The 57,671-nt window shown below is 32.7% G+C and carries 53 protein-coding genes, 1 tRNA gene and 3 pseudogenes (2 of these 57 only partly in view); 33 read left to right on the top strand and 24 right to left on the bottom strand.

Annotation, left to right across the window (positions count from 1 at the left end; all coding sequences use genetic code 11):
- The 6 genes from AD998_14485 to AD998_14460 form a co-directional block, all read left to right on the top strand.
- A protein-coding gene (locus AD998_14485; protein ID KOY87192.1) for a Clp protease ClpC crosses the window boundary here: on the top strand, positions 1-1,174 show its final stretch. 1,334 nt of this gene lie to the left of the window's left edge; the window shows 1,174 of its 2,508 coding nt (coding positions 1,335-2,508); its start codon lies off the left edge, out of view; its stop codon occupies positions 1,172-1,174.
- A gap of 72 nt (positions 1,175-1,246) precedes the next feature.
- Complete coding sequence (locus tag AD998_14480; GenBank protein ID KOY87191.1) at positions 1,247-1,951, top strand: hypothetical protein; 705 nt, start codon at positions 1,247-1,249, stop codon at positions 1,949-1,951.
- Entirely contained in the window at positions 1,948-2,592 is a 645-nt protein-coding gene (locus AD998_14475) for a hypothetical protein (GenBank protein ID KOY87190.1), read from the top strand. Before AD998_14480 ends, AD998_14475 begins: the two co-directional genes overlap by 4 nt.
- A gap of 55 nt (positions 2,593-2,647) precedes the next feature.
- Positions 2,648-5,014, top strand: coding sequence for a hypothetical protein (locus AD998_14470; protein ID KOY87189.1), 2,367 nt, complete (start codon positions 2,648-2,650; stop codon positions 5,012-5,014).
- Positions 5,015-5,127: 113 nt separating this feature from the next.
- Entirely contained in the window at positions 5,128-5,526 is a 399-nt protein-coding gene (locus AD998_14465) for a hypothetical protein (GenBank protein ID KOY88219.1), read from the top strand.
- A gap of 75 nt (positions 5,527-5,601) precedes the next feature.
- Positions 5,602-5,979 (top strand): hypothetical protein, encoded by a 378-nt coding sequence (locus tag AD998_14460; protein KOY87188.1) that lies wholly within the window; start codon positions 5,602-5,604, stop codon positions 5,977-5,979.
- Positions 5,980-6,014: 35 nt separating this feature from the next.
- Here the strand turns inward: AD998_14460 and AD998_14455 are convergent, their stop codons facing one another.
- Genes AD998_14455 through AD998_14445 form a run of 3 tightly spaced genes read right to left on the bottom strand, consistent with a single transcriptional unit; the run spans position 6,015 to position 12,558 of the window.
- Entirely contained in the window at positions 6,015-7,109 is a 1,095-nt protein-coding gene (locus AD998_14455; GenBank protein ID KOY87187.1) for a hypothetical protein, read from the bottom strand.
- A 20-nt stretch (positions 7,110-7,129) separates the two neighbouring features.
- Entirely contained in the window at positions 7,130-7,624 is a 495-nt protein-coding gene (locus AD998_14450; GenBank protein KOY87186.1) for a hypothetical protein, read from the bottom strand.
- Positions 7,606-12,558: a hypothetical protein gene (locus AD998_14445; GenBank protein ID KOY87185.1), complete on the bottom strand. Its 4,953-nt coding sequence runs from the start codon at positions 12,556-12,558 to the stop codon at positions 7,606-7,608. Before AD998_14445 ends, AD998_14450 begins: the two co-directional genes overlap by 19 nt.
- A gap of 141 nt (positions 12,559-12,699) precedes the next feature.
- Between AD998_14445 and AD998_14440 the strand changes: the two genes are divergently transcribed.
- Positions 12,700-13,914: a hypothetical protein gene (locus AD998_14440; GenBank protein ID KOY87184.1), complete on the top strand. Its 1,215-nt coding sequence runs from the start codon at positions 12,700-12,702 to the stop codon at positions 13,912-13,914.
- On the opposite strand, the gene AD998_14435 is transcribed toward AD998_14440, so the two are convergent.
- The 3 genes and pseudogenes from AD998_14435 to AD998_14425 form a co-directional block, all read right to left on the bottom strand.
- On the bottom strand, positions 13,904-14,422 hold the full coding sequence (locus AD998_14435) for a hypothetical protein (GenBank protein KOY87183.1): 519 nt from the start codon (positions 14,420-14,422) through the stop codon (positions 13,904-13,906). The two genes, AD998_14440 and AD998_14435, sit on opposite strands and share 11 nt — an antisense overlap.
- Positions 14,419-14,655: pseudogene (locus AD998_14430) on the bottom strand (hypothetical protein). Before AD998_14430 ends, AD998_14435 begins: the two are co-directional and overlap by 4 nt.
- A gap of 140 nt (positions 14,656-14,795) precedes the next feature.
- The gene (locus tag AD998_14425) at positions 14,796-15,878 is read right to left on the bottom strand and encodes an agmatinase (protein KOY87182.1); all 1,083 of its coding nucleotides are present in this window, start codon (positions 15,876-15,878) and stop codon (positions 14,796-14,798) included.
- A gap of 136 nt (positions 15,879-16,014) precedes the next feature.
- Between AD998_14425 and AD998_14420 the strand changes: the two genes are divergently transcribed.
- Positions 16,015-16,749 carry a hypothetical protein gene (locus AD998_14420; GenBank protein ID KOY87181.1) on the top strand — a complete coding sequence of 245 codons (735 nt, stop codon included), beginning with the start codon at positions 16,015-16,017 and terminating at the stop codon, positions 16,747-16,749.
- 370 nt (positions 16,750-17,119) lie between these two features.
- On the opposite strand, the gene AD998_14415 is transcribed toward AD998_14420, so the two are convergent.
- On the bottom strand, positions 17,120-17,863 hold the full coding sequence (locus tag AD998_14415; GenBank protein ID KOY87180.1) for a histidine kinase: 744 nt from the start codon (positions 17,861-17,863) through the stop codon (positions 17,120-17,122).
- A gap of 71 nt (positions 17,864-17,934) precedes the next feature.
- On the opposite strand from AD998_14415, the gene AD998_14410 reads away from it, so the two are divergent.
- Positions 17,935-19,338, top strand: a complete 1,404-nt coding sequence (locus AD998_14410; GenBank protein ID KOY87179.1) for a hypothetical protein — start codon at positions 17,935-17,937, stop codon at positions 19,336-19,338.
- On the top strand, positions 19,338-19,889 hold the full coding sequence (locus AD998_14405; protein ID KOY87178.1) for a DNA repair protein: 552 nt from the start codon (positions 19,338-19,340) through the stop codon (positions 19,887-19,889). Before AD998_14410 ends, AD998_14405 begins: the two co-directional genes overlap by 1 nt.
- A gap of 5 nt (positions 19,890-19,894) precedes the next feature.
- Here AD998_14405 and AD998_14400 read toward each other — a convergent pair whose 3' ends face one another.
- The 5 genes from AD998_14400 to AD998_14380 form a co-directional block, all read right to left on the bottom strand.
- On the bottom strand, positions 19,895-20,362 hold the full coding sequence (locus AD998_14400; protein KOY87177.1) for a hypothetical protein: 468 nt from the start codon (positions 20,360-20,362) through the stop codon (positions 19,895-19,897).
- Positions 20,363-20,450: 88 nt separating this feature from the next.
- On the bottom strand, positions 20,451-21,014 hold the full coding sequence (locus tag AD998_14395) for a hypothetical protein (GenBank protein KOY87176.1): 564 nt from the start codon (positions 21,012-21,014) through the stop codon (positions 20,451-20,453).
- Positions 21,015-21,070: 56 nt separating this feature from the next.
- Positions 21,071-22,366, bottom strand: coding sequence for a monooxygenase (locus AD998_14390; GenBank protein KOY87175.1), 1,296 nt, complete (start codon positions 22,364-22,366; stop codon positions 21,071-21,073).
- 103 nt (positions 22,367-22,469) lie between these two features.
- On the bottom strand, positions 22,470-23,426 hold the full coding sequence (locus tag AD998_14385; protein KOY87174.1) for a hypothetical protein: 957 nt from the start codon (positions 23,424-23,426) through the stop codon (positions 22,470-22,472).
- Positions 23,427-23,496: 70 nt separating this feature from the next.
- A complete protein-coding gene (locus tag AD998_14380) occupies positions 23,497-25,068 on the bottom strand; it encodes a glutamate synthase (protein ID KOY88218.1) in 1,572 nt (523 codons plus the stop codon).
- Between the two features lie 286 nt (positions 25,069-25,354).
- Here AD998_14380 and AD998_14375 point away from each other — a divergent pair, with 286 nt between their 5' ends.
- The 4 genes and pseudogenes from AD998_14375 to AD998_14360 all read left to right on the top strand — a co-directional run bounded on the left by AD998_14375 (position 25,355) and on the right by AD998_14360 (position 30,292).
- Positions 25,355-26,374: a portal protein gene (locus tag AD998_14375; protein ID KOY88217.1), complete on the top strand. Its 1,020-nt coding sequence runs from the start codon at positions 25,355-25,357 to the stop codon at positions 26,372-26,374.
- A 32-nt stretch (positions 26,375-26,406) separates the two neighbouring features.
- Positions 26,407-28,212, top strand: a complete 1,806-nt coding sequence (locus AD998_14370) for an acyl-CoA dehydrogenase (protein ID KOY87173.1) — start codon at positions 26,407-26,409, stop codon at positions 28,210-28,212.
- A gap of 579 nt (positions 28,213-28,791) precedes the next feature.
- A pseudogene (locus AD998_14365) lies at positions 28,792-29,166 on the top strand (hypothetical protein).
- A gap of 148 nt (positions 29,167-29,314) precedes the next feature.
- Positions 29,315-30,292, top strand: coding sequence for a hypothetical protein (locus AD998_14360; GenBank protein KOY87172.1), 978 nt, complete (start codon positions 29,315-29,317; stop codon positions 30,290-30,292).
- An 11-nt stretch (positions 30,293-30,303) separates the two neighbouring features.
- Here AD998_14360 and AD998_14355 read toward each other — a convergent pair whose 3' ends face one another.
- Together AD998_14355 and AD998_14350 are read right to left on the bottom strand one after the other, a co-directional pair.
- On the bottom strand, positions 30,304-31,002 hold the full coding sequence (locus AD998_14355; GenBank protein ID KOY87171.1) for a hypothetical protein: 699 nt from the start codon (positions 31,000-31,002) through the stop codon (positions 30,304-30,306).
- Between the two features lie 40 nt (positions 31,003-31,042).
- Positions 31,043-31,702 carry a hypothetical protein gene (locus AD998_14350; protein ID KOY88216.1) on the bottom strand — a complete coding sequence of 220 codons (660 nt, stop codon included), beginning with the start codon at positions 31,700-31,702 and terminating at the stop codon, positions 31,043-31,045.
- A gap of 397 nt (positions 31,703-32,099) precedes the next feature.
- Here AD998_14350 and AD998_14345 point away from each other — a divergent pair, with 397 nt between their 5' ends.
- Together AD998_14345 and AD998_14340 are read left to right on the top strand one after the other, a co-directional pair.
- Positions 32,100-32,504, top strand: coding sequence for a hypothetical protein (locus AD998_14345; GenBank protein KOY87170.1), 405 nt, complete (start codon positions 32,100-32,102; stop codon positions 32,502-32,504).
- A 138-nt stretch (positions 32,505-32,642) separates the two neighbouring features.
- Positions 32,643-32,825, top strand: a pseudogene (locus tag AD998_14340) (hypothetical protein).
- A 314-nt stretch (positions 32,826-33,139) separates the two neighbouring features.
- Here the strand turns inward: AD998_14340 and AD998_14335 are convergent.
- The 7 genes from AD998_14335 to AD998_14305 all read right to left on the bottom strand — a co-directional run bounded on the left by AD998_14335 (position 33,140) and on the right by AD998_14305 (position 39,463).
- The gene (locus AD998_14335; GenBank protein KOY87169.1) at positions 33,140-33,676 is read right to left on the bottom strand and encodes a hypothetical protein; all 537 of its coding nucleotides are present in this window, start codon (positions 33,674-33,676) and stop codon (positions 33,140-33,142) included.
- Between the two features lie 3 nt (positions 33,677-33,679).
- The gene (locus tag AD998_14330) at positions 33,680-34,198 is read right to left on the bottom strand and encodes a hypothetical protein (GenBank protein ID KOY87168.1); all 519 of its coding nucleotides are present in this window, start codon (positions 34,196-34,198) and stop codon (positions 33,680-33,682) included.
- A gap of 2 nt (positions 34,199-34,200) precedes the next feature.
- On the bottom strand, positions 34,201-34,713 hold the full coding sequence (locus AD998_14325; protein ID KOY87167.1) for a hypothetical protein: 513 nt from the start codon (positions 34,711-34,713) through the stop codon (positions 34,201-34,203).
- 76 nt (positions 34,714-34,789) lie between these two features.
- Positions 34,790-36,895, bottom strand: coding sequence for a protease 2 (locus AD998_14320; GenBank protein ID KOY87166.1), 2,106 nt, complete (start codon positions 36,893-36,895; stop codon positions 34,790-34,792).
- 63 nt (positions 36,896-36,958) lie between these two features.
- Positions 36,959-38,026, bottom strand: a complete 1,068-nt coding sequence (locus AD998_14315; protein KOY87165.1) for a hypothetical protein — start codon at positions 38,024-38,026, stop codon at positions 36,959-36,961.
- 1 nt (position 38,027) lies between these two features.
- Positions 38,028-38,717: a hypothetical protein gene (locus AD998_14310; GenBank protein ID KOY87164.1), complete on the bottom strand. Its 690-nt coding sequence runs from the start codon at positions 38,715-38,717 to the stop codon at positions 38,028-38,030.
- 14 nt (positions 38,718-38,731) lie between these two features.
- A complete protein-coding gene (locus AD998_14305; protein KOY87163.1) occupies positions 38,732-39,463 on the bottom strand; it encodes a ubiquinone biosynthesis methyltransferase UbiE in 732 nt (243 codons plus the stop codon).
- A 106-nt stretch (positions 39,464-39,569) separates the two neighbouring features.
- Between AD998_14305 and AD998_14300 the strand changes: the two genes are divergently transcribed.
- The 3 genes from AD998_14300 to AD998_14290 are packed head-to-tail and all read left to right on the top strand — an operon-like array spanning position 39,570 to position 42,385.
- Positions 39,570-40,514, top strand: a complete 945-nt coding sequence (locus AD998_14300) for a hypothetical protein (GenBank protein KOY87162.1) — start codon at positions 39,570-39,572, stop codon at positions 40,512-40,514.
- 1 nt (position 40,515) lies between these two features.
- A complete protein-coding gene (locus tag AD998_14295; protein ID KOY87161.1) occupies positions 40,516-41,826 on the top strand; it encodes a hypothetical protein in 1,311 nt (436 codons plus the stop codon).
- Between the two features lie 16 nt (positions 41,827-41,842).
- Entirely contained in the window at positions 41,843-42,385 is a 543-nt protein-coding gene (locus tag AD998_14290; GenBank protein ID KOY88215.1) for a cyclic nucleotide-binding protein, read from the top strand.
- A gap of 3 nt (positions 42,386-42,388) precedes the next feature.
- Here AD998_14290 and AD998_14285 read toward each other — a convergent pair whose 3' ends face one another.
- Positions 42,389-43,633, bottom strand: a complete 1,245-nt coding sequence (locus tag AD998_14285; GenBank protein KOY87160.1) for a hypothetical protein — start codon at positions 43,631-43,633, stop codon at positions 42,389-42,391.
- Positions 43,634-43,728: 95 nt separating this feature from the next.
- Between AD998_14285 and AD998_14280 the strand changes: the two genes are divergently transcribed.
- Positions 43,729-45,294, top strand: coding sequence for a hypothetical protein (locus AD998_14280; protein ID KOY87159.1), 1,566 nt, complete (start codon positions 43,729-43,731; stop codon positions 45,292-45,294).
- Positions 45,287-46,195: a hypothetical protein gene (locus AD998_14275; GenBank protein ID KOY87158.1), complete on the top strand. Its 909-nt coding sequence runs from the start codon at positions 45,287-45,289 to the stop codon at positions 46,193-46,195. Before AD998_14280 ends, AD998_14275 begins: the two co-directional genes overlap by 8 nt.
- 27 nt (positions 46,196-46,222) lie before the next feature.
- Here the strand turns inward: AD998_14275 and AD998_14270 are convergent, their stop codons facing one another.
- Positions 46,223-47,125 carry a methyltransferase type 11 gene (locus AD998_14270; GenBank protein KOY87157.1) on the bottom strand — a complete coding sequence of 301 codons (903 nt, stop codon included), beginning with the start codon at positions 47,123-47,125 and terminating at the stop codon, positions 46,223-46,225.
- A gap of 129 nt (positions 47,126-47,254) precedes the next feature.
- Between AD998_14270 and AD998_14265 the strand changes: the two genes are divergently transcribed.
- A complete protein-coding gene (locus AD998_14265; protein KOY87156.1) occupies positions 47,255-47,680 on the top strand; it encodes a hypothetical protein in 426 nt (141 codons plus the stop codon).
- Between the two features lie 26 nt (positions 47,681-47,706).
- Positions 47,707-48,912 (top strand): hypothetical protein, encoded by a 1,206-nt coding sequence (locus AD998_14260; GenBank protein KOY87155.1) that lies wholly within the window; start codon positions 47,707-47,709, stop codon positions 48,910-48,912.
- A 3-nt stretch (positions 48,913-48,915) separates the two neighbouring features.
- Here AD998_14260 and AD998_14255 read toward each other — a convergent pair whose 3' ends face one another.
- Complete coding sequence (locus AD998_14255) at positions 48,916-50,094, bottom strand: anhydro-N-acetylmuramic acid kinase (protein KOY87154.1); 1,179 nt, start codon at positions 50,092-50,094, stop codon at positions 48,916-48,918.
- Positions 50,095-50,270: 176 nt separating this feature from the next.
- Here AD998_14255 and AD998_14250 point away from each other — a divergent pair, with 176 nt between their 5' ends.
- The 10 genes from AD998_14250 to AD998_14205 all read left to right on the top strand — a co-directional run.
- On the top strand, positions 50,271-52,934 hold the full coding sequence (locus AD998_14250) for a hypothetical protein (GenBank protein KOY87153.1): 2,664 nt from the start codon (positions 50,271-50,273) through the stop codon (positions 52,932-52,934).
- A 206-nt stretch (positions 52,935-53,140) separates the two neighbouring features.
- On the top strand, positions 53,141-53,644 hold the full coding sequence (locus tag AD998_14245) for a hypothetical protein (protein ID KOY87152.1): 504 nt from the start codon (positions 53,141-53,143) through the stop codon (positions 53,642-53,644).
- Positions 53,645-53,792: 148 nt separating this feature from the next.
- On the top strand, positions 53,793-54,416 hold the full coding sequence (locus tag AD998_14240; protein KOY87151.1) for a cytochrome oxidase subunit III: 624 nt from the start codon (positions 53,793-53,795) through the stop codon (positions 54,414-54,416).
- A gap of 95 nt (positions 54,417-54,511) precedes the next feature.
- Entirely contained in the window at positions 54,512-55,321 is an 810-nt protein-coding gene (locus AD998_14235; GenBank protein ID KOY87150.1) for a cytochrome oxidase subunit III, read from the top strand.
- 42 nt (positions 55,322-55,363) lie between these two features.
- Positions 55,364-55,690, top strand: coding sequence for a hypothetical protein (locus AD998_14230; protein ID KOY87149.1), 327 nt, complete (start codon positions 55,364-55,366; stop codon positions 55,688-55,690).
- A gap of 72 nt (positions 55,691-55,762) precedes the next feature.
- Entirely contained in the window at positions 55,763-56,323 is a 561-nt protein-coding gene (locus AD998_14225) for a hypothetical protein (GenBank protein ID KOY87148.1), read from the top strand.
- Between the two features lie 62 nt (positions 56,324-56,385).
- A tRNA-Trp gene (locus tag AD998_14220) sits at positions 56,386-56,459 on the top strand.
- Between the two features lie 11 nt (positions 56,460-56,470).
- Positions 56,471-56,695 (top strand): hypothetical protein, encoded by a 225-nt coding sequence (locus tag AD998_14215; GenBank protein KOY87147.1) that lies wholly within the window; start codon positions 56,471-56,473, stop codon positions 56,693-56,695.
- A gap of 18 nt (positions 56,696-56,713) precedes the next feature.
- Positions 56,714-57,301 carry an antitermination protein NusG gene (locus tag AD998_14210; GenBank protein KOY87146.1) on the top strand — a complete coding sequence of 196 codons (588 nt, stop codon included), beginning with the start codon at positions 56,714-56,716 and terminating at the stop codon, positions 57,299-57,301.
- Between the two features lie 107 nt (positions 57,302-57,408).
- Positions 57,409-57,671, top strand: the 5' portion of a protein-coding gene (locus AD998_14205) for a 50S ribosomal protein L11 (GenBank protein KOY87145.1). 184 nt of this gene lie beyond the right edge of the window; 263 of the gene's 447 nt are visible here — the first part of the coding sequence; its start codon is at positions 57,409-57,411; its stop codon lies beyond the right edge, outside the window.

The raw sequence follows: 57,671 nt of genomic DNA, 5'->3' as shown, positions 1-57,671 counted from the left end.
AGAAAAAACACAAGTTGTAAAAAGTCAGAAATACGAAGAAGCTGCACAACTTCGTGATAAAGAAAAACGCTTAATTGACCAACTTGAAAGAGCTAAGTTGGCTTGGGAAGAAGAAACCAAAAAACGCCGTTATACTGTAACTGCCGAAAATGTAGCAGAAGTAGTGGCTATGGTAACAGGCATACCCGTACAACGTGTAGCTCAAACTGAAGGAGCAAAAATCTTACAAATGGGTGATGCTCTGAAAGGTAAAGTAGTAGGGCAAGATGCTGCTATTGAGAAACTTGTAAAAGCTATTCAACGTACAAGAGTAGGTTTGAAAGACCCTAAAAAACCAATTGGTTCATTTATATTCTTGGGTCCAACAGGTGTTGGTAAAACAGAATTAGCGAAAGTTTTAGCAACTTATCTTTTTGATAAAGAAGATGCTTTGGTTCGTATAGATATGAGTGAGTACATGGAGAAATTTTCTGTTTCTCGATTGGTAGGAGCTCCTCCAGGTTATGTAGGTTACGAAGAAGGTGGACAATTGACAGAAAAAATTCGCCGTAAGCCTTATAGTGTAGTACTTTTGGATGAAATTGAAAAAGCTCACCCTGATGTATTCAATATATTGCTTCAAGTACTTGATGATGGTATTTTGACAGATGGTTTGGGTCGTAGAGTGGACTTTAAAAACACTATCATTATCATGACATCCAACATTGGAGTTAGAGATTTGAAAGATTTTGGTACAGGCATTGGCTTTGCTACCAAATCCAAATCTGATAACATAGACGATGCGATGAAAGCAACTATTCAGAATGCGTTGCGTAAAGCGTTTTCTCCAGAGTTTCTGAACCGTTTGGATGATTTGATTATCTTCAATTCACTTGAAAAAGAGCATTTACATCAAATTATAGACTTGATGCTTGCTAAAGTGTTTGCTCGTATCGAAACACTTGGTTTCAAAGTAGAATTAACAGAAAAAGCCAAAGATTTCTTAGCTGAAAAAGGTTATGACCCTCAGTATGGTGCAAGACCTCTGGGTAGAGCTATCCAAAAATACTTGGAAGATCCTATTGCAGAAGAAATATTGAAAGCTGAACTTGAAAATGGAGATACCTTACTTGCAGATTATGATGGTACAGGTGATGCTCTGATGTTCTCTTTGAAAGATACAAAAACAGTTTAGAATTAATTAAACTAATATTACCCCTGAGAGAGTTTCTTAGGGGTATTTTTTTGCTCTTCTAATGATACAATTATGACTCTCAGATTACCTAAGTTACATGGAATTATAGATAGAAGGATACTCATTAATTTTGTAGCTGACCCAAACGTTGTGGCAAAACTGTTACCAGCACCATTCAAACCTAAATTATACAAAGAAAAAGCTATTGTTGGGATTTGTCTCATTCGCTTGAAAAATATAAAGCCAAAATATTTCCCTGATTTTTTAGGTTTCTCATCTGAAAATGGAGCACATAGAATAGCTGTAGAATGGCAAGAAGGCAATGAAACAAAGGAGGGTGTTTATGTTCCTCGAAGAGATACTGGATCTAAATTGAATGCTTGGATTGGTGGGAAACTATTCCCTGGCAAACATTATTTAGCTAAATTTGAGGTTAAAGAGTTTAATGATAATTATCAGGTTGCTTTTACAAGCTCAGATGATACAAAAATTGCTATTCAAGCAAAAGAAGCCAAGCAAATACCTCAGACATCTATTTTTGAAAATCTTACAAATGTATCTGACTTTTTTGAAAGAGGAGCAATAGGATACTCTCCCAATGGGAAAAAATTAGATGGAATCAAATTACACACGTATCAATGGCAGATGCAACCTTTGGAAGTAGAAAGTGTATATTCTAGCTATTTTGAGAATGAAGAGATATTCCCTAAAGGCTCTATTCAATTTGATAATGCTCTTTTAATGAGAGAAATAGAACACGAATGGCATGCTGTGTGAATGTAGAATTATCATATCTTAATTTTATGGAAGTATTAATGTTATTATTGGTAGTAGTAGGAGCATTTATAATTATTATAGTAGTAGTAGGATTAGCTCTGAAACTCATTGACAAATTTTCGCAAAAAGAAAAAAGCCCTTTTTTAGATAACCTTAAAACTGAATTTAATTTAGAAGAAACTGTTGAAAGTAGCCCTATTGCTCCAGATAAAACCTATTTGAAAGGTGTTTATCAAAATTGTTTATTTTCCATCATTTGTGATTGGTATAGACCTGTCAATGCTAAATCAGTGATTTTTACAACAAGAATATCCTTTGAAACACAAGAGAATTTACCTTATAACTGGATAGGAAAAACTATTAAGGCTGTAGAGAAAATACCTGAAAACAAAGCATTTGATGAACAAAACTTTATTTTGAAAGTTAATGTACCTTCTGAAATATTGCTTTCAGATGAGGTAAAAAAAGCAATTTATGAAATCAAGCAAATATTAAAAAGCACTTATCTGAATATTGTATTTAAAGATACTCAAACAATAGATTTTATTGTTTTTCAGGATTTAAGTAGTGAAAATATCTACAAAGCTTGTCAAAATATTATATATTCTCTTCCAAAAATAAAAAATATTCTTGTCAAATAAAATACCTTTTCATATATTCAGGCAAAATTGTAATATTTTGTTAATTAATTGAACTATGCAAAGAATTTGCTTTTTTATCTGTACTATTATTTTAATAGGACATACCCATTCGTTTTCCCAAAACAAAAAAATCTTAGACAGCTTAAAAAATGCTTACAAAAAAGTAACACATGATACTTCTAAGGTAAAAATCCAATTAGAAATAGCAATGCTTTATGAAAAAAGTAAAATTGATACTGCTTTTGCTGTTGCCGAGAAAATGTTTGTACAAAGTGAAAAATTGAATTACCAAAGAGGAAAAGTCCAAAGTATGTACATTATTGGTAGAAAATATTATGGAGAAGGAAATTATCCAAAAGCAACAGAATACCTCAATAAAAGCCTTAAAATAAGTGAGCAAATGCATTATAATGATTATGTAGCTCTTAATTCCAACAGTTTAGGGAATATCTATACTTTTCAAGGAAATTTCCCACAGGCTCTTAACTATTATCTTATCACACTAAAAATCAAAGAAAATTCATCAGATAAGTCAGGTACGTCAATCATTTTAAATAATATTGGTAATATTCACAAAAAGCAAAATAATTATCCATTAGCTCTAGAATACTACCAAAAAAGTTTGAAAATAAAAGAAGAGATAAAAGATAAGCAAGGTATTGCTGTGAGTTATAATAATATTGGAAATATCTATTTTGAGGAAACTAAATATGAGCAGGCTTTAGAATATTATCTAAAAAGCCTGAAAATCAAAGAAGAACTAAAAGATAAAAAAGGAATATCAGCAAGTTATAATAATATTGGAAACCTTTATACCAAACTAACCAAATACGAACAAGCTTTAGAATATTATCAAAAAAGTATTCAAATTAAAGATGAATTAAATGATGTAATGGGTTCAATATATTCGTTACAGGGAATGGCAGAAGTTTATTTGGCTCAAAAAGACTACGAAACCAGCATAGAATATGCCCAACAGGCTCTACGTATGTCAGAAGAAGTGAAAGCTTTAGCAGAAATAAATGTATTAACATACAGACTTTATGAAGCCTACAAACTAAAAGGAGAGTATAACAAAGCACTAGAATATTATGAATATGCCAAAAGAACCAATGATAGTATATTTAATATTGATAAAGAAAAAGCTATAGCGAATTTGGAAAGTAAGGCAACCTTAGAGAAAAAAGAAAAAGAACTCATTTTACTAGCCAAAGACAATGAACTAAACAAATTAAATGCAGATAAAAGAACCCAAGAACTTGAAATTGTCAGAAAAGAAACTGAAGCAGAACAATTATTGAATTTAGCTCGTTCCGAAAAAGATAAACGCAAAGCAGATAGTTTGTTTGCTGAAGCCCAAAAAGCAAGACTCGAAGCTGAAAACTTGAGAACAAAGAATGAAAATGACAAATTGGAACAGGAAAAAAGACAATTGACTTATTTGGCAGAACTGGAAAAACAGAAAAATATCAGGAATACTTTCTTAGGAATAGCCACTACTTTCCTGCTTCTGATGGTGGTAGTAGGAATAGGTTATCGTCAGAAACAAAAATCCAATAAACTGTTAGCTCATCAACAGGCTCAATTGGTAGAATTGAATAAAAATCTGGAAAGTCAAAAAGAAGAAATAGAAACAACTTACAATCAGTTAAAAATTACCTCTGATGCTTTAGGAAAAAGTATCAATTATGCTTCTCATGTACAAGGAATAGTGATAGCAGAAGCTGAAGATATAAGAAGTTTTTTTGAAGATGTATTTATCATTTACTTGCCCAGAGATGTGGTATCAGGAGATTTTTATTGGTTCTCTAAAATATCGGATACACAAAGTGTTTTTGCTGTGGCAGATTGTACAGGTCATGGAGTTCCTGGAGCATTTATGAGTATGTTGGGTTGTACATTACTCAATGAAATCATCAATGAACAGCAAATTTATCAATCACCTGCTCGAATTCTTGAGTTACTTCATGCAAGACTTCATAAAATTCTCAAACAACATTCATCCAAAAATAGTGATGGAATGGACATAGGAATAGGTTATTTTGAGAAGCAGGCAAATTCTACTACTAAGATTACATTTGCAGGAGCAAAATCAAATGTTTATTATTTTGATAATCAGGAATTAAAGGCGTTAGAAGGGGATAGGGTATTTTTAGGAGGAAGCCATACAGAAGTGAAATGTTCAGATAAATATGCCACTTTGGAAAATTCATCAACTATTTATTTTCAAACGGATGGATACATAGACCAAAACAATATGGAACGTAAAAGGTTGGGTTCAAAGAAATTACAGGAATTATTTTTTGAAGCACATCAAAAATCATTTGGGAATCAGAGAGAATATTTCCTTCAACAGTTGCATCAACATCAGGGGGCGGCTCTTCAAAGAGATGATATTACATTAATAGGAATATTGGTATAAAAAATAAAATAAAAAATATTTTGATGGGTGATTTTTTATTATTAAGTTTGTTGCGTATTTAACAAATGCGTATGCAAGACAATCATTTTTGCTCACAAGAACATTTAGGAAAAATAGTAGGGGATACACATGTTGCAATGGTGAAGCATTTGTCTAAAATACTCAAGGAAAATGATATACCTATCACTCCTGACCAGTTTCGGGTGCTAATGTATCTTTGGCAACAAGATGGAAAATCGCAACAAGAATTGGCCGTTTTATCTTGTAGAGATAGAGCCAATGTAACACGAATTATTGATATTTTAGAAAGAGAAGGTGTTGTAGAAAGACAGGATGATGAAAATGATAGAAGAATATTTAAGATTCATTTGACTGAGTTTGGAAAAACATTAGAATCTCAAACATTGGAGTGTGTTCAAAAATCAACAGAAGATGCTCTCCAAGGAATCAATCCATCAGATTTAGAGATATGTATCAAGGTTTTGAAAAAAATAGCTGAGAACCTTCAGTAAAAAAATTTAATCATATAATTGCGTATTTAACAATTGAATAATTAATATTTGTTACACCTTTTAAATTAAAAACGTATGAATTCAAAAACTAAAAACATCATCAACTGGGTATTAGCAGGTTTAGTAGGCTTTATCTTTGTAGGCAGTGCCATCAGCAAACTGACAGGAGGCGAAGAAGCACTCAAAATGGCAGCAGGAATAGGTTTGGACGCAAATTCTTTCCGAATAGTAGGTATTGTAGAGCTTATAAGTATTATTTTATTCTTAATTCCTCGTACAGGTATTTTAGGAACATTGCTTCTTGCTGCTTATATGGGAGGAGCAATAGCCACTCATTTAGAACATAATCAGTCTGTTATAGCACCAGCAGCTATTCAGGCATTTGTATGGATTGTAGCTGTCATTCGTTTTGAAGAACTACGTTTTAGGCTTTTGGGTGTGAAGAATGCATAACAAAAGAGAGAGGTTTTTCCTCTCTCTTTTGTATTTTATACTATTTTGACATTTTCTTGTTTGATGATAATTTTCATATTTTTAGGAAAATGTTGAGCTTTTTCATTGAAAATGACCATAAAAGGTTCTATATTTTCAAAAGTGTAGAGTTTTTTGGATTTATTGATGGATGTAAGTTGAATTTTAATATTTTCTACTTTATAGGGCATTTGCTGTTCATTTTCAAGGTAATAAGAGAATAAATTAGCTGTTAGAATTTGTCCTTTATCTTTAATTTGCTCATTAACCTCAATTTGTGAAATTTCAGGAGGCAATTTATAAGGGCTTGTAGGAGAGAGGAGTTTTAAAGGTTCTGGTAGCAGTGTAGAAATAGCAATTTCATTCTTTTCTTCTATTTTTACAGATTCAACAGTATCCTCTAAATAAAACTCAATTTTAGTCTGCTCTTTAAATTCTAAACCAGTAAGTCCTTCTTGTTCAATTCTTTGTTTAAGTTTTTCAGAGAAAAATAAGTCTATACCAAAAATTTCTTTATAGATATCAAAGTGGTGAGACAGAACAATTTTCTTTTCTCTAATATATTCTCTAGGTATTAAAGAAAATGGTGTCTCTGGAAAATAAGGATTACCATCTTTTTGCTCTAATAAGTCTTGTAAACTATCAACATGTAGTTGTGTATCATCATTCATCCAGTCAATAAAAATGCTCTTTGAATATTGAATAGGTTGGTTATCAATGGCTATTAGCAGAAAATAATAAGAATAAGTTTCTTCTTTATGAATAATATTGACAGGGTAATATCTATGATTAGGCAGGATAAATTCTTTTAATATTTCTTTTGCTTTAGGGCTGACAAAGAAACCAAGTGACGGATTGATTTCTATAGTTCTCATAAAATCATCTAATTTCTTGACACTTTTCCAAGTTTTAAATTCATAGAACTCAATATGTTTTTGGGGTAATTTTACATCTGCTGGATATTCTTCTCTCAACCATAAAATATTTTCAAGATACATAGGCTCTTGATGATTTATTTTATAAATAGAGTATATTTTATCATTATCAAATGATTCATTTTGAGACCTTTCTGATGCTATTACATCTGCTGTATAATAATTTAAAATTTTCATATTTTATGAACAAAAGAATACTATAAAAAATTAGGTCCTCCTCTTTTTTCTATGAGTTGTAAATTAGCTGTAACACCTCCCAAAAGTCCAGATGGAGAGTTCCAATCTGCACCACTTCCACGCTTATCTGCAATTAATGAATCTTTTTGAGTTTGAAGAAAATTCTTAATTTGATGGATATTATTTTTTGGTGTGTGTTCTGTTCTTGATACAAGTAAACTTTTGTCTGGGCAATTATAATAGGGGATAAAATACCCCACCAAGAAATCAAGAAATATATTTTTATCTGTGGAATTTTCTAGGATAGAATAAATCGTTTTCCAAAAAATTTCAGGCAATAAGCCATTAAGATGAGCAATGTAGGGTTCAATGTACGAATTATAACTTCCTAATACCCAATGCTCTCCATATTCTCTATCAAGTACAAAATATTTATCATTACCTAGAATAAAATTCTCTAAATCATTGGTTTCTAATGCAAATGCAAAAAGATTCTCTATTTTATTTTCTCCCATTGTGATGTAAAATTATTTAAAAATTGATTAATGTCTTTATTATGTATAACAGTTTCTGAGTTAATAAGGGCAGCTTCCATTACCCCATTTTTTGTATAACCTCCAGGAACCCATTCGCCAATAATAGCTCCTGCTTCATTTCCATTAGGAACTTCAAAATTGAAACGAGGATCAGCACCATCCACTTTTATATAATAAATTTCTTCTAAAGATAAATCTGTTGTATGACCTAAGTTTAATTCATCTCTTAAAACTTTCCAGTCATTGCCACTAGCTTTGTATTTTGCAATTACTGCATCCATCTCAGAGCGTAGTCCAACAAATTTTCGAGCAGGCATAGCACCATATCGCCCATTTTCTGTCCAACTTTTCACCACAATAAATCCTGCTCCTTCTTTTTTAAATTTATCAATATGTTTAGCAATGTAAGATTTACTCAAATATTGATCTGGTGTAGGAATCTTACCTTTATCAGGAATAACAGAGAAAACTCCATTTTCAAGTTTTGCTATTTCGGCTCCATTTTTATCTAAATATTTTAATACTCCACCATCTTCTACTACATTTATTCCACCATTTATCAATCTATTATGAATGTTACTCATAGATTTGGGCATTCCTTTGGCAAGCATTTTATCGTAAGTAACTCTTACATTACTTGGTATTTTAGCTCTAACAGTTTGTGTTGCAATAATATCACTGTATAATTTATTAATATCTATATTTTTAAATACTTCATCAATTTTTTTTCCTCCATCTATACATTGTTCTTGAATGATGTGCCTTAACTCTTCATTCATTGATTCCACAAATGAGCGAGCTTCGGGATTTGTATATCTATTTCTCTTACTGACAGCAAATTTTTGTAATAACTTTTCTTGGGCGTCATTATAATTAGGATGACTTGCATGAGTACCTTTAGGAGAAGCTATTAATTGCCCTTTTGAATTATATCGCTTTTTGCTACTATAACTTCTTAATTTTATACCATTGGCATCAGCATGATTAATCATAAATCCATCATCTACAGCTCTTTGAAGAACGGGATGTTTCATGGATTCAATGGTTGTCAGATGGTGTATATCTTCATCTGAAGCAATTTTTCCACCAGACTTTTTATATGTAGAATTAATGTGTTTTCTTTGTTTATATATTTTTTCATATTTAGAACCCTTTTTTGCCCATTCTGGAGGGCTTAGTTTTCCTAATTCTTTGCGTAAAACCTCTAAATCAGCTCCTCCTTTTTGACTTTTAGCCAACATTTCTTCCCATTTTGCCAACTTAGCTACATCATCTAAATCATCAAATTTATTTAGAAAGTCAAGGGAATCACCAATCACTAAACCATGCAAATTATCTTTTTTACCAGTTAGACTTAATCCGTTTTTATCTTGATAAACGATTTGCCCCAATTCATCTCTTCTTTTGGGAGAATAAAATAATCTTTTCTCATCAGGAGTTAAGTCCCTATCATCAAAAGTAGTTTTACCTGTTTTCTGGTCAAGTGTAGCTATCAGTATTCGAGAATTAAACTCACCCCAAATTTCAATTTTGCTACCATGTTTTTCAGCCCAGACACGCTTAAAGCCAAATACTTTTAAAATACGTTCTCTGAGGTCTTGGAGGTTTTTCACCCCTTTCGTGATGCCACTATTTAATCCATTAATTACATATTTGCCATTTTTGACAATCACATTTCTTAATTGTTTTACACCAGGGATATTTAAAATGGCATTTCCTACTTTTCTTTGAGTACGTCTGATGGCTACACTTGTTCTACGATAGGCTTTAGAGGCTTTTATGGTTGCTTTTACTCGTTTCAAAACATTGCCCAGTTTAGCCAACAGATATTCAAATAAAAATTCTGAAACAAGTACAGCAAAGCCTTTAGCAAGTTCTTTGCCACCTTCTTTGGGTTTCTGATTCCAAGAAAGTTCCAAATAATTCATCAAATGTCCTCTTATTTTCATCAGAGCTTCTGCCATAAAAATAACAGTCAGAGCTTGCATAATAACTTCTAAAACAGCTATTAAACCAGCTCCACCTGTAAAAAATGCAATAATAGCACCTACCGTCAGCACACCAGCAATGACAGCATACACAGTCATTTTATTCTGATTCCACCACATCTGTAAGCCCTTCATCATTTGTCTGCCTACATATTCAAGCCTTGTGCCTACAGGTAGAGGCGATGTTTTGAGTGATGGGTCTAAATTTACCTTTTGAGGTGCTTCAGGAGGCTGTTTGGTCTCCATGCTCTCAGGCTTTGCTTCAGCATCCATTTGTCCAATGTAATAATCCATTTTCGCTTCATCAGTCATGGAGGCTACATCAGGGGAGGGGGCAGGTTCAGAAACCTGTTCTGGAGTAGAATTTTCAGTTTGAGTGAGTTGGCTACTCAAATTGGTAACCATTTCATCTTCACCTTGTTGGGTAAGCGGATTGCCTCCAAACATGGCACCTTGTAAATCTTGAGTAGTTACAGCATTTTCTCCAGCTCCACCCAAAATCATATCTTGTCCTTCCTGAAGTTTGCTAAAGAAAGGCAAAAACTCTTGTCCTAAATGAAAAGGTGTGCCAGGAGCTTCAACATCATCATTATTTAATTTATTTTTATCACTTAATTTTCCATTTTGTTGAGTTTCTTGTTTGGTAGCATTTGTTTTAGACCCTAATTCGGAAGCTCTATACTGGTTTTCTTCCTCTTGGCTACGCTCAATATCTAAAGGGTTGCTAATATCTGCTCCTAAAAACTCTTCGGATAAAGCCCCTAAAGATTCTGATACAGAATGACGAGCTCCTTGTATCAAGCCTTTTACACCATTGTAGATTTTCATTAGAAAATCAGCAATCATTGAGAAATCCCCTAAAAGAGCTAAAAATAAAGCCTGATATACACTTAGCAGAGCTACAAGTACAGCCCCCAAGGCATCCAAAAACTTACAAACAGCTACTTTAAGCTTATCAGCAAGGTAGTTGATGGCTTGTTCTGCTTTATCTACAGCCTTGTCTATCAATCCATTAATTTTCTTGGCTGTTTCGGGGAAGGCAAATAATACAATACTGACAACGCCTTTGGCAAACTCACCATATGCTTTCACCATCTTAATGGCAAAGTTTTTGGCTTTGTCTATGAGTGCTACAGCAATTTTTTTGACACGCTCAATGGTGTTTTTTACAAATCGTTTGAGAGCATCAAACAAAGAATTAATCGCATTTTTAATACCTTCAATAAAACTACTAAATGCATCACCAACTTTTTCCCAAAAACTTCTTTTCTTATTTTTCGCTTCAGCTTTTTTGGCTTCGGCTTGTTTTTCTGTATTTACCTTTTCTTGTTTGATGGCTTTATCGCCTTTCTCATATTCCTGCCCAATTTCTTTGTTTACCTGCTCAGAATGCGAAGAAATATCTTTTTCTGTTTTATTTTTCTCTGTATCTAAATCCTTTTGAGCTTTATCAAGAATTTTATCATTTTCTTGTTTCCATGTTTTTCTATTTTGTTCTACTTCTTGTTGCGATTTCTTTTGAGCAATTTTCTGTTCTGCCTCCACTTTAGAAGTTTCATCTGCAATTTTTGTATCTGTAGCTTTTTTTTCTTGCTCCGATTTGCTTTCTTTCTCTAATTTTCCTTCTTTTTCTTTAGCAATGCCTTGCTGAATTTTGGCATCAATTTGCTGTTTTGCATTCTCATTGAATGTTGCAATGGCTTGAGCAGGTAGTTTTTCTACTTTTTGTAAAGAAAGTTCAGGAGCTTTTTCTAAAGCAACAATTTCAATCTGAGGTTTTAATTTTTCTTTTTTGATTTCAGGATACAGATTATTCTCCCCAAAATCTTTCTGAATTTCTTGGTCTGCTTTCTGTTTATTTTCTAAAGTTTGTTTTTCAGCTTGGTCTTTTTGCTGTTCATTTTGTTCAGGATCAGCTTCGCCCACCAAACGTACTTCAGGTTTTCGACCTAAATCTTCCTTGATACTTTCGTCTTTGGATGGAATGGTATCAATAGACTCTTTGATTTCTTCAATACGTTCACTGATAGCTCCTGAGCCAAATATTCTAGAAAAGAAACTTTTAATTCTTTCTACAACTCCAGCTCTTTCTTTTTGTGTAGGAGTAGGCTTGGAGGGATCTATTTTAGACTCAACTTTTATTTTATCTTTAGGATTTTCTTTTGTTTTGGGCTGAGCTTTGAGAGCTTTGGCATTGTCTTTAGCTAATTTGCTACCTTTCTCAACCTTCCCTTTTTCATCTTTAGTGGGCAGACCTGTGGGTTGGTCTATTTCAGGGAGATTGTCTTGGAGGTCAGTTTGCTCTTTTTGTTGTAATTCTTTTACAGTAGTTCCGCTTTCGCTTACACCCATCATAAAATCGGTAGGAGAGCTACTACCCAAAGAATTTAGATAAGCACTACTGTCAGATTTATCCAATTGAGGACTTTCTAAACTACCAGTCTCTTCATTGCCGATTGGAGCTTCTTTGACACTTTTTATCTGCTTTTTTTCGTCTTTAGGCTGTTTTTTATCAGAATTAGGCTTGTTTTGTTTTGCTTCGGGCGTTTTATTTTCTTCTAAGGAATCTTCTTTGTTTTCTTGCTGATTTTCTATATCGTTGCTTTCAAATGTTGGATTATCACCTTTTTTCTCTTGATTTTCCTCATTTACGGGTTTAATTTCTGTTTTCTGAGTTTTTTCCTCTTCTTTTTCGGTATTTTCAACTTTTTGTTTTTCCTTATTTTCAGCTTCTTCCATAGCAATAAGCTCTGCTAATCGCTTTTGACGGCGAGCTGATTGTGCTTCCATTTTCGCTTGTTTTTCAGCAGCTAAAAGCTTTTTACGCTCTTCTTTGGAAAGTTTTTTGTCATCAATTAGAGATAAGTCTTGATTTGTATAATCGTCATATCCCCAATCGTTATAATTATGGTCGAAATCAGCCATTGAGCTTTAAGAAAACTATTTCATATTTTACCCAATTTTAGCTAAAATTTTAGAAATTGCCAAAACAAAAATATGAGAAAAGTATTTATATTTGTATGTTAAAATATTTATGTAATCGAACATTATTGAATCTAAATTTTTATGAAAGTCAGTATTTTATTATTTTTTATTACAATTGTCAATTTTTCAGTTGTTTATGGGCAAGATGCTTACCAACAAGGCTATTTTATCAAGAATAATGGCGAAAAGATAAATTGTTTAATTAAAAACATGGATTGGGAAAATAATCCAACCAGTTTCAATTATAAACTTTCTGAAAGCTCTCCCAAAGAAACTACCACTATTGAACAAGTTCAGGAGTTTGAGATTACAAACTTTGCCAAATATCAGAGATTTAAAGTAAAAGTAGATACCTCTAGGTCTGAAATTAATTATTTAAGTGATAATCAAGCACCTGACTATAAAGAAATGACATTGTTTTTGAAACTTTTAGTTTCAGGCAAAGCCAATTTATACTTCTATCACAAAACTAATATGAATCGTTTTTTCATTCAGGTAGATAGTTTACCCATAGAACAACTAATTTATAAAAAGTACTCTGATAAAGACGACCTTATCAAAAGCAATAACTTGTATAAAAATCAGCTAATCAATTATTTGAAATGTGAGAAAATATCAGGACAAGAATTCATTAGAACGGAATACAATACCAAATCATTAACCAATATCTTTTTAAAATATAACTCTTGTTTTGGACAAGAACCCATCAATTATGTGAGCAAGCCTAAAAGAAAAATACTGAATTTAGGAATACGAACGGGTTTAAATATAGCTTCTATAAAAATGTCTGGAGGAAATTCAGGTGTTTTTGATGCAGAGTTTAAAAAATATTTAACACCAAGAATAGGACTATCAGGAGAAGTTGTTCTTCCATTTGATAATAATAAATGGAGCATTTTATTAGAACCTAATTTTCAATATCACAATTTAAAACAAGACTTTAACATTCAATTTGCTACTAAAGAGATAGCAGAAACAAAATACAACGCTATTGAAGTACCTATTATAATTAGATATGGTATTTATGTAGCAAAAAATGCAAAAATATTTTTGAATACTTCTTATGTTTTTGATATTCCCATAAAAAAATCAAAGATGGATTTTGATGGTCGTAGAGATATAAAAATGAGTACAAGTAGTGGTGTAGCTTTTGGGATGGGGATGGAATATGCTAATACATATAATTTCGAATTTAGATATAACTTAAAAAGAGATTTACTTGCCAAAGAAGTCTATATCAATGCTGATTATAGCACTATAAACTTTATATTTGGATATAATTTTCTTAGGAAATAGTTTTACTCATCAGCCATTCATCGTCAAAGATCTTATCACCCATTTTGAAGAACCATTTCCCAGCTTGGGTGAAGCCCAATTTCTGATAAAATGTAATGGCTTGAGTATTTTGTCCCCATACACCCAGCCAAAGTGTATCAAATAGTTCTTTTTGAGCAATTTGGATGATATATTCCATTGTTTTTGAACCCAAACCTTTTCTATGAGTTTGTTCTAAAAAGTACAATTTATCTATTTTTAAGAAGAGTTTTCCCAAATGAGCATAATTTTCAGGAATACAGTTTTTGATGATTTTTGCATAACCCATAGGAATAGCATCATCAAAAATAAGTAAAAACAAAATATCAGGATTAGAGAAATCTTGCTCAAAGTGAGAAATTTGCATGTTATCGAGGATATAATGTTCTACCAATTCCTCGCCATCAATGGGTGTCCATTTCTCTCGGAATGTACTTTGAGCAAGATATAAAACTATGGGTAAATCTTTTTGAGTGGCTACATGAATCATCTGCCAGAAATAGGAGTTTTGGGACGAGCCTTGATGAAAATTCTTTTTACATAATAGCCAGCAAGAGCTGAAATTGCTCCCACAATACCTCCCAGCAAACCAGTTATAACAAAAAGCCATTCACTTGTATTGGCAATACCCAACATGGTAGCAATTCTACTGGAAAGAATCTGGTCGTTTTGGATATCTTGCCAAAAAGCCATACCTGACCAAACCAAGAAAACAGAAAAAAATGCTGAAAAGAAAACTCCCCACGCTGTTCTGCCCAATACACCAGCTACCACATAACTAATTACAGCGACAGACCAAATTTGCCAGTGCATAAAATATTGAGCAGAAAATACCAATATTGCGATGAATATAAAAACCATGATTATTTTGCTAGCTTTAACTTTCCTTGGGAAACTCCCATCCAATTACACAATTTAAACAACATTCTAGCTCCAACATTGGCATCCCATTCTTCATTTTCTACATCTCCACATGCCACTTCTACCAAATCGAAACTGATAATTTTTTTCCCAGAAGCTACTAGTTTTTTAAGTAAAAATACAATTTCTGCAAACTCGAAACCACCTGCTACGGGTGTACCTGTATGAGGGCATAGTTTAGGGTCAAGACCATCAATATCAAAGCTAATATATACATTTTCAGGCAAGTTCTTAATAATTTCATCACAGATATTTGCCCAAGAAGCACCTTCGTATTGTTTTTCTCTGATGGCTTGGTCAAAAAAGGTAACAACTCTGCCATTAGAATTCTTTATAAGATTTGCTTCTGCTTCACAATAATCTCTGATGCCTACTTGTACCAATTTAGAAATTTGAGGTATTTTAAGAGCATTAAACATGATAGAAGCATGTGAAAACTCAAAACCCTCATAAGCATCTCTTAAATCGGCATGAGCGTCTATTTGTAAAATACCAAAATTATCATATTTGGTAGCTAATGCTTGCATCAAACCTAAAGGTGTACTGTGGTCACCACCCAAAAGAGCTACCATTTTTCCTTTATTTATCCATTCTAACGCAGTTTCTTTTACCCAATGATTCAATTTTAAGGCTTCTTTATTAACTACTTCAGGAATCTCTCTAAGATATGTAATTTCTTTATCTGCTTCCTCTGGCATTTGATCTTCGAGCCATTCAATATATGTTTCTGCTTCTTCTCTGAGCGTTTCGTTTAACTCAAACCATTTATCAGGGAAGGGGAGCATTGTTACTCCCATATGCCAAGCATTTTCAATATCTCCATCATACAAATCTACTTGAGCAGAGGCATATAAAATTTCTTCAGGAGCAATGGCTGTACCAGCACTATAAGATACAGTTACTTCCCAAGGTACAGGCATGATGATAAGTTCTGCACTATTTTCATCAAAAGGTAGCCCAAATAGCTTGCCAGATGAGCCTACATCATTTGGATTAAAGTTACGTATAATTTCTTCTTTGCTCATAAATACAGATTTGTATGCTTTTAAACGGCAAGTTGATACATTTTTTTTGTTTTGTCAAGATAAAAACATAAATTAACCTTTAGAATTTTATTTATTCCACTAAAATATTCTTAATCTCAAATCTTTACTTCGAATTATGAGTGCAACTTTTCCCTTTGAAAAAATATGGTTTGGTGTAGATTTGGACGAGTTACGTCCAATTGATGCTACTTATGGTGGTGAGCCTTTTGATTTACTACCTATCATAGATAAAAAATATTTGGATGGAAATTTTAGCTATTTGAGTAATCAAACTGTCAAAGAAATTGATGAAAAAGTACCTGATTATGTAGATAAGCCCTTTAAACCTACACAAGAAAGCAATATTTTTAAAATAAATGCTAAATGGAAGCAAAAAATAGATACCATCCAAAACAACTTGCCAAGTCATATCATACTACCTACAGCGTTAGTAAAATTTATGTCAGCTCCAATTGCTCACGATTTAATACCCTCTTGTACAGCTTGTTACTTCGATTTGCCTGATAGAATTACACCTTTTACTTGGCTCGGTGAGAAGGGATATATTTTTCATTTTTATAGAGATCAACAAGACTGCCTATTTTGGTATTATTATGTAAGAGATACAGGTGAAAGTTGTATTTTAGCTTCTGCCATTCCTTTTGAAGACGAAGGAATAGGAAATGAATTAACAGATGAGATAATAAAACAAGAAGTATTTTATACAGCCGAAAATTTTGAAGAATTTATTTATCGAACTTGGATTGAAAATATACTTTGGTTTAATATAGAAGAAGGTGAAACATCAGATAATCAGACACAAAAACTTTGTGAGGAGTATGTTAATCATTACAAACAACTCAAAAAATAAAAAAGTACCCACTATAAGTGGATACTTTTTTGAACACTGTTTAAGATACACACCTGTTTATATAAGTGTTTTATAAAAACTTTGATACAAAACTTTACACCTAACTACCCAACAAACTTGGAGCCAAAAGTGCTAAAGCTAGCACTAAAAATAGAAGTATGGCAAATGCTTTCATACGTTTTATACTTTTAGTGATGTTTTGTATATGTACGTACTTATAAAGACAAGGTTTTTAAAATAATAAAAAAAAAAGGTTACACTTACGTAAGATTTTTGCAAAGAAAAAACCCTAAAACAGATTATAGACTCTGTGTTTAGGGTTTTTATTTTTTTTACAACTCAAAAAGCTTGTAAGAGTTTTTGCATAAAATTACTTTAATGACTGATAAGCCATCAAAAATTCTTCTTTTTTATCTTTAGAAATGCTGACACTATCACCATTCTCCATCAAAATATATCCACCATCTTGTCTGATAAATTGTTTCACTGCATTCAAATTGATAAGATAAGAACGGTGTGGTCTGAAAAAGAACGAATGGTGAAAAATTTCTTCAAAACTTTTGATATTTCGAGAAACTAAAAATTTTCTACTATCTCTTAAAAGTATAGTGGTGTAAGCTCCTTCTGCAGTGAGGTACATAATATCATTTAGTTCTACAAATAAAAATCCTTCAGAAATAGGAAGAGCTACTTTGCTCACTTTCTCTTGTCCTAAAGCACTTTTCATGACTTGTATGCGTTCTTTGGACTGTTGAGAGTGCTTTTCTTTTACCTTCTCAACAGCTTGTATAAGCTTTTCTATCTGTATAGGCTTGAGCAAATAAGCAATGGCAGATACTTCAAAAGCCTGAATAGCATACTCTTGATAAGCTGTTGTAAAAATTACCTCAAAATTTACATCTTCAATGAAATCAAACAATTGAAAACCGTTATATTGAGGCATTTCTATATCTAAAAAAACTAAATCAGGTTCAAATTTCTTGATAGCTTTTACACCTTCGGGTACACTATCTACAGAGGCAAGTATCTCTACATCAGGGCAATATTCTTTAATTAATTCTTCCAAAACTCTTCGAGCTTTGGTTTCATCTTCAATAATAATAGCTTTTGGCATAAATGGAAAATTTCAAATTGAAAAGGCTTTTAAATTTTCTTTTTTTATATTGGCACTAAAATACAAAAAATATGAAAAACGCTTCCATTTTTCTACTGCTTTTTACTGCAATCTGCACACAAGCTCAAAATATAGAGAGTGTCTTTCCTTTGAAATGGAAGACCAAAATAGGGCAGACAACCTATCGAACAAATATTTTATTTGATAAAAATAAAATATGGGTTGGCTCAAACGGAAATACTCTTGAGAAAAACAGCAAAGATGAGTTGGACGCTGTATTTTCCATTGACCCCAAAACAGGTAATATTCTTGAAAAAATTACTCCTGTTTGGGAAACCAAAGAAGAAAAAGATATGCCAGATACAGATGTGAATGGCATTGCTATAGATGGAAATAAACTCTATTTTGGTACAGATGCCCATATTTTGTATTGTTATGATATAGCTCAAAAACAACTTTTATGGCAATACAATGCCCCAACAGCTAATATAGGAGATAATTATGGTAATATTGAGAGTTGTCCCTTGCTCATTGACCTCAACAATGATGCAGAAAAAGATGTAGTCATTACAGTACGAGGGAGAGGAGTTGTTGCTTTGAACGGAAAAACAGGTAAACCATTGTGGGTTAATATTTTATCAAAATCAGATGGAGCTTATTTGTGTTCACCTGTTGGTGTAGATGTAAATGATGACCAAATTCCTGATATTATTTCGGGAGGATGGGGTTTAAGTACAGAAGATGGTGAAAATTCAGGTGTGAACGAATCACATTTGTATGCATTGGATGGTAAAAATGGTAAAACTATCTGGGATTTTAACTTAGGTTCTGGCTTGAAGTCATCTCCCGTAATTATTAGAAAGGAGAAAAAAACAGCTATTATGGTTGCTACCACTTATTCTTGGGTTTTTATGCTTGGATTAGATGGTAAAGTACTTTATAGTGTGGACTTCCAACTGCCTGATAAAGAGCCTTACTATGGAGGTATTTCTGGTTTATATGGAACGCCTGCCATCACGCCCAACGAAACAATGGTTGTAGGGAGTTCTTGGTGGTCAAGTGAGCATGATGGTTTGTGGATAGCTCATTTGCTTAAAGCAAAACTAGAAGGTGAAGCAAATAATAAATTTGTAGATAAAAATGTAAGAAGATTTCATGCTGCTAATAGAATTTCAGCTTCTGGAGTTGTGGGCAACATCACCAACAAAAATTGGCAAATAGCTATTCCAACTGAAAAAGGAGAACTGTTGATTTATGATGAGAAAGTAAGAAGTTTAGAACGCCTCAAAATGCCTTCAGGGGCAGAGTGCTCACCATTTTTAGGTGATATAGATGGTGATAAAAAGTTAGAATTATTGATAGCTTCTTACGATGGTTATTTGTATTGTTATGAGCTTTCTGTAAAAAAAGCAAAAGTTTTTATAGGACAATTTAGACAAAACAATACCAATCAGGCAGAAATTAGATTGAAATAATGCAAATACAAGGGCTTATTTATATTAGCAATTTCATTTCGGAAGAAGAGGAAAAAAGTCTTATTCATCAAATAGATAATGCTACTTGGTTAAATGACTTGAAAAGGCGAGTTCAGCATTATGGCTATAAATACGATTATCAGAAGCGAAAAATAGATGCTTCTATGAAAATAGGAGATTTACCAGATTGGATTGAAAATCTGGCTATATCCATTTATGAAAAAGGTTATATACCTTACAAAGCCGACCAAGTAATTGTCAATGAGTATCTTGCAGGGCAGGGAATCGCTCACCATATTGATTGTGAGCCTTGTTTTGATGATACCATTGCCTCTTTAAGTTTAGGCTCTTTTTGCACAATGGAATTTATCAGTAAAGATAAAACATTAAAATCCGAAATATTTCTTGAACCTCAAAGCCTCTTGATTATGGCTGATGAAGCTCGATATGAATGGCTACATGGTATCAAAGCAAAAAAAAGCGATATAATTGAGGGAAAAAAGAAAGTAAGAGACAGACGTTTGTCTCTTACTTTTAGAAAAATTAAATAATAAGGTTATTTTGTCTTAGCAAACAAGTTTTCTATCACCCAAGCAGGACCAATTAATAGAAACTGTAAATCTTTGATAAATGAAGGTTTTTTACCTTCTACATTATGTCCATAAAACTGACCTATCCACGCAACCACAAATACTACAACAGAGAAAATCCATAGTGGTACAAATTGACTGATGTAATAGTTTGCAAACAAACAGGCAAGTGTAAACAAAGCAATTTTAATAGCCATTCTAACAGACAAACGCACATAAAAAATAAATGCAAAAATAAATGCCAGAAACGCCCAATTTTCAAGAATTGGCATATTTAGGTTTAAAGTATTGCTTAAAATACCACTAGGCAAACTCATGAGTAACCCTGTGATAGAAAAATAAATAGCAGGAACACAAATATAGTGAATAGCTTTATTAGTAGGGTTTTGGTGACTGACTGCATACTCGTCAAACCATTGATTGAGTGATTTCATAATAATATAACTTTGAGGTGAAGAACGTGTACTGATGATACAAATCTCTCATAATCTGAAGGAAAATCCTTTGACCAAAATCAAAAAATTAAACTCTGGCTCGTACTCGACTCAAAGTTTCTTGTGTAATGCCTAAATAAGAGGCTATATACCCCAACGAAATGCGTGTGGTAATGTTGGGATAGCTCTCAAGAAGTCGTAAATAACGCTCTTCAGGTGTGTAGAATAATATATTTTTAATCCTATCATCTAATTGCAAATAAGATTCGATGGTGATTAGTCTTGCCGCTCTTTCCAATTCTGGATATTCATCAAATTTAGATTCTAGTTTTCGATAATTAATACTGATTACTTTAGAATCTTCCAAAAGCTGGATATTATAATCGCTGGGTTTACCTGTAAACAAACTATCTTTGGCACTCATTACTTGTCCTTCTTGAGCAAACCAAGATGTTACATCTCTACCATCAAGCAGATAATACACTCTTGCAAAACCCTTTTCTATAAAATGAACATGATGGCAGATTTCACCAGCTTTGAATAAATGAGTCTTTTTGGGTATTTCCTGAATTGTACATAATTCAAAAAATACCTTTTCAAGAGTAGGCGTAAAGTTTATAAATTTACCTAAATAATCTTTTAAAAGACTCATGAAAATATAAATTAGACATCTAAAAGGAAATACTACATGATCATACCTAAATTAATTTACACTTTAGCCTTCTTTATTTCACGTTTTATCATGTTTTTGTAAGGGTAAAACTCCACTTGAATTGTGTGACGGGGAGAGCTTTTGTATCTTTTTTTCATTTTGGTCTTTTCCCTTGTAATATCTTTGAGCATAAGCTCTTTAGAAGGCAATTGAATTTTATCCAAAATAATTTTAGCAACCCATTCTGATTGCACTTCGGCTAAGGGCATAATAGCCCCCAATGGTTGCAATAAACCAATAAAATAGAGGTGTTTATGTTCGGGATGAATAGTGTGTTTATAAAGCTCAATATCATTATTTTCTTCAGCATCTATAAAAGCCTTATCAAAAAACGGAAAAGCAATTTTATAACCAGTAGCATATACAAGTACATCTACTTGTTCTTTTGAACCATCTTCAAAAATAATATACTCTCCAGAAAGTTCTTTAATATTAGGCTTGAAATGTACTTTTCCATGTCCTACTAGACCCAATAACTCTTGTGAAATTGTAGGATGTTCGGATAGGAGAGGACGGTTAGGTTTAGGAACACCATAATTGGTTTGTTTTCCACGAGCAAGCCATAAAAAAAGTGAAAGTAAAGAACGTTTAAATGCCATGGGTATCCAATCCAAACTATACTTATTAAGTGTATCAAAGGGAATACCCATAATGTACTTTGGCAAAATATAAGCTCCACTTCTTGTTGAAATCCAAACTTTTCCAATAGTATTTCTGGATGCTTCACAGGCAATATCAACAGCCGAATTGCCTATGCCTACTACTACTACATTTTTATTTCCATGAAAAATATCAGGTGTTTTATAATCATGAGCATGAAATGTTTCACCTGCGAAATTTCCCTTAAATTCAGGATAACGAGCTTTCCAATGATGCCCAGAAGCTATTAAAACCACATCATATATTTTAGTTTCGCCATTATCCAAAGTTACTTTGTATTGATTATTTTCTGATTTTTCAATTTTTTCTACTCCTGTTTTAAATATGATATTATTTCTGAACCCAAAATGACTGACATAATTCTCGAAATACTCAATAATCTGAAAATGACTAGGATAATCGGGATAATCTTCAGGCATAGGATAATCCGAATATGCCATGACTTTTCTTGATGTATTGATATGCAAAGATCGATATGAAGAAGACATGCCATTATCATTGAGATAACGCCAATTTCCGCCAATTTGAGAGCCTTTTTCGTAACAATCAAAATCTATATTATGTTGATGTAAAACTTTACAAGCTGTAATGCCACTTGAGCCTGCACCAACAATACATACTTTGGGGTTCATAAAACAAAAAGTTTAATTTTAATAAGCAATAAAAAAATCAGGGATATATGCCTTGCTACATCCCTGATTTTAAAACTAAAAATATTTCTGGTTGTTTCAAAATTTAATTTACTTCAAAACTACCTTTTCCAACTAAACTACCTTCACAATAAAGTTCTATACCATGTGTACCTTTTTGGAAAGAGTTACCTTTTCTGAACATCAGAATAATGGTTCTATTGATATTGTCAAACAAAAAACTCTGAACAATAGTATAATTCATATCCTTTCCTTGAGCATCTCTGAATCTGCCTCCATCAGCACCTACCATTACAGCTCCAGAAGGCTCAATGATACGCATATACATATCTTTACTACCAACCTTTGCAGCACTATTCTCAAAAACTTTGATAGAGACTTTCAATCTTTCAAGATTCTTAGATTTGAATTTTCCATCATCATCAATTTTGTTTTTACTATCAATACCTTCTATTTTAACACTTTCAGATTTTAAGACAGAGGCTTTTGCTACAGTAGCTTCCAACTCCTTCTTCTGTTTTTGAATGTTGGTAATAGAATCTGCTAAACGTGATTTTTCAGTTTGAGTTTTAGATACTTCTTTGTTAAGCTCTTTGTTTTCGCCTTGTAGATTCTTTATTTCTCCATCTTTTTGAGCCAAAAGAGTTTCATAATTCTTGATTTTTGTATCATATTCTTGTACAAGCCTTTCAATATCTTCTTTAGAGTTTTTTTTGTTAGCAATATCTGCTTTCAATTGATCTTGAATATCCAATAAAGCCTGATAATCTCTATTCATTTTTTTTGCTTCAGCAATACGAATATCCAACTCTCTATTCAAAGAATCAAGTTTAGAACCAGTTTCCTCTAGTTCTATTTTTTGTTTTTCAATAAAAACATCCTTATCCAAGCTTTCTTGTTTGTTTTGCATCATCAGATATACCAAAATGATATTAATAATAGCAAGTACAACTAAGGCAACAATAAAGAATGGAGTTTTTTTATCATTTTTTGATATTTCTATAGTCATAGATTTTTCATTTTCTTCAGCAAAAGTAGCCATTTTCTTGTAATTTACAAATAGTGAACGGAAATTACATAGCAAAAATTATACCTTTTTAAGTAATATGTTATTATTTTTTTGCAGCATAGAGACCATGCAAACCTCCTAAATGAGGACAATTGAGTAAATCGGCTACGCTATGGAAGTTTATAGGCGTTTTTTCATATCCAAAATTATCAGCAAGAGTTTTTGTACTTTCACTAATACCCATACCTACTTCCAAATCGTGCATAGTCATTTGACTAGGGTGTTCGTAATTACAAGCATGTGTAATTTCCAAAATTTCTTTTCTTAAAGTTTTAATATAATTAGCAAAACGAGCTGATTTAAGCGTAGGATCTAGACCACCCATGAGCCACTTATTTTGTGTAGCTACTCCAGCAGGGCAGTTGTTTGTGTGGCAAACTTGAGCCTGAATACAACCCACAGAAAGCATGGCTTCACGAGCAATATTAATACAGTCAGCCCCCATTGCAAATGCCATCAGAGCTTTGGCAGGGAAGCCTAATTTTCCTGAGGCAATAAATACAATTCTATCTGTCAAACCTCTTTTTTGAAATATTTTATAAACTTCGGCAAAAGCAAACATCAATGGAATTGAAACGTGAGCCGAAAAAGCATGAGGAGCTGCTCCTGTTCCACCTTCACCACCATCAATGGTAATAAAATCAGGTCCTTTGCCTGTTTGTACCATCAAATCAGCAAGTTGCTCCCACATATCAGTTTTTCCAACAGCTGCTTTGAAGCCTACTGGCAAACCAGTATTTTCCGCAATATCTTCAATGAATTTTAGTAGTTCAGGTACATTGCTAAAAGCTGAATGAAAGGCAGGTGAAAGAGCATCTTGTCCTTCTTGTAAACCTCTAATTTTAGCTATTTCAGGGGTTACTTTTTTCCCTGGTAAAATACCACCTTTCCCTGGTTTTGCTCCTTGCGAAAGTTTGATTTCAATGGCTCTTACAAATGAATTTTTTTCTACCAATTCAACAAGTTTCTGCATTGAAAAATTACCTTTTTCATCTCTTACCCCAAAATAACCTGTCCCAAAATGAAAAATCACATCCCCTCCATTGGAATGATAAGGTGAAAGTCCTCCTTCTCCAGTATTATGATAACAACCAACCATTTGTGACCCCAAATTCATAGCTTGAACAGCATTTTTAGAAAGCGAACCATAACTCATAGCAGAGATATTGACAATAGAGTAGGGTCTGAAAGGTTTTTTTCTTTTATTATATAAACCCATGACTTTGGCACAAGGGATAAAGTAAGGGTCTTTTTTGTTGGGGTGTTCTGCTGGTAATTTATAAGCAAATAAAGAAGGATTGATAAAAACATGCCCTGGAGCATACAAATCTTTGTCTGTTCCAAAACCTTCTAAGTTATTTTGCCCTTTAGATGAAGCATATACCCATGCTCTTTCACTTCGGTTAAAAGGTAATTCTTCTCTATTATTGGCTACAATATATTGACGTAACTCTGGACCAATAGACTCCAACAAATAACGTAAACGACCAACTACAGGAAAATTGCGTTTGATAGTTTGAGATTTATTGGTTAGATCTCGAATAGCCATATAAATGATGACTACAGGGATTAAAATCCATAAATAATGTAAACCCCATTCTTCAAATTGGATGATTTTCTCGAAGAAACTGCCAATACTTTGGAAAAACTCTTTCATAATGCTTTTTAGGTGTAATTTTTGATTGATGTTAATAGGCAATGATTTTTGAAAGTAGTTAAAAAAAAGAAAATTACAAGTAATTTTTTAAGAAAAAAACTAAGAAAAGCATAAAATAAATTATAAATAAAATAAGAATAACTTAGAACTTTTTCATAATTCTTATTTACCTTTGAAAGAATTCTATTTTTTATGTATATTTCCAATAAAATCATACATCCTCATGAATACCACCTTTGAAAAAATCACAGAAGATTTAAAAAACTGGAAAGAAATCGTAAAGCCTTACACGACACCTGAATACAAAAAGGCTTTTATCCAGTTATTTAATACAATACCACCTTTTATAGCTTTATGTGTGGGAGCTTGTATTTTGTACAATTATACAATTTGGGGAGGAATGGTGCTAACATTGGGAGCAGGGTTGTTTTTAACAAGAGTATTTGTCATTCAACATGATTGTGGTCATCAGTCTTTTATGCCTACTAAAAAAGCCAATGATATAGTGGGGATTATCTGTAGTCTTTTTACACTCATTCCATATAAATATTGGGCAAGAACACACAATCATCATCATGCTCATCAAGGGCAATTGGATACAAGAACTATTGGAGATATAACATTACTTACAGTTGGCGAATATGAAAAGCTTTCTTCTTGGGAAAAATTTAAGTATAAAGTGTATCGTTCTGCCCCAGTATTATTTTTGATAGGACCTTTCTATTATATTTTTGTTCATAACCGTTTGCCTCTTATCACTTTAAAAGGTTGGAAAAAAGAGAAGAAAACATTGATTCTAACCAATGTATATCTAATTGTTTTTTATGCTTTGTTAGGATACTGGATTGGTTATCAGAAACTTCTTATTTTATATTTTCCAATAGTAATGTTATTTGCATCTATTGCAGTTTGGTTTTTTTATATCCAACATCAACACGACCCCAACTATAAGTCTTGGAAAAACGAATGGGATTATCTATTGGCTGCTATCAGAGGAAGTTCTTATTATAAGCTTCCCAAAATCATGCATTTCTTTTCAGGGAACATTGGGTATCACCATATTCACCATTTAGCATCAAAAGTACCTTTCTATAAACTTGCTAAATGTAGTAAAGAGAACCCTATTCTCCAGAAATATGTAACAACACTTACGTTTTGGAAAAGTCTTAAATGTGCGTTTTATACACTTTGGGATGAAGAAACAGGGCGTATGATAACTTTTAGACAGTACAGACGTCTAAAAATGCAAAGAGTTACAGCTTAATAATAATTATGTAATTAAAATCACAACTTTCTATGGCACAATACGTAAGCATTCGCAATCTAAAGTTTTTACTCTACGAGGTTTTTGGAATAGAATCCTTAACTCAGTATGAGCATTTTAAAGACCATAACAGAGAGTCTTTTGATATGATTCTTGATACGGCTAAGCAAATAGCTGATAATATTTTATACCCAACTTTCAGGGAAATGGATGTGCAAGAACCACAATTAGAAAATGGTGTGGTAAATGTACACCCTGCTATCAAAAAATATTTGAAAGCAATGGGTGAAGCAGGCATGATAGGAGCAACTTACAATTATGAAGCTGGTGGAGGACAAGTTCCTGCTTCTGTGTATTCTTTAGCAACTTTTATTCTGAGTGCAGCCAACAATGGTGCATCTATGTTTACTGGGCTTTCTTCAGGTGCTGCAAGACTTATCATTAGTTTTGCAAACCAAACACTCAAAGATAAATATGTTCCTAAAATGCTTTCTGGTGAATGGCAAGGTACAATGGCACTTACAGAACCACAAGCGGGCAGTTCTCTATCTGATATTACATCCTCTGCAAAACTTTTAGAAGATGGCTCATACTCAATTAAAGGACAGAAAGTCTTTATTTCAGCAGGAGAACATAATCAAGCTGAAAATATTATACATCTATTACTTGCTCGTATAGAAGGAGCACCTGCGGGTATAAAAGGAATTTCATTGTTTATTGTTCCTAAATTTAGAGAAGAAAATGGACAATTTGTAAACAATGATGTAGCAGCAGGAAGCATTTACCATAAAATGGGGCAAAAAAGTACTCCTGCTATGCACTTGATGATAGGAGATAACAACAACTGTAAAGGTTATTTGGTAGGAGAAGCTAATCAAGGTTTGAAATATATGTTTCAAATGATGAATGAAGCTCGTTTAGGTGTGGGTGTGGTAGGAGCATCTATTGCAACCAATGCTTATTATGCATCTTTACAATATGCACAAGAACGTCCTCAGGGTAGAAGATTAGATGAAAAAGACCAAAAAACTACTCCACAAACCAAAATTATCAATCACCCTGATGTAAGACGTATGCTTTTATTCCAAAAAGCTGTGGCTGAGGGTGCTCTGAGTTTGCTTTTGGAATGTGCCAGATATGCAGATTTGATAGAAGTTACAGAAGGTGAAGAAAAAGAAAATTATAGTTTGTTATTGGATATTCTGACACCTATTGCTAAAACATTCCCTTCTGAATATGGTATTAAATCTGTAAGTGAAGCCATGCAAGTATTTGGTGGTTATGGGTATTGCGAAGATTTTCCAATTGAGCAGTTATACAGAGATATTCGTATTGCAAGTATCTATGAAGGTACAACAGCTATTCAATCGCAGGATTTGTTAGGTAGAAAGCTTACTATGAAAAATGGTGCTGCTGCTATGGCTCTGATGCAAGAAATTTCTAAAACACTTCAGGAAGCATCCACTCATGAAGAATTTAAAAAGCATGTAGAGCTTTTACAAAAAGAACTTGGTAGAATGCAACAAGTAATGCAAAAATTACTTGGCTTTGCTATGAAACAAGAATTTGAGCTTTTCCTTGCAGATGCCAATTTGTTTATGGAAATGGCAAGTTTGATTATGATTTCTTGGCAGTGGCTCAAACAAGCAACTGTTGCCAAAGTACAAATATTAACTAAAAATCCTCAAGGAGAGGAATTAGCTTTCTACGAAAGTAAAATACATACCATGAAATTCTTCTTTGCTTATGAACTTCCTAAAACCAAATGGCTTGCGACTCGCCTCATGGATGATGAAGTACTAACACTTGTTCAAGAGCAAAAAGAAATCATAGTTTAAAATAACATATTATAAAAATAGCAGTTTTCACAACTGCTATTTTTATTTTGGCATGTTTATGGTAATATGTATCTTGTTTAAAATTGTACACTTATGAAAAAATTGAATCTCCTTTTTACATTACTATGTTGGAGTATTATTTCTAATGCTCAAAATCTTGCCAATACCAAAAATGTGGTAGTATATAGCGAACCCAAATTTCAGGGGCGTTCACAGGTCTTAAATATAGGTGAATATAATATCTCTGATTTAACTGTTGGCAACGATGTAATTCAATCTATTAAAATTCCTCAAGGTTTGAAAGTAACATTGTATGAACATGCTGATTTTCAGGGAGAAACTTTTACACTCTCGCAAGATGCTGCATCATTAGGAAACTTTAACAATCTTGTTTCTTCAATCGTAATACAAAAGATAGGAAGTAACAATTCGAATACAAATAATAATAACAACAATTCAAACTCTAATAATAATTCGAATACAAACAATAACAATTCAAACTCTAACAACAATAATCAAGAAATTTCTTTTGTAGGGTGTCCCACAGGTACTGAAAATGTACCAGCTCAAAATGAGGCTTTTGAAAAAGAAGTTTTAAGACTAACAAATATTGAAAGAGCTAAAAATGGCTTACCTGCATTTACTTGGAGTCCTGATTTGGCAAGAGCTGCTCGTTATCATGCCGCTGATATGGAAAAAGATAATTATTTTAATCATAATACTCATGATAGAATCAATGGTGAACTAAAAGAAACTTGTAAGACTTTTAGCAGAATTGGAAAATTTGGTAGTGGTTTTGGCGAAAATATTGCTATGGGAAGTGTAAGTCCTGAAGGAGTTGTAGAAATGTGGATGAATAGCAAGGGACACCGAGAGAATATTATGGGTGGGTATAAAACACTTGGTGTAGGTTTTTACGGGAGTTATTGGGTGCAAGTGTTTGGAAATAAGTAAAATAAAGAAAAAAATCTAAAGAATTTTACAAACCCATAGAGCATGCTTTATGGGTTTTATGTTGATTTTTTGTTATATTTCTTTGAAACATTTTTGAAAATGTATAGTTTTATGAAGACCTATCCTATGCAAAAATCTATAAAATTGAATGATATCTTTTAAAGACTATATACCTAAATACTTACTTCATTCACAAAATATATCAGTGGCTGTTCTTAATGTAAGTGGAGAATACACTTTTGTGAATGATGCTTTTAAAAAAAGATTTGATTTTTGGAACGGTGAATTCGTAGGAACACATTTAGCTGATACTCTACATCCTGATGACAGGGAGCATTGTATGAAAATGATAAATGCATGTATAGAAAATCCTGATCAGATTTTTCAGATTAAGATTAAAAACGTTTATAAATCAGAAGGTAAGTATTTCTGGATAAAATGGGAAGCCTCTGTGATAGAAGATGATGATAAAAATCCTTTGGGTATCATGTGTGTGGGTTATGATGTGAGTTCTGAACATTTTGCCAAAGAACAACTAAAATCTTCTGAAATGATGCTCAAAGCCATGATGGATAGTACTAATGATGGTAATGTACTGGTAGATACAAACTATAAAGTTTTAAATTTCAATAAGGTTGCCCAAGAAAGTATTACTCAGTTTTTTGGTAAAGAGGTAAACTATGGAGATGATTTCAGACATTATGTTTTACAAGATGATTATGCAGAATTTCAACAATATTTCCAAAAAGCTTTACAAGGTGAAATGACCAAAACGGAAAGAAAAATCCAATTTGGAGATTTTGTAAGCTGGATAGAAGTAACCTATTATCCCGTTTATGATGCAGATAATAGCTTGTTTGGAGTAGCTTTTAATTATGTGGATATTGATGCTAGAAAAAAAGCTGAAATACAAATTATGAATCAAAACGAAAAACTAACCCAAATAGCTTGGCAACAAAGTCATAAAGTAAGAGGTGCTTTATCTACGATTATGGGACTGATTCATCTTATCAAAGAAGAAAAAGATATAGAAACGAAAATGAAGTATATCAAACTTTTAGAAGATGCTTCTGTTTCCTTGGATAAAGTCATTCATTTGATTATGGATGTGATTCATGATAGATAAATAGTGATAAATTATAAGTGATGAGCTGTTAATGTATCTAATGGAATAACACCCTCTCCAACAACAGATACAATAGAAAATCTTGCAAAAAGCTCTTCGCTATACCAGCCCAATTCTCTTGTTTTCTGAATTACTTGCCTATGAGGATTGTCTTTGTAAGCATATTCAACCATTTTTTCTGTACTTTCCCAAATGCTAAAAGTAGCTTGCTGAATAAGAGGAAGCTCGCCAATACCCACAGAAAATATAAGACCATCTTTTTTATACATATCTTTACTGACAGGACGCACAAATCGCCAAAATTGCCAAAGTTTACTCAATTTTATTTTCGCTCTTGTAATAACAGCAATTTTTCCAGTTGTTTTTTCTTTGGGATTTTTGAAAGGTTCTACGCCATCCCATTTACCATGCGAAGTAAGTGCTTTTAAAAAAATAGTTTGGTGTGTAGATGAATGATGCTGAAAGTTTTTAAAAATAGAATTTTCAGTAAAAAAATGTGTAGCAGATGGTTCATCATTCCAAACACACAAAAGGCTGTATAAACCAAAATTAGGCAGAATGCTAAAACCCTGCTTTCCACCACTACCAAGCAATTTAGAAAATTGAAGTCCTTCCACTTTTTTTAATAATTTGGGGGTAGTACCCATTTGTTTGAGAGCCCACCAACGATTTAAAAAGCCTTGATATTTAAAAAAAGAAAGAGTTACCATTTGTTAAAATATAAATATACGCATTTTACAGTTTGTATAACTATAATGTTTTAAGAGAAAAGTTTGAATCATTTTTTTTGATGGAATAAGGAGCTAATGCAGGATGAACGGATTCTTTCCAGCCACCTTCTAAAATATTATGAATAGCAGTCAGTATTTGCTCTCCAGCTTCTTGATAAGGCATTCTGCCTACACCAGTGCATAAACTAGGCATAACAAAATGGTTGATTTTATTCTCTGAACTTAAATTATGTTTTATGATGGCTATTAAAATAGCTCTCATAGCTAAATATGCATGAATACTCTGCCCTACATTGCTGGGTATTCGCATGGTGGGTGCTATGATAAGATAAGGATACCAAGCATTTGAGGTGGCAATGGTATCAGCGACACCTACGGGCATTTCACCTAAATAATGATTTTGGATATGTTTTAATACTTTAGGCTGTAAGTTGCCTTCAAAAAAATTGTCAAGGGCTTTATCAAAACCACCACTCATATCACCAAAACTATTTGCTGGACTTACAATGGCTTGTGCTTTGAGATGAAAAATATTGCCTTGTAAAATCTCAACATAAGGTACTTTTTCAAAGACTTTGGAAAATATTTGAGCTATATCAGTATTTTGCTCACAAATGCTGATTCTTAGTTGAGATGTGGGAATATTTTTATCAAAACTTTTGAGAGTGTTTAAACGCATCTTTTTGAAAAAACTAATGACAGAAGAAAGTATCATAATTATGTAAAAATCATACTTTTACAATTTTCTTGCCAAGGATACCTGATTATAAAAACTTATGATTAGTGATTTGCAACCCCAAAGGGCTCAATGAAGTTAATCACGAAGCTTTATCAAGGATTTTATAAATCAAATAAAAACAGATTAAAAATCTTGAGATAATACTTCGGAATTATAAATTCCGAAGAGCAAGGGGATTCACTTTTTAGGTATACCTAAAGCTTTTTGCTTAATAGTGTACTAATTATCAATAAGTTATAACAAAGATAAAAAGTTGTCAAGAAACTAAATTCTTATTATGATATTTTATATATTTAATCACAAATTAGTAATTAAGTTCAAAAAACAATTTATCTCAATGAAAAAAACAATTTTCACACTTGTAGCCTTTATGCTTTTGGGCTTTTCTTTTGTAAAAGCACAGTCAGTAACAACGTTTGATTTAGAATTCAAAAAAGAAGAAAAAGGTGATTTCAGTAGTACTCAGTATTTTGAAAATACTGATTCCAAGATTTCTGTTCGGGCATATTCCCCCGAGAAAGGTTCACAAGATAAGTTTAGAGTATTTCTTAGAGGAAATGAGGTTAAAAACTTAGTATTGGAGGTCAGAGGTAATTATGGTAATCTAGAGGTATACGAAGCTAGAATAGGTATTCGTATCCACTTGGTTTGTTTTGATAGAAACCGTACAAAGTGCGTATATGCTTTTTTTGATGACCCTAGAGACGAATTTATCCAAAAAATGAAACAAAAAGGCTTCTAAAAAGCAATAACGAAACGGACACAACACCGAAAGTCTTTAAAAACAGGGCGTGGATGCTGAAAAGCCTACGAGTAAGCAAACATTAAAAAACTCTTTATCTCAATGAAAAAACTCACATTTTTGGTAGCCCTATTTTTGATGACTGCCCTCTACGCACAAGCACAAACCAAAATGAGTGCGACAGAACTCCTTGAGCGATATAGAAAAGGAGAACGATACTTCCAAAATATTGACCTCAGAGACGCTGACCTCAGAGGGGTTGACCTCGCAGGGGCTAACCTCAAAGAGGCTAATCTCAAAGGGGCTGGATACAATGCAGAGCAACTTAAAGGCACTTCAGGAAAGCCAATAACAAAATAACCCAACAACCAAACAGACATAACCCTAAAAGTCTTTAAAACAGGGGGCGGATGCTGAAAAGCCTACGAGTAAGCAAATTTTCAAAAACTTTTTTTATGAAAAAATTATTATTTAAAACTTCTCACCTGCCTTCAGCCAAAAGAATTTTATCTTTTTCAAAAATGGTAGAATAGAAAATTTTGAAGTAACTTTATTTGCTTTTAATTCTAAAGGCATTCCTAAACCTTCCACAAAAAGCTCAAATTTTTGTTGGCATTCTTCCTGAGTCATAGGGCTTATAAATGAAAAGTGTTTTTCTTGATATTGTACAATTGTCGATATTTCTCTAAATAAAATTTTAATTCGTTAGTGTCTAAATTAAAGCCTGAAACTTGCAGTCTTACATCACCATCAGGATAGTTGTAACAAAAATAATACTTGTCATTACTTCTATTCTTAACTACTTTTTCTATGTGTTCGCTATAAATATTATTCCACTCTAAGAAATTAGCTTTTCGAGTATAAATTCCATCAGGACTGATTATTAAAATAGGGTTCTTATCAAAAAAAGATTTTATGAGTGAGTAAATTTTAAAGACCATTTCTATTACTCCACACAAAATAACATAAGATAAAATCATTATTGTTTGTAGAGATTTCTCTAGTTTTGGATAGAACATAATAAATGAATATGTAAAAAAAAGGATTGTAAAAATTCCAGAAGCCATTAAACCCAGCAATTTAAGTCTTGAATAGTTTACCTCTATTTGAGGAGGCATTCCAAAGCCTTCTAAGAACAGATTGAATTTTTGTTGGCGTTCTTCCTGAGTCATAAATTAAAGATTAAAAGTGTTTTTCTTAATATGATGTAACTCACGGTATTGTTTTAGGTATAATTGTAAATTATGTCCATCAAAGAAAAAATCTGTCAATTGTAGTCGTACATTTCCATTAGGATATTGATAACAGAGTTCATATTTCTTTATTTGAATATTTTTATCGTATCTGATGTGTTCATCACGAATATCATCCCAGTCAAAGAAACCAACTTCTCGTGTATAAATACCATCACTATTCAGGATTACTTCAGGTTTTTTAATTTTCTTTTCTTCTTTTTTTCGTTTTATTTCATAATATATACTCCCAAATATTAGTAAAGGGTAACTAATAAGAAAAGAAATAAAAAAATAATGTCCATCTACAAGCAAGGTAATAATCATCAGCAATATAAAAACTGAGAATAGGACAGCTATTTTTAGAGATATGTATGTAGGCTTATAAATTTCAATCTTTGAAGGCACATTCATAGCTTGCACAAAAAGCTCAAATTTTTGTTGGCGTTCTTCTTGAGTCATAGTTATAAATTAAAAGTATTTTTCTTGATGTAATGAAATTCTCGATATTGTTTTAAATAAAAACCTAAACCAGAACATTCCTCATAATCTGAGAGTAAAATCCTTACACTTCCATTAGGGCATTCATAGCATAAATAGGATTTTGGATGTTCAGTACTTTTATCATATCTAATATGCTCATCAGAAATATCATCCCATCCCCAAAAACCTACTTCGTGTGTATCAATACCGTTATAATTTATAATCATTTCAATCTTTTTTTCTTTTTCACCTTTCTGGAAAAGGAACCAAACAAGTATTAATATACTAGAAATGATGAGAGTGATGCTCCCATAAATAAATTTTATATTTATAATACTAAAGGGAACTAAGACTATTCCTATTAGCATAAATAAAAATGTTAATAATGGTAGAATAGAAAATCTTGAAACTAGTTTATTTGTTCTAATTTCTAAAGGTACATTCATAGCTTCTACAAAAAGCTCAAATTTTTGTTGGCGTTCTTCTTGAGTCATCATTTTTAATTTTTCACAAAAAAGCATCAGAAACGAAAAGTCTCTGATGCTTGAAAATGCAAATATATTAAAAAAATTATTCTGTAATACCTAAAATTTGGAACATAAAGGCAAAATTAAGAGCTACTTCTTTCAGAGCTTGGAAGCGTCCAGAAGCTCCACCATGTCCAGCATCCATATTGGTATGCAAAAGAAGCATGTTGTTATCTGTTTTGAGAGTACGAAGTTTCGCTACCCATTTAGCAGGCTCCCAATATTGTACTTGTGAGTCGTAAAGACCTGTGGTTACAAGCATATGAGGGTAAGGGCGTTTTTCTACTTGGTCGTAGGGAGAGTAAGAAAGCATATAAACATAGCTATCTACATTTTTAGGATTTCCCCACTCGTCCCATTCGCCTGTAGTCAGAGGAATAGACTCATCAAGCATGGTTGTAATGACATCTACAAAAGGTACTTCCGCAATAATACCTTTATACAAATCGGGACGCATATTTGCAATAGCACCCATCAATAAGCCACCAGCACTACCACCTTCTGCAAATAATTTTTCTTTGTTGGTATATTTGTTTTCTAATAAATATACGGAACAATCAATAAAGTCGTAGAAAGTATTTTTCTTGTTGAACATTTTACCATCATCATACCAAGCTCTACCCAAATCTTGTCCACCTCTGATATGGCAAAGAGCATATACGAAGCCTCTATCAAGCAAACTCAATCTTGCAGAACTAAAATATACATCCATCGTTGCCCCATACGAACCATACGCATACTGAAGTAGGGGAGCATTGCCATCTTTTTTGGTATTTTTATGGTAAACTATTGACATTGGTACTTTTGCCCCATCACGAGCAGTAACATAAATTCTTTCGGTGATGTAGTTTTTAGAATCAAATTTACCACCTAAAATTTCTTGTTGCTTCATAAGGGTTTTGGTACGTTTCTCCATGTCGTAGTCATAAGTGGAGTTGGGCGTTGTTAGCGAAGTATAACCATAACGCAAGATCTTAGTGTCAAAATCAGGGTTTACAGAGGCATAAGCAGAATAAGCAGCTTCTCCAAAATCTAAGAAATGTTCTTGTTTGTCTTTCCAACGAATCACACGCATATTAAGTAAGCCATTTTTACGCTCACCAACTACCAAGAAATCTTTGAAAATCTCAACGTCTTCTAAGAAAACATCTTTTCTGTGTGCAATTACTTCTTTCCAAAGCTTTATATCATCTGTTTTCTTTACAGATGTTTCCATGAGTTTATAGTTAAGAGCATCCATGTTGGTTACAACATAAAATTTATCTCCAAAATGACTCACACTATACAAATGGTCTCTTTTACGAGGTAAAAATATTTGAAATTTGCCAGCAGGTTTGTCAGCATCCAAGAAACGAACTTCTGAAGCTACTGTACTACCAGAGACAATCATAATGTATTTCTTTGATTTTGTTTTGCTTACATAACAGCTAAAAGTTTCATCTTTTTCTTCATACACCAATTCGTCTTTGCTTGCATCTGTACCCAAAGTATGTTTATAAATTTGGAAAGCACGCAAAGTTTGTTGGTCTTGGCGACTATAAAACAAAGTTTTGTTGTCATTTGCCCAAACCACATTGCCAGTTGTATTTTTAATCACATCAGGTAGATTTTTACCTGTTTTCAAATCTTTAAAATACACAGTATAAATTCTACGGCTTACAGTATCAGTAGCGTAGGCAATGAGTTGGTTATCAGTGCTTACTGATAAAGCTCCCAATGCAAAATATTTTGACTTTTTAGCCAATTCGTTTTGGTCTAATAAAATTTCTTCTTGAGCTTTCAAATCGCCTTTTTTACGACAACTGATAGCATATTCCTTTCCTTTCTCAAAACGAGTATAATAAAAATAACCATTGGATTTGTAAGGTAAACTCTCATCATCTTCTTTGATACGAGCCTTCATTTCATCAAAAAGCTTGTCTTGTAGCTTTTTACTTGGAGACATCATTTTATCCAAATAAGCATTTTCTGCTTTGAGATACTCAATGACTTCAGGATTTTCTCGATTGTTGAGCCAATAATAGTTGTCAATACGTTTATGCCCATGTGTAATCAGTTCTTTGGGCTTGATAGTTGCTTTTGGGGGAGTAGTTTGGCCTTTTACTTTCATAAATGAGAATAAAGCAATGATTAAAAATAACTTTTTCATGGGTTTGTATTTTTGAAACGTTGTTGCAAAATAAACGTTTGCAAAATAGTCTTTATTTTATAGCTAATGAATATTTTCTGACTTTAAATTCTGTAATAAAATTTCTTCTTGGACTTTTTGTCCCAATAGCCGTTCTAATTCGTAGGCTTCCTTTTGTAAATCATACTCATAAGATTTTTTATCTATATCATGTTTTTTTGCAAAATCAGTGATATTATTGCTTTTATTTGGGTCTTCCCAGCCATACAGCCTTTTGTAAATAGACAAAAAACTCTCAGAAACATTATTTTGAATGGGTAACATCTCAGATTTAAGGTTTAGATTAATTTTGAGCCTTAAAAACCCAAGTATAAGTCTAGTTAAATGCTTTTCAATTTTAGGGTCTTGTGTATTTTTAAGTTCTTGGTATAATTTTTTAAATGTAATGCCGAAATGCTGAAAGCCCATATAAGTCCAATATACAGAGCCTGTTGCACCAGAATCAAGCTCCCAATATGGGTCAGCATATACTTTTCTGAAATATGTTTCGCCCTCTGCACCTGAAAGAGCAAAGCCCAATACAATGCCTCCGTTGCAGTCTGTGGAACAAATGGTAGCACCTAAGGTGTATAAATTTTCTAAAATTTCTGTTTTGTCATCTAACTTGGCTACCAAAGCAGGCATAAACTCTTTAAATAAATTCTTTCCATAACATTCCTCTATAGCTTGCTTGATTTGGTCTTGCAGATGGCTACAATCGAAATATAAAATCCCTAAAACAGCCGATTGGTTGATATAATAACTATTTTCTTGAAATACATAATGTTCTAAAATAGGTAGGGCAGGCTCATATCGAAAGTAGCCTAATAGGTTTAATAATTCTTTGGGAGCATTTTCTTTGAGCAAATTATTTTCAAAACAAGTGTCTAAAATTAATTGGGCTGTGTTGTGAGGATTTTCAGATTTGATGAGTATATTCACCAAAGCATGAGTATATGAATTTTGAAAGTTTTCAAGGAAAAAAGCCTCAATAACTTGAAAATCTTCTTGTGTACCTAAGAGATAAATAGTACGACAATAGGCTTTTATGACACTATAATCTTGACGAGATTCTTTGAAATAATTTAAAACGTCTTGTGTAGCTTTTAACATGCTATTCAAAAAACAGATAGAATGAAACGCTGTGGTTTACAAGTCTGCTGATTTGACTACTAAATTGATTGGCATCAGGGACAAGAATATTTCCTAAACCATGTGAAAAACGTATTTCAGGAGCAAATTTGAACATTTCGTTAAATTTTTCAAATCCAAATCCATATTCAATAGCGAAATCGGTAGTTTTTACACGAATGCGTTCGGTTTCTTGAGCTGCTTTAGTAGCAAGCGAAAACGAAGGTTTGATACCCAAAAGCATAAACATACGTCCATTGTGTCTGCGTTGCGATTTGAATTTGAATGTAATAGGGATTTCGCCAATTGTAGATTCTACCACTTTTTCTGTGACTACATTGGTTGCTTGGTCTTGGAAGGTAATGATGCGTTGTCCAAAGACAGCCGAAGGCGATATTCTGATAGCAAAAAGTTCTGTAGGCTGGAGACTCATAGAAAGCCCAACAGCAAAACCTGTTGAAAACTTTGTTTTTGCTATAAAATTGCTATTAGCGTAAGCATCACTGGTTTTCATGTTAAACCAAGACTGATTCAGCCCTAAAACAAAACCATAATGAATGGGTTTTTCATCATAATCGTCTAAATGAGTGATATGCCCTTGTGCAAAGCTAATTGATGGAAATAAAAATACACAAGAAATAAAGTTTAAGACTAAAAAACGCAAAAATTTCATTGAATACTAAATATTTAAACTTTCTTTTTTCCTACATAAACTGAACTAATTCCAAAGCTCAAAGGCTTGCAAAGTGTTTCTTGAAAGCCAACTTTTTCTAAAATGCTTACAAAACTGTTTCCTTCTGGGAAAGCCTGAACAGATTCGGGCAGATACGTGTAAGCTCTTGCATCTTTGGAAATGGCTTTGCCAATATTCGGCAAAATATTCTTAAAATAAAAATTATACAATTGCTTTATCGGAAATACCTTCGGTTTTGAAAATTCCAAAATAACCACTTTCCCTTCAGGTTTTAGCACTCTATACATATCTGAAAGCCCTTTTTCAAGGTTTTCAAAATTTCTAACACCAAAAGCTACGATTACAGCATCAAAAGTATTATCATCAAACAACAATCGTTCCGAATCACCTTTTTGGAGTTCAATTTTATGCTCTAACTTTTTATTTTTCATTTTTTCTCTTCCTTGAGCAAGCATTCCTTCCGAAATATCTACGCCTATAATTTTTTCAGGCTTGAGTTGTGCCAAAGCTTCTAACGCAAAATCACCAGTGCCGGTTGCAATATCCAACATAAACTTTGGATTGTCTTTTTTAAGGAAAGAAAGAGCTTGCTTTCGCCAAATAATATCAATACCCACACTTAAAACTCTATTGAGAAGGTCGTATTTAGGAGAAATGTTATCAAACATTTCAGCTACTTGTTCTTTTTTACCTTTGTTGTCTTTGGTATAAGGAAGTACAGTCATAATTAAAGAAAGAATCTTGTAAAACTAAAAAACGGATAGTTTTACTGTTTTGTTTGAAATAAAAAAAAACATATTTTTGGCAAATATACGACAAAACTTTTAAGAAATGACTCAAGAATTTTACTCTTCCCTTATAAATTATACACGACTCACAAACGAAGTATTAGATATTATCAAAGAAGGATTTTTAGTTATCAACCACCAAAAAGAAGTTATTAAAGTTAATAAAACCTTTTTAAAATATTTAGAATTCTCTGAAGACGAAATATTGGGCAGAAGCCTTTTTTCACCACTTGAACCTCAAAAGGTAAGTATTTACAAAGATATGATTCACAGAGCTTCAAGAAGCCAAGAAGTCCAAGAAGAGGTATTTTACTTAGAAAAAAATGATACGTGGTTTAGGGTGTTTCTCTATCCCTTTGAGGCTGGTTATATATTTGTGTTGCGAGATATTACAGATAAAAAAAGACAAGAGGTAATTCTAAGAAAATCAGAAGGAATGCTCAAGGCTATCTTAAATAGCACTTCTGATATCAACATTTTAGTAGATACCGATGGGAAAATACTATCTTTCAACAAAGCAGCTCAGGAAAGTTGTAAAGTTCTTTATAACCAAGAAATGCAAGAAGGACAAAATATATTCGATTATGCTTCTTCTGATGCAGTAGATACCATAAAATATAATTTTAAGAAAGTTTTAGATGGAATGCCCATTTCTTCTGAAAGAGAACTAAATTTTCCAAATGGCACAAAATTATGGGTTCAAACACGTATGTTTCCTGTATTCAATGATAACCAAGGCGTTTGGGCTGTTTCATTCAATTATACCAATATTGATAAACTAAAAAGACAAAATGCAAGTTTAGAGGAAATAGCCTATATTCAATCACACACTATACGTCGTCCATTAAGTTCTATTTTAGGTTTAATAGATATTATAGATAAATCAAAATTGGATGATGAAAATGCCAAACTCTTTGAATATATGAAACAAGCTGCTCAAGAGTTAGATACTGTAATCCATGCTATTGTAAAAAAGACAGAAAGTTAAAATGTATCAAGATTTTATTCAATTTGTAAAAAAAGAACAACTATTTGAAGCAAATGATAAAATCTTGCTTGCTATTAGTGGAGGAATAGACTCTATAGTAATGGCTCACGTATTTGCTCAATCTCCTTACAAATTTGGTATCATTCATTGTCATTTTGGCTTAAGAGAAGAGGCTGATCAAGAAGCTATTTTTGTAGAAAACCTTGCTAAAAAGTTTCAAATACCTTTTTATTTTAGAAAATTTGATACAGAACTTTATGCAAAAGAGTATAAAGTTTCTATTCAAATGGCTGCAAGAGAGTTGCGTTATAGTTTTTTTGAAGAAGTAAGAGAGCAATATGCTTATCATTACATTGCTACAGCTCACCATTTGAATGATAGCCTTGAAACTACACTTTATAATTTAGCCAAAGGTACAGGAATTGCAGGTTTGAGAGGTATTTTATCCAAAAAAGGAAGCATCATTCGCCCTTTACTTTTTGCCACACGCAGACAAATAGAAGATTTTGCTCAAAAAAGCGATATTGTATGGATGGAGGATGCTTCCAATGCTTCTGATAAATATACTCGAAATTTTATTCGCCATCAGATTGTACCAGCCTTAGAAACGCTCAATAGTAATCTTTTAGATACTTTTTCAGAAACAACAGTTCGTTTGCAGAGTGTAGAAAAAGTATATCAAGAAAAAGTACAATCTATCAAGGAGCAATACTTACAAATAAAAGGACAAGTAGTTTATCTACAATTGCATGAGAGTATAGATATGCCTTTGCTTTATGAAATACTCAAAGAGTACGATTTTTCTTTTCGACAATGCCAGCAAATAGCTGATTGTAAGGAAACAGGAGCAGACTTTTACTCTGAAAATTACTGGGCTGTTTGGGATAGAAATAGGCTTGTAATAACGCCCATAATTTTTCAGGAAATACCAAAAACAGAGTATTATCTAAATATCAATGAGAATCTTGAAACACCTTTTTTTTACTTAAAAAGTAAAGTTATAGATAATCAAAACATCATTTTTGAAAGAAATAATACAATAGCTTATTTAGATGTAGAAAAACTAGAGTTTCCTTTAAAAATTAGAGTTTGGGAGCAAGGTGATAGCTTTCAGCCATTGGGTATGAAAGGAAAACAAAAAGTAAGCGATTTTCTTATCAACCAGAAAATCCCAAAAAATCTTAAGAACAGAATTTTTGTTGTAATTTCAGGCGAAAAAATAGTGTATATTGCAGGTCTAAGGGGTAGTGAGGCTTTTAAAATTACTTCTCAAACCCAGAAAGTATTAAAAGTAGAATTTGAGTTTCAATAAATATCTTGCTATGAAAATCCCAAACCCATTCCGAAAAGTCTATACAAGAAAAGAATTAGAGTTTTTTGCTTTTTTCAGGAAAGTAAAATTGTTTGAGAAACTCAATGAAAAAGAGCTTGAAGAATTCATTCCTTTCGTTCATTTAAGAGAGTATAAACAAAACGAGGTGGTTTTTTTTAGAAACGACCCAGGGCAAGCTCTGTACATCATTCAATCTGGTATGGTAGAGTTAAACCTTGATTTACAAGAAAATTTTGAACCTTTGGCTTTTGCTAAAAGATATATTGCTATTGGGGTAAATGCTTTGCTTCTAGAGAGCGAAAGAGTGTATAATGCTGTAGTCCGTTCAGAAGAGAGTTGGTTATATGTGATTCCTCAAGTAAATATTTTAGAAATTTTTAAATACAAGCCTTCCATTCAAGCTAAAATGATGACTGCATTGGCTGAAATTTATGATGAAAATACGAAAAATCTTTTTAATGCTTATCGTACACATATTGGACTGTTTTCAATAGGCGATGCCTACATGAAAACTTTTCAGAGCAGAGAAGAAGAATAATATTTATTTGGAGCATTTTTTTTGTAAAGCTTGATATACTGCTTGAAAAATTTCTTCTTCTGGAGCATAAAATGCACTTTTTGAGCCTGTTTTATATGGATTTGCAGAGCCATTTGTGATAAAAATAACGGCTTCACCTGTTTCTAAATTCATATACCAATCACTAATAAGCCCATAAGCTTCACCAGGGTGTCCAGTCATTTTTTTATTAGGAAAAACGATATCTCCTTTAGTTGTTTGTGTGGTAATATGCAAACCCAAACCCCACTGTTTAAATAAGCCATGATAATCATCTCCATTAGAACCATTGTATGTCCATTGTGGAGAAAACATAGTCTTAACTGTTTCGGGCTTTAATATTCTTACATTTTTGTATATGCCGTGATTCATAAACATAAAAGTAAGAGTTGCTAAATCTTGAGCTGAAATACGAAGTCCACCCTGAGGGGCAAAAATAAAACCATTACTACCTACAATGTACTTGCTCAAATCTTTATTCTGAGGCTTTTTTTCTGAAAAATTATCAGTCTGAGGAATCCACTCATTATCTTTTTTTCTATACAAAGTAGCTATTTGGTGTAAGTTCTGAATATCTTGAATATTGAAACTCGCATCCAATCCCAAAGGAGAAAAAATATTTTTCTTACAATACATATCAAAACGCATCCCTGAGATTTTTTCTATGAGTGTACCTATTATACCATAAGTAGCATTAGAATAAGTAAAAAAACTATTAGGTTTTTTATTCAAGAACATATCAGGGGTATAAAAATCTCCTTGTGTAGTAAATAATGCTGAAACAGAAGGGATATTATTCTGATAACTGCTGTTAGTAAAATTTTCATAACCTGTCCCATCTGTGATAGAAGAAGTATGAGATAAAAGCATTCTAAAAGTAATAGGTATATCAGGGTAATAAGGATTCCTTAAAGAAAAGCCTAAATATTTATTGATGTCATCATCTAATTTAAAAAGACCTTTTTCCCATAATTGCATGAGAGCAATGGTTGTAATTGTTTTGGAAACAGAAGCTATTCTATATTTTGTGTTTTTTTGAATGGTAACTTTTTGTTTTTCATGAGCAAATCCCTTATGAAAATTGATTTTAATTTCTTTGTTACAAATACCAATCACAGACATGCCAATCAAATTGTTTTGAGTATAGATTTTGGTAAGTTCAGCCTCTATATTCTGACTAAAAACAGTCATTGAAAAAAAATAAAAAAATACTATTTTGAATAACTGCATAAAATTTTTCTAATCAATATATTGTCAGTAACCAAAAAAAGTTACAAATTGCTACAAGTAGTAAAATTACAAAATTTTGAACAAACTCTTTCTTAGTGAAAAAACTATATCTCATTTTACTTTTCTTGATTGAAATTTCGTACGCACAAACACTTTATCCTCGTAGAGAGATGAGAGCTGTTTGGATAACTACCATAGGTAATATAGACTGGCCTTCAAGAAGAAACTTAGATACCGAAACACAACAAAAAGAATACACAGAACTCTTAGAAAAGTTTAAAAAGCATAACTTTAATACTATTCTAACTCAAATCAGACCCTCTGCCGATGCTCTCTATGAAAGCAGTTTTGAGCCTTGGTCAGAAGTGTTACAAGGAAAACAAGGAACACCACCCAATCCTTATTACGACCCTACAGCATGGATGATAGAGCAATGTCATCAAAAAGGATTTGAGTTTCATGCATGGGTAAATCCGTATAGGGCTATTAGCAGTGTAACTTTTAGTAGCATTCACCCTGACCATATTACCAAAAAAGAACCTAAATGGTTTTTTAAGTATGGTGATAGGGTTTATTTCAACCCTGGTATTCCTGAAGTGAGAACTTACTTAGTAAAAGTAGCTTTGGAAATAGTTAGAAAATATGACATTGATGGTTTGCATTTTGATGACTATTTCTATCCATACAAAATAACAGGTGAAAGTATCAATGATGATGATACCTTTGATAAATTTGGAAAAGATTTTACAAATATTGAAGACTGGAGAAGAAATAACATTGATTTATTTATACAAGCTATTTCTGATAGCCTTCGTGTTATCAAACCTAAAGTGAAGTTTGGAATAAGTCCTGTAGGTGGGTGGAGAAATAAAACTCAAGATTTAAGAGGCTCAGATACAAGAGTAGGGCAACCATCTTACGACCATTTGTATGCAGATACTCGTAAATGGCTCGAAAAAGGTTGGATAGACTATCTGACACCACAAATTTATTGGAGTACACAATCAAAATATGCTCCTTATGAGGTTTTAATTGAGTGGTGGAATGAAAATAATTTCGGGAGACATATTTATGGAGGGCATGGTGCTTTTAAAATAGGAAGCCCTGATGAAGAAAGTACATGGCAACAATCTTCAGAAATTTTCAGACAAATTATGCTCAATAGAAAATACAAAAATATACAAGGGAGTATGTTTTTTTCTGCTAAGTCATTGATTAAAAACCCTTTAAGAATATTGGATACGCTTCAAATCAAATATTATAAATACCCTGCTCTTTTACCAGCTATGCCTTGGAAAGACCCAATACCTCCGTTACCTCCTGATAGTTTGAGGGCTACATTGGTAGAAGGAAGTGTAGTACTCAAATGGTCGCATCCAAAAGCTGCTACAGATGGAGAAAAACCTGTGTATTATGTAGTATCCCGTTTTGATAACGAATTGGGGATGAACTTGAATGACGCATCCAAAATTATAGCTATCCAAAAAGATAATTTTATCTTAGATAAAGAAGTTGAAGCCAATAAACGTTATGTATATGTAATTAAATCTATGGACAAATTACATAATGAAAGTACTCAGTCAGCAGTTGTAAAAATAGCTACTGTTCGTAAACTTACGATGGCTTCACCCATCAAAGAAGGAACTCTAGAGAATGATTAAAATGGAATTGGCACCAATTATATTATTTGCTTATAACCGACCTATACATTTACAAAAGACGATTGAAAATTTAAAGAATAATACTTTAGCTATCAATAGTAAAGTATATTTCTTTTCAGATGCACCTAAAAATGAATCAGATAATAGTTTGGTAAAAGAAGTAAGAAATCTACTTCATCAAGTAAAAGGGTTTAGAGAAGTAGAAATCATAGAACAATCCAATAATAAAGGATTAGCAACCTCAGTAATTGATGGAGTAACTCAGATTATCAATACTTATGAAAAAGTAATAGTACTTGAAGATGATTTGGTTGTTTCTTCTAATTTTCTTAAATATCAGAATGATTGTCTTATAAAATATAAAGAAAAATCAGATGTCTTTTCTATAGCAGGATATATGCCTCCTATTCAAATACCTAATTATATAGAAGATGATGTATTTTTAATTCCTCGTTGTTCATCTTGGGGTTGGGCTACATGGAAAGATAGATGGCTGAAATCGGATTGGGAAGTAAAAGATTTTCAAGATTTTATAAAAGATAAAGAAAAACAGAAAATGTTTGAAAGAGGAGGGAATGATGTAACAGCCATGCTTGTAAAACAACAGTTGGGAGTTATTCATTCATGGGCGATACGTTGGAACTATGCTCATTTTAAGCATAATGCATATTGTTTATACCCACGATTTAATAAAGTAGCAAATATTGGCACTGATGGTTCTGGAACAAATTTTCCTAAGGAAGTTAAAAAATATATCACATCTATCACAGAAAGAGACTACCATTTGCCTGATAATCTCTTTTATGATGCCTCAAATGAAGTTGTAAAGAATTTTAAGAAATTTTATAATGTTAGTTTATACCGAAAATGTATAAACTTTCTGAAATACCAAATTTGGTGATACTTCTCATAGAAAAAAGCTTTCAAATTATTTCAAATAAGGATTTTTAGGTAAAATATACACCCTATAACCATCTTTCTTTAAAGATGCAATGGTTTGTTCATCAGGAGTTTGTTTGAAAATAATGGCTGAAAGTACTTGATAGGGCATAAGAGTTAATTTACATAATAAATTATGCCAGCGTATTTTTCGTTGTAGTTTTTTGAAAGCAGATGATTGGTATGATTCATTTGCAATAGAAACTTTGTAATAATTATTATTAATTCCTTTGAAGGCAATAGCTGGGAGGTTTATCCCCATAGCCATTTTTTCGCATTCTCTTTCTGAAAGCTTAAATACATAATTACCAACCTCTTCAAACGAATAACGATTTTTCCAGTATTTCTGCAATGTATTTACATTCCAATTGTCTAAAATATTCCTTAACGCTAGTAAAAAAGGCATTTTGGATAAAGGGTCGTGGGGTTCAATTAAAATAATGCCTTTTTTGACCACTCTGAGCATTTCATAAACAGCCATGTAGGGTCTTGGAAAATGGTGATAAGCTTCTTTACACAAAGCATAATCAAAATGATTATCTGCAAAACTTAATTTTTCTGCATTTTCAATAGAAAAATCTTCCAACAAACCTGCTTGCTTACTCATTTCCAGAAAAGTGGGGGAAATATCAGTAGCAACTACTTTTTGCTTATTTTCAAACAAATAATTTGCATCAAATCCATAACCATCACCTACTGTAATCCACTGATTAGAAGTGTTTAACAACGGACGAATGAGTTCAAGAAGCCTATTCTGAATATAATAATTGATGGTATGATTCTTTTTTTGCTCCATCCAAGAGTTGATAGCTTCCCAGCGTTTATCATCGTCTGAATATTGTTTGCCAAACCAATCTTGGTGAGCGTTGTAGCTTGTAGCTTCAAATTGCATAGTAAAACTAAAAATATGAAAATCAGTACAAAACTATGAATTTTTAAGTAATTGAGAGGAGCTTTTAATCAAAAATTTTGAACAAAGCTATTTTGTCATTAGTTTTGACATAAAATAAAATCTTCAAAAATGGATAAAGAAACACTTATCAAAGCTATTAACGAACGCCAAATAGGTACTATGTCAGAATTCTTGGGTATAGAATTTACAGATGTAGGGGAAAACTATTTATGTGGAAAAATGCCCGTAGATGCTCGTACAATTCAACCAGCAGGTATTTTGCATGGAGGGGCTTCTGTGGTACTTGCCGAAACTTTGGGAAGTGTGGCAGCCAATTTTGCTGTGGATATGGAACGTTATTATTGTGTTGGACTCGAAATCAATGCAAATCATGTAAGAAGTGTTACAAAAGGAAATTGGGTATATGGTAAAGCTTCTGCTATTCATTTAGGGAAAACTACTCAAATTTGGGAAATTAAATTGAGTAATGAAGAAGGCAAAATTACTTGTATAAGTCGCCTAACAATGGCAGTTTTGGAGAAAAAGGCTAAATAAAATCATATCTCAATTGATAATTGTTCATGATGATGAATGATATTTCTATATCAACTAAAAAAATAATTCTTACAGCCTTTGAAACTGCTAAACAGCTGAATTTTGCAACAGCTATTTGGCGGTTACCAAATCAATCAGAAATTAGTATAGTGGTAGATTTTTCTGATAAACTTGAACTTCAAACCTATTCATTGGAGCAAACAGATAAAGGTTTTGCTTTTAGCCCATTTCAAAATAAAAACAAAGATGGCACTGATTTATTAGGTTATTTTATCAAAGCTGACTGGTATTTTACAAGTAATTCAGAACTTCAAGAACCAAGTTTTAGAGCATCTGAAAGAGAAAAGAAGTTTTTTGAGACTTTAGAAAATCATTTGCAAAATCATTCAGAAGAGCAAACAGAGCTACCATCATATCATTTAATTGAAACACTCTCTCAAAGCCATCAAAATTTAGTTCAGAAAGGAGTAGAAGCCATTAAAAGCGGAGCTTTTCAAAAAGTTGTTTTATCTCGTAGACAAGAGGTGACTCTTGAAGGCGAATGGAAAATTTCAGATTTGTTTACTAAACTCTGTAAAATGTACCCCAATGCACTCGTTTCGGTGGTTTTTATTCCTGAAATAGGTTTGTGGGTAGGTGCAAGTCCCGAAATTCTCGTTAGTTTAGATAAAAATAATATTTTTAGAACAATGGCTTTGGCTGGAACGCAAGCCTATAACCCTGATTTAGAGATTTCACAAGCTGTTTGGACGCAAAAAGAAATTGAAGAACAAGCCCTTGTGAGCAGATATATCATCAATACCTTTAAAAAGATTCGTTTAAGAGAGTTTGAAGAGGATGGACCTAAAACAGTAAGAGCTGGTAACTTAATTCACTTACGTACAGATTTTTGGGTTGATTTGAACGAAGTACAATACCCCGATTTGCTTACAATAATGCTTGGTTTGCTTCATCCAACATCTGCTGTTTGTGGCATGCCCAAACCCGAAAGCCTCGATTTTATTTTGCAAAATGAAGGTTATAATAGAGAATTCTATTGTGGGTTCTTGGGACAAGTGAATTTCCAAAAAGAAACACATATTTTTGTAAACTTGCGTTGTATGCAGATTATTAACCCTCAAAAAGCTTATGTATATGCAGGAGGGGGCATTACGGCTCATTCTAACCCCGAAAAAGAGTGGAATGAAACAGTTCATAAAACACAAACGCTTTTGAAAGCTTTTGAAAACTAAAATCTAAAAAGGTAAGGAAATTTTGCCCATACAAACAGCAGGATTAAGGTATTGCCCTTTCCCAAGTTCAAAACTACTACCCGAAAGGGTTTCATTGGCAAGTAATGCAAATAAAACGGCTTCCTTAGCATCAGCAGAAATACCTAATACTTCAAAATCTTGAATTTGTAGTTTTTCAGCAAGTAAATCTACCAAAAACTTGTTTTTACTTCCACCACCACTTATATATACAGATGACTTTGATATTTGAAGTTTATCCAAAGCTTTAAATATGCCTTGTACTGTAAAATGAGTTAGTGTACAAAGTAAGTCTTGAGGAGAAATACTAGGGAATTCTTTAGCTAAAATGCTTTCTATCCACATAATACTAAAGGTTTCTTGCCCAGTACTTTTTGGAAAATCTTGTCTGAAAAAATCTAAATCTAATAATTTATCCAACAAATCTTGGTTTAATGTTCCACTACGAGCCAAATCCCCTTTGTCATCAAAAGGCGTGTTATAAAATTTTTGAGTAAAATAATCTATCAAAGTGTTTCCAGCCCCAACATCTGTGGCAAAGACTTCTTTAGGGTTTTGTGTTTTAGATAAAAATGTAATATTGGCAATACCTCCAACATTCAATAGAACTCGGTCTTCCTCTGAATTAGAAAACAATAAATAATCGCCATATACCACCAAAGGAGCTCCTTCAGCACCAGCAGCAATGTGCTTTTGTCTAAAATCACTTATCGTTATAACGCCTGTTTTTACGGCTATTTGGTCTGCATCAGCAATCTGGAGAGTAGCATTTCCATATTCTTCTTTTTGATGTAATCGTTTGGGAGCATGGAAAATAGTTTGTCCATGTGAGGCTATACAATCTATTTCAGAAGCAGATATTTGCCACTCTTTAAGGGTTTGGAGTACCCACTTGGCAAAAAGATTTCCAAGAAAATTATTTAATAAAGTAAGATGTTCTAAATTCACTTGTTTTTGGGCAAAAACTGTTTTTATTTTATCTTTGATTGTTGTGTCATAAGGAATACTTGTAAATTTTTTTACTTCAATTTTTGTTTTCAGACCATAGCCTTCTATTTGACAGAAAGCAATATCCAAACCATCCAAAGAAGTACCAGACATCAGACCAATAATGTTTTTTGTTTGCTTTTGACTAATATTGTATAATTTTTGTAGGTAGTTCATACGTTATGAATATAAATAATTAAATAAATTAATTGTAATTTCTTGATATACAGTAATACAAACTTATATATTTGTGCAAACTTTTTTAAAAAAAGAAAAAAAGTTTTTAAATATCATAACAAAACGTATTTTTCGCTAAAATTTCAGTAGGAATCTCACATTAAATAGCTCATATTATGGCTGATAAAGTATTAGATAAAAACTATAAATTCAAAGACTTATTGGTATATTCTTCTAATGAGAGCTTTGAAGGGAATAAGAAGAAATATCGTCGTGTTTTTGAAAACAAAGAAACTACTTATATTTATGTAGAGCTATCTTTTTTCAATAAACTATTTGACGAAGAAGATTGGGAAACAAGTCTAACACTCAAGGCTTATCGCCTCAATTCAGATGGAGGAAGAAAAGAACTCTGTAATTTGCCTATCAAACGTACTATCAAAAAAGATGAAAATATTGTAATTGTTCGTGAAAGTTGGGGAGGTGATGAACCTGGAACTTTCTGGACAAGAGGTGACTACGAGTGGGAAGCTTATATTGATAACGAAAAAGTAAGCACCAAAAGATTTTATGTAGAAGAAGGGGGCTTGGTACAAGGACAAGATAATCCATATTTTGAAATTGATAGCATCAAACTCTATAATGGACCTTACGAAGGACTTCCTGTAGATAAACGAGTGTATGTTACTCAATTCGATGTGCAAGATACTCAGTATGTTTTTGTAGAATTTCTTGTGAAAAATAAGCAGACTAAATCTTGGTATGCTGAAGTATTCTTCAAATTCTATAATGATGCAGGGCAACTTAAAGGTGAAACTTCTGAACTTCGTTATGTAGCACCCAACGAACAAAGTTTTACGGTGACATCGGGTTGGGGAGCAGCCAATAAAGGAACTTGGTTTGCTGATAAATATCGTTTAGAAATTAATTTCATGGATCAACTCATTGCTGTTGCACCTTTCGAGGTAGCCAATGGCTTTGTAGAAGGTATCCCTACGATTCATAAACCAGAATCAAGTTCTATTTTCACAGGTTTTTCTTCATCCAACAAAGACAGAGAACAGTCTTTGGAAGAAGTAATGAAAGAACTCCAAGAAATGATAGGCTTGGATAGCGTGAAAGAGAAAATTAAAGATTATATGCACTATCTCAAATTCTTGAAATTACGTCAAGAACAAGGGTTTGAAGAAAGTACACAACTCAGTTTGCACTCTGTATTTATGGGTAACCCAGGTACAGGTAAAACCACTGTTGCCAAGATGCTCGGCAAAATCTATCATAAAATGGGTTTACTTTCTAAAGGCACAGTTTTAGAAGTAGGAAGACCCGAATTAGTGGGCAAATTTATTGGTCAGACTGCACCCAAAGTGCAAGAAATGATAGAAAAAGCTCGTGGAGGTATCTTATTTATTGATGAAGCTTACTCACTTGCCAGAAAAGGTGACCAAGATGGTCAAGACTTTGGTAAAGAAGTAATAGAAGTGCTTTTGAAAGAAATGTCTGATGGAAAAGGAGATTTGGCTGTGATTGTAGCAGGCTATCCTGCCGAAATGGAAATCTTTTTAGATTCAAACCCTGGTTTGAAATCAAGATTCAATTTAGTGTATAATTTCCCAGATTATCTTCCTCAGGAATTGGTACAAATTTTGGATACCAAAGCAGAAAAGAAAAATGTAGTATTTATCCCTGAAGCAAGAGATTACATCAAAAAACAAATTACAGAAGCATACAGAAACAGAGATAAAACTTTCGGAAATGCTCGTTTGGTAACTTCTCTTGTGGAAGAAGCCAAAATGAATTTGGGTTTACGTATCATGAAAGGGGATAATATTGATAACATCAATACCGAAAACCTTAAAACAATCATTTTGGATGATGTGAAGAATATCTTCAAAACTAAAAAATCAGAAACACCTGATATTAGTGTAGATGAAGAAATGCTTCATGAGGCTCTTGATGAACTCAACGGATTAATTGGTATGAGTTCTGTAAAAGAAGAAGTCATAGAACTTGTAAAATTAGTACGCTTCTACAAAGAAACAGGTAGAGATGTACTTAATAAATTCTCTTTGCATACTGTATTTACAGGTAACCCAGGAACAGGTAAAACCACAGTAGCTCGTATTATCTCTAAAATATACAAATCTCTTGGCGTTTTAGAACGTGGACATTGTGTAGAAACAGATAGACAAGGTTTGGTAGCTGGTTATGTAGGACAAACAGCTCTTAAAACTACTGAGAAAATCAACCAAGCTATGGGAGGAGTATTATTTATTGATGAGGCTTATGCTCTTACACAAGGACACGAAAACGATTTTGGTAAAGAAGCAGTTGAAACTGTTTTGAAACAAATGGAAGACAAACGTGGTCAGTTTGCTGTAATTGTGGCAGGTTATCCTGATAACATGAAACAATTTTTACAAGCAAACCCCGGTTTAGCTTCTCGTTTCGATATTACAATTAAATTTGAAGATTATACTGTAGATGAATTGATAGAAATAGCTGTTTGGATGTTTAAAAACGAACATTTGAATGTAGATGATAATGCTATTCAACATTTAAAAGCATACTTCGATTATCTATACCAAAAACGTGATAAATTCTTCGGAAATGCTCGTACTGTTAGAAAGGTAGTTTCTCAAGCTATCAAAAATCAACATTTACGTATGGCTTCTATTTCAAAAGAAAAACGTACAGAAGAAATGATTCATACTTTGGCTTTGGATGATGTGAAAGAGTTTAATGAAAACTTAGAAGCAGCCAATCAAGGAGGTGGAATAGGTTTTAAATTGGGTGGCAATAGCACCAATTCTGAACAAACCAATAACCCACAAGCTTAAAAAAACAGATAATATTCCTTTTTGTAGATACGTACTATGGTGCGTATCTACATTTTTTTTGAAATACCCCACTTAAACATTCATTATAAAGAAAAAATAAACGAATATTGTATATTTAGGTGTTGAGAGTAATTTTAGAGATAATGCTTAAACGAGACGAATATCTAATCATAATTGAAGAAATCAGAAACACTGATAAAAAATCGATGGATGAATTCATTGATAAGGTTTTAGAACCTTTACGAAAAGAAAATGACAACTTCATAGAAATTTTGTATAAAGACATTCATTATCTTATAAAAGACATTGATAAAGTTAGTGATAACAATTTAGCTATTGAAAATGAAGATTTAGCAATAGAAGATGGAGACTTGGAATTAACAGGATACCAATCGAGGTTGCATAATTTATCTATTTGGTTGCATTTAGAAATTTGCAAAAAAATTATTGAAACAAACCCTTTGAACTTTATTCAAGATATAGAAAACTTTGAAGTAAACTTTCTAAACAAACTAAACTATACTCCAGAATATAAATTTAAGCTTGACAAAATTAAAAAGAGTTTAAAAAAAGAAAGAAACATGAACTTAAGAGAAAAGGGAAATTTTTGGAATAAAATTTTTGATATTGACAATCTGGAACTTAAACCCAATATTATGGGGCTTGGAATTAACTTAAATGAAATCATAAATAAACTTCGTAACAAATGATAAGCTATGTATAAACTTCAAACAAGACTTACACATTTTTGCTTCAACTTAATTCTCCTACAAAACATTTTGTCAAATTAATTAGTTTGATAGGTATATTTTGGCTTATTTTGCAGTTTTAAAGCATGTATTTTAGATAAAAATAGTTATGTATCAACAACCCAACGAACAAAGTTCTCTCAATTTTTACGAAGAGCCCGAACAAGTGTTCTCTATGCACCCCAAGAAGTTTATGATGTGGCTCTTTATCGTAAGTATAGCCATGATATTTGCTTCACTAACAAGTGCTTATATATTTAAACAATCTGATACTCGTTGGCTTACCTTCGATTTACCCGAAATCTTAGGATATAGCTCATTATCAATAGCATTGAGCAGTATTTCTATGCAATTGGCTTATTATTTTGCCAAAAAGAATGATGTTGCAAAACTTAAAATAAACTTACTCATTACCATGGTGTTAGGCATCATATTTTTAGTGATGCAATGGGAAGGATGGACAAAATTAGTAGAAATGGGTATTTATGTAGGTGGAGTAGATAAAACAGGGCAACCAGTGAATGTTTCAGGCTCGTTTGTATATGTACTCATGGGGGTTCATGCTTTCCATTTAATTACAGGTTTATTGTTTTTAATTTTTGTAACTATTGCATCTTTTCGCTATCAAGTACATTCTAAATCAATGGTTAGAATGGAAATGTGCACAGTTTATTGGCACTTTCTAGGTGGCTTATGGATATACCTTTATTTCTTTTTAGTACTAAATAGATAAAAAATGCGATAATTTCTTTGCATTTTTGGTTTTGTTCGTTTTAATTTGTGCAAGGTTCATTATTTAGTAATCAATTATCACAGCAAATTATATATATGGCACACTCTGCTACAACAGTATCTAACTCTAAAACAGGAGCTTGGTTCGGTGGAAAAGAACCCATGAACGCCAGCTATGGCAAACTCATGATGTGGTATTTCTTACTCTCTGATGCGTTTTCTTTTTCAGGACTATTAGTAGCTTATGCTGTTTTACGTTTCAAAGAAGTAGGTTACTACGATTCTCCTCTTGCAAAGACATTTGCCAGCATCAAAGAAGCTGGAGCGGGCTTTGTTCCCTCTGAATTCTACTGGCCTATACCCGAACGCATTTTTGATGCTTTCCCGTTCTTCCATGGACAACACTTACCTCTAATATTTGTAGGTTTGATGACTTTCATTCTTATCATGAGTAGTGTAACAATGGTACTTGCTGTAGAAGCAGGACACAGAAGAGATAGAGCAGATGTAGAGAAATGGATGCTTTGGACAATTTTGGGTGGTATTACTTTCTTGGGTTGCCAAGCTTGGGAATGGACTCACTTTATTACAGGTACAGACAAAGGTGTTGTAAGAGATGTTTGGATGAATGGCGAATGGGTAAAACAAACAATTAAAGGTGCAAATCTTACTGCCAACGAATATGGTCCTGCTCCTTTTGCATTTAGTTTCTTCACTATTACAGGTTTTCATGGCTTTCACGTATTTAGTGGAGTAATGATAAATATTATCATATTCTTTAATTCTGCTATTGGTATTTATGATAGACCTGGAAGAAATTATGAAATGGTGGAGAAAGTAGGCTTATACTGGCACTTTGTAGACTTAGTTTGGGTGTTTGTATTTACATTCTTCTATTTAGTGTAATATTTAAAAACTGATCATTTTTAACTTATAATTTATTTAGATATGGCAAATACATATGAAAATATAGCAACTGGTGAAATCCCTAAACCTCAAACGAAAATTATTTGGGTTACCTTTTGGATTTTATTTGCAATCACAGCAGTTGAGTTCATTTTGGCTTTTACTGTACCTGCGGGTGCTTTCAGAACTTCTATATTTATCATCCTTACGCTTGTGAAGGCTTTTTATATTGTAGCTGAGTTTATGCACTTAAAGCATGAAGTAAAGGGCTTAATTTATGCAATTATCATCCCTACCGTATTTGTAATATGGTTGATAGGAGCAATGTTTATAGAGGGTGGAGCTATTTATGATGTCATCCACAAGTAATAAAATATAAAACCTTTTGATGATAAAACCTGTTGAGATTACTCGACAGGTTTTATCCATATATTTCAACTTATGCAAGCTACCAAAAAACAAGTGGGCTTATTGCTCATTATCCTTATTATACCAGCATTTTTATTTATATTTTTTCAATTATCATTCAAGAATTATTATAAATTACCTTATATCAATGTAAATGGTGAAAGCAAAGCTCAACCACTTTCTTTAAACAATAGCCTTTATCAAATACCTCAAAATCGTATTTTTTGGGTAGTGGGGTATGGGGAAGATAATCAAAAATCTGAGCAACTTTATAATATCTTGATGCCTTTGGCTCAAAATGAGGATATGAAAACTTTGCTAAAGACTAAACTTCCCGATTATCAAATCAAATACCTTTTATTAAGCAAAAACTTTCAAAAAGTAAATAATCATATTGTTCTGGATACAACGGTTAACAATGCTAAGAATATAGGTATGGATTGGAAGAATGATGTTCTAATAATTGATAACAAGGGTTTTATAAGAGGAAAATATCAAATACTATCACAAGGTAATGATGAAAGGGAAAGGCTCTATGTAGAATTAAAAGTATTAATAGAAATAGTATCTTCTGGAGAGGGAAATAAAAAGTAAAAAAAATAATTAAGAATATTTGTTTTTAATTATTTTTAAATATAAATTTGCACTCCAATTTTACGGGTGTAGTTCAAGGGTAGAATAGCGGTCTCCAAAACCGTTGATGGGAGTTCGAATCTCTCCACCCGTGCAAAAACAAAGACAATGGCAGGTTTCCTTACAAAAGTTAAAAACTTTTTTGCAGAATCTTATGATGAGCTAGTACATAAAGTTACTTGGCTCAAATATAGTACATTACAAAACCAAACAACCCTTGTATTAGTGGCTTCACTAATATTTGCTCTGGTGATAGGCTTTGTAATAGATAAATCATTAGAAAATGGCTTAAACTTATGGTATAAGTCTAGTACAGTAGCTCCTACTAAGTAACCCTAAAAATTCTTCGAAATGAGCAAGCTGAATTGGTATGTTTTGCGAGCAGTAGCTGGGCAAGAAAAAAAAGTGAAAAACTACATAGACAACGAGATAGCTCGCCAAAAACTAGAGGAATTTGTACCCCAAGTACTTATCCCAACAGAAAAAGTCTATGAGGTACGTAATGGAAAGAAAAAAGTTAGAGAAAAATCATTCTTCCCGGGGTATATCTTGATTTATGCAGATCTTTCTCATGGAGAGGCAATGCACACACTCAAAAATATACCAGGTGTACTTGGATTCTTAGAAGGTACTGCCCGTGAAGATGAACAAGACACACAAGGCAAAAAAGGATATTCTAAACAACCACTGCCTTTACGTCAATCTGAAGTAAACAGAATACTTGGTAAAGTAGATGAAGAAGCAGAAAGTGTAGCAAAAATGGAATCTTCTTTTATTGTAGGAGAGCACATCAGAGTGATAGATGGACCATTTAGCGGATTTGATGCAATCGTAGAGCAAGTATTTGACGAAAGAAAGAAGCTCAATGTGATGGTGAAAGTTTTTGGCAGAAGCACGCCTTTAGAACTAAGCTATGTACAAGTAGAAAAAATAGATTAAATAAAGCCTCTCAATAACTTAAATATATAAATGTTGGCTACATTTTAACAAAGTTTGCTTCCAACTCAATTTGTTAAAATCCGCTGACGCTTAAAACTAACAAGACAATGGCAAAAGAAGTAGCAGGATACCTCAAACTTCAAGTAAAAGGCGGTCAGGCAAACCCTTCGCCACCAATTGGACCAGCTTTGGGTTCAAAGGGTATAAACATTATGGAGTTCTGTAAGCAGTTTAATGCCCGTACCCAAGATAAACCAGGTCAGGTTGTCCCTGTTTTGATTACGTATTATACGGATAAGTCTTTTGACTTTATCATCAAAACACCTCCTGCAGCTGTATTACTAAAAGACGCTATCAAGAAACAAACAGG

The organism is bacterium 336/3, from assembly GCA_001281695.1.
Lineage (GTDB): Bacteria > Bacteroidota > Bacteroidia > Cytophagales > Thermonemataceae > Raineya.
This window is presented reverse-complemented; position numbering and strand designations above follow the sequence as displayed.

Excerpts from the sequence above, each read along its gene's own strand:
- AD998_14300 (KOY87162.1), top strand. The coding sequence starts at position 39,570 with ATGACTCAAGAATTTTACTCTTCCCTTATAAATTATACACGACTCACA.
- AD998_14405 (KOY87178.1), top strand. The coding sequence starts at position 19,338 with ATGCAAATACAAGGGCTTATTTATATTAGCAATTTCATTTCGGAAGAA.
- AD998_14470 (KOY87189.1), top strand. The coding sequence starts at position 2,648 with ATGCAAAGAATTTGCTTTTTTATCTGTACTATTATTTTAATAGGACAT.
- AD998_14440 (KOY87184.1), top strand. The coding sequence starts at position 12,700 with ATGAAAGTCAGTATTTTATTATTTTTTATTACAATTGTCAATTTTTCA.
- AD998_14425 (KOY87182.1), bottom strand. The coding sequence starts at position 15,878 with ATGAGCAAAGAAGAAATTATACGTAACTTTAATCCAAATGATGTAGGC.
- AD998_14410 (KOY87179.1), top strand. The coding sequence starts at position 17,935 with ATGAAAAACGCTTCCATTTTTCTACTGCTTTTTACTGCAATCTGCACA.
- AD998_14435 (KOY87183.1), bottom strand. The coding sequence starts at position 14,422 with ATGATTCATGTAGCCACTCAAAAAGATTTACCCATAGTTTTATATCTT.
- AD998_14450 (KOY87186.1), bottom strand. The coding sequence starts at position 7,624 with ATGGGAGAAAATAAAATAGAGAATCTTTTTGCATTTGCATTAGAAACC.
- AD998_14210 (KOY87146.1), top strand. The coding sequence starts at position 56,714 with ATGAGCAAGCTGAATTGGTATGTTTTGCGAGCAGTAGCTGGGCAAGAA.
- AD998_14305 (KOY87163.1), bottom strand. The coding sequence starts at position 39,463 with ATGACTGTACTTCCTTATACCAAAGACAACAAAGGTAAAAAAGAACAA.
- AD998_14350 (KOY88216.1), bottom strand. The coding sequence starts at position 31,702 with ATGCGTTTAAACACTCTCAAAAGTTTTGATAAAAATATTCCCACATCT.
- AD998_14335 (KOY87169.1), bottom strand. The coding sequence starts at position 33,676 with ATGACTCAGGAAGAACGCCAACAAAAATTCAATCTGTTCTTAGAAGGC.
- AD998_14315 (KOY87165.1), bottom strand. The coding sequence starts at position 38,026 with ATGTTAAAAGCTACACAAGACGTTTTAAATTATTTCAAAGAATCTCGT.
- AD998_14285 (KOY87160.1), bottom strand. The coding sequence starts at position 43,633 with ATGCAGTTATTCAAAATAGTATTTTTTTATTTTTTTTCAATGACTGTT.
- AD998_14330 (KOY87168.1), bottom strand. The coding sequence starts at position 34,198 with ATGACTCAAGAAGAACGCCAACAAAAATTTGAGCTTTTTGTGCAAGCT.
- AD998_14225 (KOY87148.1), top strand. The coding sequence starts at position 55,763 with ATGCAAGCTACCAAAAAACAAGTGGGCTTATTGCTCATTATCCTTATT.
- AD998_14480 (KOY87191.1), top strand. The coding sequence starts at position 1,247 with ATGACTCTCAGATTACCTAAGTTACATGGAATTATAGATAGAAGGATA.
- AD998_14370 (KOY87173.1), top strand. The coding sequence starts at position 26,407 with ATGGCACAATACGTAAGCATTCGCAATCTAAAGTTTTTACTCTACGAG.
- AD998_14250 (KOY87153.1), top strand. The coding sequence starts at position 50,271 with ATGGCTGATAAAGTATTAGATAAAAACTATAAATTCAAAGACTTATTG.
- AD998_14320 (KOY87166.1), bottom strand. The coding sequence starts at position 36,895 with ATGAAAAAGTTATTTTTAATCATTGCTTTATTCTCATTTATGAAAGTA.
- AD998_14260 (KOY87155.1), top strand. The coding sequence starts at position 47,707 with ATGATGATGAATGATATTTCTATATCAACTAAAAAAATAATTCTTACA.
- AD998_14415 (KOY87180.1), bottom strand. The coding sequence starts at position 17,863 with ATGCCAAAAGCTATTATTATTGAAGATGAAACCAAAGCTCGAAGAGTT.
- AD998_14360 (KOY87172.1), top strand. The coding sequence starts at position 29,315 with ATGATATCTTTTAAAGACTATATACCTAAATACTTACTTCATTCACAA.
- AD998_14395 (KOY87176.1), bottom strand. The coding sequence starts at position 21,014 with ATGAGTCTTTTAAAAGATTATTTAGGTAAATTTATAAACTTTACGCCT.
- AD998_14245 (KOY87152.1), top strand. The coding sequence starts at position 53,141 with ATGGATGAATTCATTGATAAGGTTTTAGAACCTTTACGAAAAGAAAAT.
- AD998_14400 (KOY87177.1), bottom strand. The coding sequence starts at position 20,362 with ATGAAATCACTCAATCAATGGTTTGACGAGTATGCAGTCAGTCACCAA.
- AD998_14255 (KOY87154.1), bottom strand. The coding sequence starts at position 50,094 with ATGAACTACCTACAAAAATTATACAATATTAGTCAAAAGCAAACAAAA.
- AD998_14270 (KOY87157.1), bottom strand. The coding sequence starts at position 47,125 with ATGCAATTTGAAGCTACAAGCTACAACGCTCACCAAGATTGGTTTGGC.
- AD998_14455 (KOY87187.1), bottom strand. The coding sequence starts at position 7,109 with ATGAAAATTTTAAATTATTATACAGCAGATGTAATAGCATCAGAAAGG.
- AD998_14235 (KOY87150.1), top strand. The coding sequence starts at position 54,512 with ATGGCACACTCTGCTACAACAGTATCTAACTCTAAAACAGGAGCTTGG.
- AD998_14265 (KOY87156.1), top strand. The coding sequence starts at position 47,255 with ATGGATAAAGAAACACTTATCAAAGCTATTAACGAACGCCAAATAGGT.
- AD998_14460 (KOY87188.1), top strand. The coding sequence starts at position 5,602 with ATGAATTCAAAAACTAAAAACATCATCAACTGGGTATTAGCAGGTTTA.
- AD998_14325 (KOY87167.1), bottom strand. The coding sequence starts at position 34,713 with ATGACTCAAGAAGAACGCCAACAAAAATTTGAGCTTTTTGTAGAAGCT.
- AD998_14310 (KOY87164.1), bottom strand. The coding sequence starts at position 38,717 with ATGAAATTTTTGCGTTTTTTAGTCTTAAACTTTATTTCTTGTGTATTT.
- AD998_14230 (KOY87149.1), top strand. The coding sequence starts at position 55,364 with ATGGCAAATACATATGAAAATATAGCAACTGGTGAAATCCCTAAACCT.
- AD998_14390 (KOY87175.1), bottom strand. The coding sequence starts at position 22,366 with ATGAACCCCAAAGTATGTATTGTTGGTGCAGGCTCAAGTGGCATTACA.
- AD998_14345 (KOY87170.1), top strand. The coding sequence starts at position 32,100 with ATGAAAAAAACAATTTTCACACTTGTAGCCTTTATGCTTTTGGGCTTT.
- AD998_14445 (KOY87185.1), bottom strand. The coding sequence starts at position 12,558 with ATGGCTGATTTCGACCATAATTATAACGATTGGGGATATGACGATTAT.
- AD998_14420 (KOY87181.1), top strand. The coding sequence starts at position 16,015 with ATGAGTGCAACTTTTCCCTTTGAAAAAATATGGTTTGGTGTAGATTTG.
- AD998_14355 (KOY87171.1), bottom strand. The coding sequence starts at position 31,002 with ATGGTAACTCTTTCTTTTTTTAAATATCAAGGCTTTTTAAATCGTTGG.
- AD998_14275 (KOY87158.1), top strand. The coding sequence starts at position 45,287 with ATGATTAAAATGGAATTGGCACCAATTATATTATTTGCTTATAACCGA.
- AD998_14295 (KOY87161.1), top strand. The coding sequence starts at position 40,516 with ATGTATCAAGATTTTATTCAATTTGTAAAAAAAGAACAACTATTTGAA.
- AD998_14240 (KOY87151.1), top strand. The coding sequence starts at position 53,793 with ATGTATCAACAACCCAACGAACAAAGTTCTCTCAATTTTTACGAAGAG.
- AD998_14385 (KOY87174.1), bottom strand. The coding sequence starts at position 23,426 with ATGGCTACTTTTGCTGAAGAAAATGAAAAATCTATGACTATAGAAATA.
- AD998_14215 (KOY87147.1), top strand. The coding sequence starts at position 56,471 with ATGGCAGGTTTCCTTACAAAAGTTAAAAACTTTTTTGCAGAATCTTAT.